Here is a 57,671-nt window from a genome sequence, read left to right as displayed (position 1 = left end):
CGCGAGACGTGGCCACCATCAGGCAGAATCTGGCGCTTTAACTCATATTCGAGATTGCGGCGAGCCGCACGCGCCGTCGGTGGCGAAACCGGGAGCGCAAGGGCTGCAAATGCAAGTGCGATGCGGGCGCGAAGCCGCTCCTCACCGTCATCCATGGCTGACGCCACCGTGCGCAGATAGCGCACCTGCATGGCAAGAGAGCGCATGAATTTGCGATAGGCAGGCAGTTCAGCGCCCGACAAAATCAGATTGGAGTGCTGCAACCATGCGATGATGCGCTGAGCCGTAACTTCCGGTGACCAGGCCAGTCCTCCGATGCGTTTTCCATAAAGGCGCATCCAGTCATCAAGCAAGGCACGTGCATTGGCGGTGGCAAGCTCGCTATTGGCGCTTTTGAGATGACGCAGCCAGCTGAAGCTGTGAAGTGCTGCTTCCCACTCAGGTGTTGGGGGTTCGACGGCGAAAGGTGAAAGTCCACCAGTCTCGACAAGGCGACCGGCAAGCGCGAAGCGACCGTGATAAAATTCCTGAGCGAGTTGGGGGTCAGCAACGCGCAGATCGGGTGGAGCAATCAGAATGCGTTCCGGCGTGAAGCCGGTGAAACGCCAGCGGAAAAGCGGGCCCATGCGCAGACGGCGGCTGAACTTGCGCCAAGCCTGTGCAATAGCCAGTCCCCAAAGATGCGGGGTTTCGCTCAACGCGACTGCCACCCTTTCATTCTCCGTATTAAAATTCATTCGCATTGGACCTGATAAGGCAGGCCCGTCCTTTCATGCCATGATTTATCGAAATGCCGGTTTCCGGATTTCGGAATCATGCATTCTTAGAATCGTCTATAATGGTGAATCGAATGTTAACCATAATGGGCGCAGAGCACCCATTATGCCAAATTCATCGATTTTAATCAGAAGTTGCTAACTGACTAAAGCGCGTCGCAATTTATCGTATTCAAGAGCCGCGCTTTAAGTCTTTGTTTTCATGCATGTCGTTATTGGAAAACCGGTTCCCACTTTTCCGCGACATGCTTTAGGCTTTGCGTCTGAAACGGGCGGCGAAAAAGCCGTCCATGCCTGCCATATTCGGATTGCCATCGAATTTTTCTGCAGGCAGATCGGCAGGGGTTGACCGCAGGAAGCCTTCTTTGGTGATTAATCCTTCGAGGCCGGGGCACTCTTCAAGCGTGATCGGATAGGCTTCAATGGCCGGATTTTTCAGCGCATTGCGAGCCATATCCTCGCCCTCCTGCGGATGCAGCGAGCAATTGGAGAACAATATTGTGCCGCCGGGTTTCACAAGCGTGATGGCCTGCTCAAGCATTTTGGCCTGAAGTGTGGCAAGTTTCTTAATATCCTGCGGCGTCTTGGTCCAAGGCACATCCGGGTGACGACGCACTGTGCCAGTGGATGAGCAGGGCGCATCCAGCAGTACGGCATCAAACAATGTATCCGGCTTAAAATCCATCATATTGCTTGCAACAGTGCGGGCTTTGAGGCCCAGACGTTCCAGATTGCCGTCAAGCCGCTTGAGGCGGTTTTCGGACATATCAAGCGCCGTTACATCAGCGCCCTGAAGCACAAGCTGTGCAGTCTTTCCGCCGGGGGCTGCACAAAGATCCGCCACGCGCTTGCCTTTAATGTCGCCCATCAGGCGCGCTGGCAGGCTTGCGGCGGCATCTTGTACCCACCAGTCACCCTCGGCAAAACCGGGCAGATCGGTGAGGTTGCCCTCGACTGTCTGAAGACGCACAGAACCGTTAGGCAAGGCTACACCGCCAAGCTTTTCTGCCCATTCCTTCGGATCACCTTTAACGGTGAAATCAATTGGCGGCTCGTAACCATGCATGGTCAAAATGGCTTCGGTTTTTTTCGGACCGTAGGAATCGGTAAGGCTCCTTGAAAACCATTCAGGCACATTTTTTTCAGGCTGCAATGTATGTTCGAGCGCGCGTTCCTTGTTGCGCGACAATCGGCGCAGCAGTGCGTTGACGAGACCAGCATATTTGCGATTGCGCGGGTCGTAATTCGCCGCTTCAACGGCCAGATCAACCGCAGAATGATCGGGGAGGTTGAGATAGAAAATCTGCGCGACAGCGACATGAAGCAGGTGTTTCAGCGCATGTGCATTTTCCGGCAATGGGCGGTCGAGGCGCTTGTTGATTGCGCGATCAATGCTGCCGCGATTGCGCAGTGCAGAGCCCAAAATAGCGCGAACGAGCGAACGGTCGCGTGGCTCAAGTGCCAGATACTGCGGATGGCCATGGCTGTTATCAGTCAGACCGTCGAGCGATGTGTTCTTTTCAATCACTGCACCAAGCAGGCGGGCCGCAGTGAGACGTGCGGCAAGACCGGGCCGTTGTTGTTCGGCACGGTCTGCGACGTAGTCATGTGTCTGCGGCTTGTTATTTCCACGCTTTGGCGCAGGTTTCTTATCGTTCACGCTGTTCTACTTTATCTAACGCTTGGGATGCGTTTCTACGACCACGGGCCTCGGTAGCCAGAATTGGAACCGGAGCCACCACTGTTATTTTTGTCTGCATTACCACTAGTTTGTCCCCAAGGACCACTGTTTTGTGCAGGGGCTGTGTTACGCTGCGCCATTCCAGCCGAGCGAATACCCATTTCTGCAGCCATCTGTTCAAGCGCCTGAATACGATTATCCGTGTCCGGATGCGTCGAAAACAGGTTGTCTGCACCACGTCCGCTCAGCGGGTTGATGATAAACATATGGGCGGTTGCCGGGTTGTGCTCGGCTTCCTCATTGACAACAGACTTAGCGCCGCGGGCGATCTTGCCAAGGGCTGATGAGAGCCAGAGCGGGTTGCCGCAGATTTCAGCACCGCGACGGTCGGCGGCATATTCGCGGGTACGGCTTACCGCCATCTGCACGATCATGGCGGCAAATGGGGCAACGATCATCGCAAGGATCGTGCCGATTACACCCATGATGCCATTGCCGTTTTCACGGTTGCCACCCAGGAAAAAGGCAAAATTGCCGAGCATGGAGATCGCACCTGCAAGGGTAGCAACGATTGTCATGGTCAGCGTATCGCGGTTCTGAACGTGCGCCAGCTCATGCGCCATCACGCCTGCAACTTCTTCCGGTGTCAGGCGGTTGAGGAGGCCAGTCGTGGCTGCGACGGCTGCGTTTTCCGGATTGCGGCCCGTGGCAAAGGCATTGGGCTGGTCTTCGTGAATGATGTAAACCTTCGGCATAGGCAAACCGGCATTGGCTGCAAGACCTCTGACCATACGATAATAATCGGAGCCGGAACGCTCATCCACCTCCTGCGCATTGTACATGCGCAGCACCATCTTGTCAGAATTCCAGAAGCCAAACAGGTTCATGGCAACAGCAATGACCAGAGCGATCATCATGCCACCGCCGCCGCCCAACAAATAGCCGATGCTCATGAACATGACTGTCATGAGAGCAATCAGCATGGCAGTTTTCGTCATATTCATGCGTATAGGTCTCCAGTTCAGCGAGAATTGATCTCAAACAGGGTTTTGCTTGCCCACCAAGTTTAACTATATGATGGGTATGAAACCTCTGAGCTTCAATAATGGATTTGCCGCGGATGACCGATAAATTCAACGAAACCGACATCAATGATAATGTAGCTCCGCGCAAGTTTGACGATTTGCCGGCGGCAGCACAGCGCGCGCTCAAAGAAGCCGAAGAACGCCGCTCCACTGAGACGGCTGAAAAGCTCCCGCGAGAAATCGGCGGTCGCGGCGGCAAAGATCCTGCTCGTTTTGGCGACTGGGAGATTAAGGGTCGGACAATCGATTTTTAAAATTTGGGGTATTTCCGCTCCTGCGACCGGTAGTTATCCTCACCCTGAGACAGCGCTTCGCGCTTCCTCAGGATAAGGGTGTCGCGATACTAAAAAGGCCGGGAAATCCCGGCCTTTTGTTGTTATTTCTTATTCTGACGGTTTTCGATCAGATCGTCCACGACGCCCGGATCGGCGAGAGTGGAGGTATCGCCCAGTGCTCCAAACTCGTCTTCGGCGATCTTGCGCAGGATGCGGCGCATGATCTTGCCCGAACGGGTCTTTGGCAAGCCCGGCGAGAACTGAATCTTATCTGGCGTTGCAATTGGCCCGATTTCCTTACGCACGTGGCTGATCAGCTCCTTGCGCAAAGCGTCAGCATCCTGTGTTTCCGCGCCAGTCATCAATGTGACATAGCAATAGATGCCTTGTCCCTTGATCGGGTGTGGATAGCCGACAACCGCAGCTTCCGAAACCGAGTGATGCGAGACGAGTGCCGACTCGATTTCCGCCGTGCCAAGACGATGACCGGAAATATTGAGCACGTCATCGACGCGACCAGTGATCCAGTAATAACCGTCGTCATCGCGGCGGCAGCCATCACCGGTAAAATACTTGCCTTTGTAGGTGGAGAAGTAAGCTTCGATGAAGCGCTTGTGATCGCCATAAAGTGTGCGCATCTGACCCGGCCACGAGTCGATGATGCAGAGATTGCCATCGACCGCGCCTTCAACAACTGCACCCTCATTGTCCACGAGCTGCGGCTTTACACCAAAGAACGGACGGGTTGCGGAGCCCGGCTTGAGGTCGGTTGCACCGGGCAATGGTGTAATCAGAATGCCGCCGGTTTCCGTCTGCCACCAGGTATCGACAATCGGCGAATGCTGATCGCCCACGACGTTGTAATACCATTCCCAAGCTTCCGGGTTGATCGGTTCGCCGACCGAGCCAAGCAGGCGCAATGTCGAGCGAGACGAACGTGTGACGAACTCATCGCCCGCGCCCATCAGTGCGCGGATTGCAGTTGGCGCTGTATAGAAGATGTTGACATGGTGCTTGTCGATGACTTCCCAGAACCGTCCCTGATCCGGGAAGTTTGGCACACCTTCAAACATCAGCGTGGTCGCGCCATTGGCGAGCGGTCCATAGACGATGTAGGAATGACCCGTCACCCAGCCCACATCCGCGGTACACCAGTAAACATCGCCGTCGTGATAGTCGAAGACATATTGATGCGTCATCGAAGCATAGACGAGATAGCCGCCGGTGGTGTGAAGCACGCCCTTTGGCTTGCCGGTCGAGCCGGAGGTATAAAGGATGAACAGCGGGTCTTCCGCGTTCATTGGTTCAGGTTCACAGGTCGGCTCAACGCTTGCCACTTCCTGATGATACCAGAGATCGCGGCCCGGTCCCCAGCTCACCTTGCCGCCGGTGCGGCGCACCGTGAGAACCTTGTTGACGATGACATACTGCTTGGCAGCAATGTCGATGGCAGTGTCGGTGTTTTCCTTGAGCGGGACAGGCTTGCCGCCACGTACACCTTCATCGGCGGTGATGACAAAAGTGGATTCGCAATCAACGATACGGCCAGCAAGCGCTTCTGGCGAGAAGCCCGCAAAGACGACCGAATGCACAGCGCCAATACGGGCGCAGGCGAGCATCGCATAGGTCGCTTCGGGGATCATCGGCAGATAAATGGTGACGCGGTCACCTTTTTTTACGCCGTGCTTTTTCAGCACATTGGCGAGGCGGCAGACATTTTCGTAAAGCTCAAGATAGGTGATCTTTTTATCGATGTACGGGTTGTCACCTTCCCAGATGATCGCAACCTTATCGCCACGGCTTTTCAGATGGCGGTCGATACAATTGTAGGAGACGTTGGTGACGCCATCTTCATACCACTTGATCGATACGTCGCCGTTGAAATCAGTATTCTTGACTTTGGTAAAGGGCTTGAACCAGTCAATCCGGCGGCCATGCTTGGCCCAGAAGCCATCCGGGTCGGTCACGCTTTCATTGTACCATTCGAGATATTTCTCGTTGTCAATGAGCGTGTTCTTCTTTGCCCCCGGCAGAACGGGGTAAAGCTTTTCCGACATGTGTTCCTCCATAACTGTCCGGCGATCCTCCCGCCGTAATCGATAGCCCGCATCGGGGCGAAGCTATCGCCAGACTCATCTACATTCCGTCGCGTCCAACGTAAATTAGACATTGGGATCGACTATGGTCCACAATGACGCAGCACAAAAATATGAACGGAGCGGCAGCACTCATGCTGTATTAGTGCTAACATATTGTTTTTACGCTTTAAAAACTATTTTGCGCGATTATAATTCCTATCGGAGCCGCTAAATATTTAGAACGGCTCTTCGTAAAAAGGGGAAATCGCCATGACGACATCCGCTTTTATTTCAAAGTCGGCCTTTGAACTGCAGCTTGCCGGTTACGGTCTGACGACGGCGAAAATCTTCTATCACATGCCTGATCATCCACATGTGCTGCAGCTTTTTGTCTGGCAGGACTACGATCTCGCGCCGGAATTTCCGGTGCTCAATCATTTCATAGAATTCTGGAAGGAAAAGATCGACGGGCCGTTGCATTCAGTCGCTTACGCGCATTGCAGACTGCTGGGACCATCTGGTTGGAAGAGCGTGCAGGGAGAAATTATTTTACACTGACAAACGCTGATCTAGAGCGCCGGGCGCCCTATTGGGCGCGCAAAGGTCGCTCTAACACTTTAAAATTAGAGCATAATTTTACCTTAACTGATCCAAGTTTAAGGAATTATGCTCTAAGATGCATAGCACGACCTGTTTTCAATGAGATTGCTGGAAGGCCAAATGGCGTTTGTGCATCTGTCCCACCCGGAAAAAGCGCTGCTCTACGCCTCAAAGACGTTGCTCGGCTGTCTGATTTGTTGGTTTGCGTTGCAATGGGCGGGGATTGAGCATCCGATCTGGGCTGTGATCACTGTGCTTATCATTTCAGATCCCGACGTTCGCACGACGCTTGCGCTTTCGCAGGCACGCGCGATCAATACGGCGGTTGGATGTGCCATCGGCATGATAACTATCTGGCTCGTGGGATATTCACCCATTGCGAGCCTGTTCGGGGCCGCCCTGACGGTATTTGTCATCCTCATGATCGACCGATATCCGGTCAATTGGCGACTGGCGCCCGCAACCGTGGTGATTGTGATGGATGCGGGACGCTTTGCTCAGTCGCGCAACGAGGAACTACTGCTTGCCTTATCGCGGTTGATCGAAATCGCGCTCGGCTGCGCGGTCGCAATCGCTTTGGCCTGGATTTATACCAGGCTTATTGAGCGGGTGAGGGCGCGCAGACAGCAGCCGTCAACTCATGCGGAAGGCGAATAGCTCCTTCCGCCAAAAATTGCTGAGCCAACGCGCACCGACGTTGCGCCAAAGCCAACAGCGGTCTCAAAGTCGCCTGACATACCCATTGAGAGCTTGTCGACATTGGCTTCGCGCGCAAGCTTTTCGAGCAGCGCAAAATGCGGCCCCGGATTTTCGTCGGCAGGCGGAATGCACATCAGCCCTTCGATGGCGAGGCCATGTTCCTTGCGGCAACGCTCGACGAAGGCAATTGTTTCTTTGGGCGCGATACCAGCCTTCTGTTCCTCAAGGCCGGTATTGACCTGAACGTAAAGCTTCGGGCTTTTGCCCTGCTTCTTGATCTCGGCGGCGAGGGCGGCTGCAATTTTTTCGCGGTCCACGGTTTCAATCACATCGAACAGAGCTACAGCGTCGGCTGCCTTGTTGGATTGTAATGGCCCGATCAGATGCAGCTCGATGCCCGGATAGGCTTCACGCAGCGCTGGCCATTTGCCTTGTGTTTCCTGCACGCGGTTTTCGCCGAAGACCCGCTGGCCTGCGTCGAGGGCAGGGCGAATGTCCTCGGCCTCGAATGTTTTGGACACAGCAACGAGTGTCACAGAGCCCTTATCGCGGCGTGCTTCTTCTTCGGCATTGGCAATGACAGCCTTGACCTTGTTCAGGTTCGCTACAATATCTGACATGAAACTCTCGCTTTCAGGCTTTTCATCCGCAAAAGGTTGACGCTTTCGCCAATACGTGGTGAAGGTCGCCATTAATGACGACTCTCCTTATTGCATCATCTTCGTACGAGTAAATACGCTCATGGCAGCCGAACGTTATAATCCGCGCGTGGCGGAAGCACATTGGCAGAAAATCTGGGAAGAAAACCAGACTTTCGAAACCGACAACAGCGATCCCCGCGAGAAGTACTACGTGCTCGAAATGTTCCCCTATCCATCGGGGCGCATTCACATGGGCCATGTGCGCAACTATGCGATGGGTGACGTGGTCGCTCGCTACAAGCGCGCCAAAGGTTTCAACGTGCTTCATCCGATGGGATGGGATGCGTTTGGTATGCCTGCTGAAAACGCTGCCATGCAGAACAAGGTACATCCGAAAGAATGGACCTATCAGAACATCGCCACGATGAAGCGCCAGTTGAAGTCGATGGGTCTGTCGCTCGACTGGTCGCGTGAATTTGCGACCTGCGATGTTGAATATTATCATCGCCAGCAGATGCTGTTCATCGACCTTTTCGAAAAGGGTTTGGTGACGCGCAAGACGTCCAAGGTGAACTGGGATCCGGTCGACAACACCGTGCTTGCCAATGAGCAGGTGGTGGACGGTCGTGGCTGGCGTTCGGGTGCGCTGGTCGAACAGCGTGAATTGACACAGTGGTTCTTCAAGATCACCGATTTCAGCGAGGAATTGCTGGCCGGTCTCGATACGCTCGACCAGTGGCCGGAAAAGGTTCGTCTGATGCAGCGCAACTGGATCGGCAAGTCGGAAGGCTTGCAGGTTCGTTTCGCGCTGGACGCTAAGACTGCCCCTGCCGGCTTCTCAGAAGTTGAAGTTTACACGACACGCCCGGACACGCTGTTTGGCGCATCGTTCCTGGCAATCGCTGCCGATCATCCGTTGGCCAGAACGCTGGCTGAGGGCAATCAGGCCCTGACCGATTTTATCACCGAATGCCATCAGGCAGGTACGTCGCTGGCGGCACTCGAAACGGCAGAGAAGAAGGGCTACGACACGGGCGTTAAGGTTCGGCATCCGTTCGATGAGAACTGGGAATTGCCCGTCTATGTCGCCAATTTCGTTTTGATGGAATATGGCACGGGGGCGATCTTCGGCTGCCCGTCTGGCGATCAGCGCGATCTTGACTTCGCAAACAAATACGGCCTGCCGGTTGTGCCTGTTGTGATGCCGAAAGGCGAAGATGCTGCGACTTTCGCGATCACCGATACGGCGTATGGCGACGATGGTGTGATGATTAATTCACGCTTCCTCGACGGCATGACACCGGAAGCCGCCTTCAATGAAGTGGCGAACCGTCTGGAACAGACCAGCCTCGACAATAGCCCACAGGCAAGCCGCAAGGTGCAGTTCCGTCTGCGTGACTGGGGCATTTCGCGTCAGCGTTACTGGGGCTGCCCGATCCCGATGATCCATTGCGAAAGCTGTGGCGTCAATCCGGTGCCGCGCGCCGATCTGCCGGTCAAGTTGCCGGATGATGTCGAGTTTGACCGTCCGGGCAATCCGCTCGACCGTCATGCGACCTGGCGTCATGTGAAGTGCCCGAAATGTGGCGGCGAAGCCCGTCGCGAAACGGATACGATGGATACGTTCGTCGATTCGTCGTGGTACTACACGCGCTTTACGGCCCCTTGGGAAAACGAGCCGACGGATCGTGCTGTTGCGGATCGCTGGTTGCCGGTTGATCAGTACATTGGTGGCGTAGAACACGCGATCCTGCATCTGCTCTACTCGCGCTTCTTCACCCGCGCCATGAAAGTGGCCGGTCATGTTGGTATCGATGAGCCATTCAAGGGCTTGTTCACGCAAGGCATGGTGGTTCACGAGACCTATAAGTCTGATGGTCAGTGGGTGGCGCCTGCCGATATTCGCATTGAAGACGTTGACGGCAAGCGCGTAGCCACCATGCTTGATAGCGGTGCTCCGGTCGATATTGGTTCGATTGAGAAGATGTCGAAGTCGAAGAAGAATGTGGTCGATCCCGACGACATTATCTCTTCTTACGGCGCAGATACGGCACGCTGGTTCATGCTGTCCGACAGTCCGCCAGAGCGCGATGTGATCTGGACGGAAGCCGGAGCGGAAGGTGCGCATCGTTTCGTGCAGCGTGTCTGGCGTCTGGTATCTGAAGCAGCACCTGCGCTGAAAGACGTTGCGCCGAAATCTGGCACGGACGGCGACGCGCTTGCTATTTCAAAGGCTGCGCACAAGGCCGTTCAGGCCGTTGGCGACGACATTGAAAAGCTCGCTTTCAATCGTGCGGTTGCACGTCTTTATGAGTTGGTGAATGCGCTCGCAGCATCGTTGCAACTGGCCGCCTCCGGCAAGGCTGACGATCAGTTGAAGGGGGCTTTGCGTGAAGCCACCGAAATGCTGGTTCTGATGGTTGCACCGATGATGCCGCATCTGGCTGAACAGTGCCTGACTGAACTCGGCGGCAAAATCACCGGCAAGGACACGCTGGCCGCAACGGCTGCATGGCCATCGTTTAATGCAGCGATGATCGTGGAAAACGAGATCGTTTTGCCGGTGCAGATCAACGGGAAGAAGCGTGGGGATTTGACAATCGCCCGCGACGCTGATCAAGCTACAATCCAGCAGGCGGTGCTCGAACTTGACTTTGTCAAGGCTGCGCTCGATGGGGGCTCGCCGAAGAAGATCATCGTGGTGCCGCAAAGGATCGTCAATGTCGTTGCCTGATCGCCTCATTTCCGCATTCAAGGCTTTCCGCGTCGCAATCGCTGCTCTGGGGGCAGCGGTTCTGATCGCGGGCTGTACCGTGCAACCGCTTTATTCGTCGGGTGGTGCCGGTGGCACAATCGGTGGCAGTGTCACACCGGATATGCGCAGCAAGCTTGCGTCGGTGGCGATTGATCCGGCTGGCGATGTGTTTCAGCAGCAGGTTCGTAACCGTCTGATCTTTTTGCTCGGCGGTGGAGCAGGTGAACCTGCAGCTCCAAATTATCGCCTCAGCCTTGGTTTGAGCACCTATACGCTGAATGCAGTGAGTGTGGATATCGGCGATCAGACGGATCGTACCGGTCGTCCATCGGCTGGTATCGTTAAGGCGACATCGAACTATGTATTGCGTGACAAGGACGGCAAGCCTCTTGTCTCTGGTACGCGCACGGCTGGTGCCTCTTTCGATCGCCCACGGCAGGAGTTTGCTAACCTGCGCGCTCAACGCGACGCCACCAAGCGTGCAGCGGAAGAGCTGGCAGAACAGATATTCCTCTCGCTTGCGATGCAGATGTCGAAGCTCTGAGCAAATCAGCTTGATTGAATTTGAAAAGGCGGTGCATCTTGTGCCGCCTTTTCTATTCAAGCGCCGTGCGTCCTTTTGGAAAGTACGATGCATAGTCAGAGGAAATCATGCGGCTCGTTTCATTCACGGCAAAAGGCTATCGTTCGCTTCGGTCTGTCCGGTTTGATCTGGGGCAGGTCACGGTTTTCGTCGGTGAAAATGGCGCTGGAAAATCCAATCTTTACCGTGCCCTGCAACTGGTGAAGGCAGCCGCTGAAGGCACATTCTCGACGGAGATCGTGCGTGAGGGCGGTATGCAATCGGCTATGTGGAGTGGCTCTCGGCGCAAGCATGAACCAGCGCGAATCATTCTTGAGGCTGAATTTGAAGATGAGCGGCTTGCATCGCGTCTGTCTTATAGGGTTGAGGCAGGATTGCCGCCGCCGGTATCCGGTGCTTTTCCGTTTGAGCCGCAGATCAAGGAGGAGCAGCTCAATCTCGACACTGGACGTCGGCCCGTTGACCTGATGGATCGCAAAGGCCCGGCCGTTTTTGCACGCGATGGGGAAGGGCGGCGGATGGAGCATCCGACAAGGTTGCTTACTTCCGAAAGTGGTCTCGCGGTTCTCGGTCAGTCGGGGCACTATCCGGAAATCGGCGATTTATCTGCTCGATTGCGTAGCTGGCGGTTTTATCACGGTTTCAGAAGTGATCGCGATGCGCCGGTGCGTCAGCCAGCAATTGCGGCAACCGCTGCGATGCTCGATGAAGATGGCAGTAACCTCGCCTCAGTCTTTGCGACGCTTGCGCATATCCGTCAGGATACGGTCGATCTTGATCGTCTGATTGCCGATGCCTTGGAGGGCGCAAAGCTCGTCATTCCATATCCCGAAGAAACGGCAACATTCGGCCTCAACTTTCCGGCCTTTCCGCCGCGCGTTTTTCGTCCGGGCGAGTTGTCCGACGGACAGATACGTCTGCTCGCGCTTGCAGGCGCGCTTTTGTCTTATCGTTTGCCGCCGCTGATAGCATTGAACGAACCAGAAGCAAGCCTGCACCCGGATATGATCCCTTCGCTTGCGAAGATGATTGCGCAGGCGTCTCAGCGCAGTCAGATATGGGTGGTGACGCATTCAGCCCGGCTGGCCGAGGCGATTACCGAATATTGTGGCAGCAGGCCGATCCGTGTCGCCAAGCATGATGGCGAAACAGAGTTGGGATAAACAAAAACGGCGGATCAATGATCCGCCGTTTTGCATCAATCGATAAGCTTGATTAAGCGATCTGCTTTAAGCGATCTTCTGGCCAGTCTTCGCCCAGTCGGCAAGGAAGGTTTCGAGGCCCTTGTCGGTCAGCGGATGCTTGACGAGTGCCTTGAGCGTTGCCGGAGGTGCGGTAACGACATCTGCGCCGATGAGGGCAGCTTCCTTGACGTGGTTTACGGTGCGAACCGAAGCCGCAAGGATTTCGGTGCGGAAATCGTAATTGTCGAAGATGGTGCGGATTTCAGCGATCAGTTCCATGCCGTTGACGCCCATATCATCGATACGACCGATGAATGGCGAAACAAACGTAGCGCCAGCCTTAGCAGCGAGCAGAGCCTGATTGGCCGAGAAGCAGAGTGTCACGTTGGTCTTGTGACCATCGGACGTCAGTGCCTTACAAGCCTTGAGGCCGTCGAGCGTGAGTGGAAGCTTGATGCAGATATTGTCTGCGATCTTGGCAATCACTGCTGCTTCCTTCATGATCTGCTCGTATTCGGTCGCAGCAACTTCAGCCGAAACCGGACCCTTGACGATGGAGCAGATTTCTTTCGTTACTTCAAGAATATCACGGCCCGATTTCAGGATCAGCGATGGATTGGTGGTCACGCCATCGACCAGTCCAAGATCGTTGAGTTCGCGGATTTCCTTGACGTCCGCAGTGTCGACGAAAAACTTCATAACAGCGTTCCTCCATAATGAGCGCGGGTGTTGTGGGAAACTAAATCCATTTAATTCCCGGAAGGTGGCTTTTCTTTAGCGCAAAGCCACGCCAAGGTCACGCAATCATGTCGAAAGATTCGCACGATATTTTGGGCCTCTTTGCGGAACCCACTCCGAGTGTGGTGCCGGTGCTTGTACCCATGCCCGCTGAGCGGCCTTATTCATATATGGTGCCGGAGGGAATGCGTGTCCAGCCCGGCTCGATCGTGCGCGTCCCATTGGGGCCGCGTGAGGTTGCGGGAATCGTTTGTGATGGCGCGACCGATGCGGTGGACGCTAAAAAACTTCGCGCAATCTCACAGGTTTTTGATTGTCCGCCCGTGGATAGCGAAATGCTTCGCTTCATGCGCTGGGCTGCGGATTACACACTTTCACCACCCGGAATGGTGGCACGTATGGTGCTGCGTGCGCCTGCAGCCTTTGATCCGGAACCTGCAGTTCCAGGTCTTCGTTACAGTGGCGGCGAGCCGGAACGTATGACCGATGCCCGCGCCCGCGTGATGGAATTGGCACGCGATGGACTCGCATGGACGCGCTCAGGCCTTGCTCATGCAGCAGGCGTTTCACTGACTGTCGTCGATGGGCTGAAAACGCAGGGCGTGTTTGAAGAGGTGATGTTGCCTCCGCCCGCGGTGGTGGCAACGCCTGATACTGATTATGCGCGAGCAACACTTTCGGAAGACCAGCAGGCTGCTGCCGAAATGCTGGCCGAATCGGTTGAGGCAGATTGTTTTTCGGTTTCGCTTCTCGATGGCGTGACAGGCTCGGGCAAAACGGAAGTCTACTTCGAGGCGGTGGCCAAGGCGCTCGATCAGGGCAAGCAGGTGCTGATTCTTTTGCCCGAAATCGCACTCACGCAGCAGTTTCTCGACCGCTTTCACGATCGTTTTGGCGCAAAGCCCGCCGAATGGCATTCCGATCTTGCACCACGCACCCGCGAACGTGTTTGGCGACAAGTAGCCGAAGGCACAGTGCGTGTCGTGGCCGGTGCACGTTCTGCACTGTTTTTGCCGTTCAAAGAGCTTGGGCTGATCGTGGTCGATGAAGAACATGATCCGGCTTACAAACAGGAAGACCGCGTTTTCTACAATGCGCGCGATATGGCGGTGGTTCGCGGCCATATAGGTAGTTTCCCGGTCATTTTGGCATCAGCTACCCCCTCTATCGAGAGCCAGGTCAATGCCGATCAGGGCCGCTACAAGCGAATCAAGCTTTATGGTCGCTATGCGGAAGCAGCACTGCCGACACTCAAAACCATTGATATGCGGCGCTCTCCGCCGCCGCCGGGACGGTTTTTATCGCCAGCGCTTACAGAAGCTGTGGGCAAGACGGTTGAGCGGGGTGAGCAGGCTCTGCTGTTTCTTAATCGGCGTGGCTATGCGCCGCTCACGCTTTGTCGTGTCTGTGGTCATCGTTTCCAGTGTCCGCAATGTTCAAGCTGGCTGGTCGAGCATCGTTTTCGTGGGCAGCTCATGTGCCATCAATGCGGCTATCATGAGCCGGTGCCGGAAGCCTGTCCTGAATGCGGTACGCTTGATCATCTGGTGGCCTGTGGTCCGGGTGTCGAACGTATTGCAGAAGAAGTGGCGGCAACCTTTCCTGAGGCGCGAATCATAGTGCTTTCGTCTGATATGGCCGGTGGTGTGAAACGCTTGCGGCTTGAGCTTGATGCCATTGCCAAAGGTGAGGCGGATATCGTCATTGGCACGCAGCTTGTCGCGAAAGGCCATAACTTCCCCAACATGACGCTGGTGGGCGTGGTGGATGCCGATCTCGGGCTTGCGAATGGTGATCCGCGCGCCGCTGAGCGCACATTCCAGTTGCTCAATCAGGTGACAGGTCGTGCGGGGCGTACGGGTCGCAAAAGTCTGGGGCTTTTGCAGACCTATCAGCCGGATCATCCGGTGATGCGTGCTATCGTCAGTGGCGATTCGGAAGCATTTTATGCCCGCGAAATCGAAGAGCGGGAGCGCAGTGTTTTGCCGCCATTTGGTCGCCTTGCGGCATTGATTATCTCGGCGGATAATCGACCCGATGCTGAAAATCATGCACGGGCACTGCGCCGTGCAGCGCCTGCGTCGCCTGAGATTTCAGTGCTTGGGCCAGCGGAAGCGCCGCTCGCGCTGGTACGTGGTCGGCATCGGTTCCGTATCCTCGTCCACGGTACAAAACGAGCGGATATTCAAGGGTTTATCCGGGCATTGCTGGCTGCTGCTCCTAAGGAGCGCGGTTCTATAAGAGTGCAGGTGGATATTGATCCGCAGAGCTTCCTGTAAGTTCGGAGCCTATGGAAACGCATCGGGTTTTTCGCTATTACGGCTAAAACCAAGAGGGTAAAATACGATGGAATTCTATCTTCCCGCCACGACCGGCGAATGGCTCGCATGGAGCGCGGCAGTCGTAACTGCCTTTGCCGGCATCGTTATGCTGTTTGCACCGGGTATTACCATGAAACTGATGCGGCTTCAGCCGATCAATGCGCGCCCGGAAGCTTACAGCTCCATTCGTGCGGTGCTGGCTGGTCCCTATCTGGGGATAGGGCTTGGCTGCCTTATTTTTGCACAGCCATTTTTATGGGTTGTTCTTGGCGCTGCGTGGGGATTTGCTCTGTTCGGGCGCTTCATTTCGATGATGTCGGATAAGGGCGCAACTTTCTACAATATCATCGCTGCCGTCATCGAGTTTGCGCTTGCTGCCGGACCTTTGCTTTATGCTTTTGGCTTCGTCAGCTGAAGCCGGATTGCTGCGCTAAAGAGCACCTTGCTGTATTAGTGGGCTTGGTTAGCACTTTTCTAACCTAAAATTGCGGCAAAACTTACACAAAAGTGCGGGATTCGCGTGTTGCGAGTCCGGTTCGTCTATGCTAGACGGCAATCACATTTCGGTGTTGTCGCGCTCGCGCGTCAGGGGTTCCCCGGAAACATTCAATAAAATCATCTGCTTGGGCCTTTTGGTCCTGCTGAACTCCCAAAAAGATGGTTTCAACGTAGAGAGCAGGTTGTTCGTGGCAGAAACGTCTTCGCTCATTTCAGGTGTCGCACAGCGCTACGCCGGATCGTTGTTTGAGCTTGCGCTCGATGCAAAATCCGTTGCTGCTGTGGAAAAAGATCTTGGCCGCTTTGAGGCGCTTCTGAGCGGAAGCGAAGACCTGAAGCGTCTGATTTCCAGCCCGGTCTTCAATGCTGAAGACCAGCTTCACGCCATTGGCGCGATTGCTGACAAAGCTGGCATCAAGGGTCTCGTCGGCAATTTCCTGCGCGTCGTGGCGTCTAACCGTCGCCTTTTTGCGCTGCCGGGCATCATCGCCGCTTTCCGTGAGATTGCAGCCGAACATCGTGGCGAAATTTCCGCCGATGTTATCTCTGCTCATGAGCTGACGAGCGCTCAGCAAAACGAATTGAAGGCAACGCTGAAGAGCGTGGCCGGCAAGGACGTGACGATCAATGTCACCGTCGATCCTTCGATCCTCGGCGGGCTTGTCGTCAAAATGGGTTCGCGTCAGATCGACACGTCCCTTCGCACTAAACTTTCTTCTCTCAAGCTTGCACTGAAAGAGGTCGGCTGATGGACATCCGCGCCGCGGAAATTTCCGCTATCCTGAAAGAGCAAATCAAGAACTTCGGCAAGGAGGCTGAGGTCTCCGAAGTCGGTCAGGTTCTGTCCGTCGGCGACGGTATCGCCCGCGTTTACGGTCTGGACAATGTTCAGGCTGGCGAAATGGTCGAATTCCCTGGTGGTATTCGCGGCATGGCGCTTAACCTCGAAACCGACAATGTCGGTGTGGTTATTTTCGGTGCCGACCGTGACATCAAGGAAGGCGACGTCGTCAAGCGTACCGGCGCGATCGTTGACGTTCCAGTCGGACCTGGCCTGCTCGGCCGCGTTGTCGATGCTCTCGGCAATCCAATCGACGGTAAAGGCCCAATCGTTGCTACCGAACGTCGCCGCGTCGACGTCAAGGCACCGGGCATCATTCCGCGTAAGTCGGTTCATGAGCCAATGTCGACCGGCCTCAAGGCTGTTGATGCTCTGATCCCTGTTGGTCGTGGTCAGCGCGAGCTGGTCATCGGTGACCGTCAGACCGGCAAGACCGCGATCATTCTCGATACCTTCCTTAACCAGAAGCCAATCCACGACAACGGCCCAGACAAAGAAAAGCTTTATTGCGTCTATGTCGCTATCGGCCAGAAGCGTTCGACTGTTGCTCAGTTCGTTAAGGTTCTCGAAGAACGTGGCGCACTCGAATATTCCGTCGTGATCGCGGCTACGGCTTCTGATCCGGCTCCGATGCAGTATCTTGCACCATTCGCAGGCTGCGCGATCGGCGAATATTTCCGCGATAATGGCCAGCACGCTCTGATCGGCTATGACGATCTTTCCAAGCAGGCTGTTGCTTACCGTCAGATGTCGCTTCTGCTTCGTCGTCCTCCGGGCCGTGAAGCTTACCCAGGCGACGTTTTCTATCTGCACTCGCGTCTTCTCGAACGCGCTGCGAAGCTCAACGACGAAAACGGCGCTGGTTCGCTGACGGCTCTGCCTGTCATCGAAACGCAGGGCAACGACGTTTCCGCGTTCATTCCGACCAACGTGATCTCGATCACCGACGGCCAGATCTTCCTCGAAACCAACCTGTTCTATCAGGGTATCCGTCCGGCTGTTAACGTCGGTCTGTCGGTTTCCCGCGTTGGTTCGTCCGCTCAGATCAAGGCCATGAAGCAGGTTGCCGGTTCGATTAAGGGTGAACTCGCCCAGTATCGTGAAATGGCAGCATTTGCTCAGTTCGGTTCGGATCTTGATGCTTCGACCCAGCGTCTGCTTAACCGCGGTGCACGTCTGACCGAACTTCTCAAGCAGCCACAGTTCTCGCCGCTCAAGACGGAAGAGCAGGTTGCCGTGATTTACGCTGGCGTGAATGGCTATCTCGATAAGATCGCCGTCAACCAGGTTGGCAAGTTCGAAGCAGGTCTTCTTTCTTCGCTGCGCACCGAGCACAAGGATGTTCTCGACGCGATCCGCGACGAAAAGGCACTCACCGACAACATCAAAGCAAAGCTCAAGGCAGCGGTCGACGCGTTCGCCAAGTCTTTCGCTTGAATTTTGTGACGGGATGAACGGATGCCTTCACTAAAGGATCTGAGAAACCGTATCGCCTCGGTCAAGGCGACGCAGAAAATCACCAAGGCGATGCAGATGGTCGCCGCGGCGAAGCTGCGCCGTGCCCAGGAAGCTGCGGAGGCTGCACGGCCTTATTCGCAGCGCATGGGCGCCGTTCTCGCTAACATCGCGCAGAACGTGAGCGGTGAAGATGCACCGGCTTTGATGGCTGGTACAGGTAAGGACGACGTGCATCTGCTCGTCGTCGCTACTGCAGAACGTGGCCTTTGCGGCGGTTTCAACTCGCAGATTGCGCGTTATGCGCGTGATCATGCCCGCAAGCTCCTCGCTGAAGGCAAGACGGTCAAGATTCTGACGATCGGCAAAAAAGGTGCAGATATTCTGCGTCGTGAATTTGCTTCGTTGATCATCGACCATGTCAATTTGCGTGAAGTCAAACAGCTCGCTTTTGTGCATGCCGATCAGATCGGCCACAAGCTCATCGAGCTGTTTGAACAGGGCGCATTTGATGTCTGCACGCTGTTCTATTCCGAGTTCAAATCGGTGATTGCACAGATTCCGACCGCACAGCAGATCATTCCGGCTTCGGCTGGTGGTGCTGAGCAGGCGGATACTGCAGGCGATGCGATTTATGAGTACGAACCTGATCCTGCGGCGATCCTGAGCACGCTGATCCCGCGCAATATTTCGGTCCAGATTTTCCGCGCTCTGCTGGAAAATGTGGCGGGCGAAATGGGCGCGAAGATGAGCGCGATGGACAATGCGACGCGTAACGCCGGTGACATGATCAACAAGTTGTCGATCACGTATAACCGTCAGCGTCAGGCTCAGATCACCAAGGAACTGATCGAAATCATTTCGGGCGCGGAAGCGCTTTAGAGTTAAGGTTCATCGCATGATTTTCCCCGAAAAGTCTGCAACTTTTCGGGATCATGCTAACGGAAGGTAAAGGATCGATGGCAAAAGCAGCGACCCCGAAAACTACCGCCGCGGCCGAAGCGAAGCCAGCAGCGGCGAAAGCTCCAGCCAAAAAGGCTCCGGCGAAGACAGCCGCCGCTAAGTCCGACGCAGCTCCAAAGGCTGCAAAGACTGGCGCAGTAGGCAAGATCACTCAGGTTATCGGCGCTGTTGTCGACGTACAGTTCGAAGACGGTCAGCTTCCGCTGATCCTCAACGCGCTGGAAACCGACAACCTCGGCAGCCGTCTGGTTCTTGAAGTTGCGCAGCATCTGGGCGAAAACACCGTTCGCACGATTGCTATGGACTCGACCGAAGGTCTGGTTCGTGGTCATGAAGTACGCGACACGGGCAACCCGATCATGGTTCCGGTTGGCGAAGAAACGCTCGGCCGCATCATGAACGTTATTGGTGAGCCAGTTGACGAAGCAGGTCCGATCAAGACCACTGCGCGTCGCGCGATCCACCAGGAAGCTCCTGAGTACATCGAACAGTCGACCGAAGCTGAAATCCTCGTAACGGGCATCAAGGTTGTTGACCTTCTTGCTCCTTACGCAAAGGGCGGTAAGATTGGTCTGTTCGGCGGTGCGGGCGTTGGTAAGACCGTTCTCATCATGGAACTGATCAACAACGTTGCCAAGGCGCACGGCGGTTACTCGGTATTCGCAGGCGTTGGTGAACGTACCCGTGAAGGTAACGACCTTTACCACGAAATGATCGAATCGGGCGTTAACAAGCTCGGTGGCGGTGAAGGCTCGAAGGCCGCACTCGTTTACGGTCAGATGAACGAGCCTCCGGGTGCGCGCGCTCGCGTTGCTCTGTCGGGTCTGACGGTTGCTGAAAACTTCCGTGACAAGGGCCAGGACGTTCTGTTCTTCGTGGACAACATCTTCCGCTTCACGCAGGCTGGTTCGGAACTTTCGGCTCTTCTCGGCCGTATTCCATCCGCTGTGGGTTATCAGCCTACGCTGGCAACCGACATGGGCCAGATGCAGGAACGCATCACCACGACGACCAAGGGTTCGATTACTTCGGTTCAGGCAATTTACGTTCCTGCCGACGATTTGACCGATCCTGCACCAGCAACGTCGTTCGCTCACTTGGACGCGACCACGACGCTGAACCGTTCGATCGCTGAAAAGGGTATTTACCCGGCTGTGGATCCTCTGGAATCCACATCGCGTATGCTCGATCCAATGATCGTTGGTGAAGAACACTACGCAGTTGCACGTCAGGTTCAGTCGATCCTTCAGCGCTACAAGTCGCTTCAGGACATCATCGCCATCCTCGGCATGGACGAACTGTCGGAAGAAGATAAGCTGACTGTAGCGCGCGCTCGTAAGATCGAACGCTTCCTGTCGCAGCCATTCTTCGTTGCTGAAGTGTTCACCGGTTCGCCAGGCAAACTGGTTGATCTCGCTGACACCATCAAGGGCTTCAAGGGCCTTTGCGCAGGTGAATACGATCATCTTCCAGAACCAGCCTTCTACATGGTTGGCTCGATTGAAGAAGCGATCGAAAAGGCAAAGAAGCTGGCTGCTGAAGCCGCTTAATGAATTGAGTTTTCGGCGGGTTTTCAAGCCCGCCGAAAATGCCTGTTCATTTGTTTGAGTATGATCTTTTCCGGATGCCGTTTTGCATTCGGGGTCAAGCTCTAGAAATTTAAGTGAGAACCATGGCTCAAGCTTTCCAATTCGAACTCGTGTCGCCAGAACGCCTCCTGCTTTCGGCTGAGGTGACGGAAGTCGTCATTCCGGGCAGTGAAGGCTACCTGACGGCTCTCGCAGGTCATTCGCCGCTGATGACGACGATCATGCCGGGTGTCGTTTCGGTTAAGCTGAGCGACGGCAAGTCTGACGCTTATGTGGTGTTTGGTGGTTTCGCCGATATCACGCCGCAGGGCTGCACCATTTTGGCTGAATCCGCCACGCATGTTGATGACGTCGATCCAGCCGATATTCAGAAGCGTATTGAAATTGCTCGCAAGCATCTTGAAGATGCTTCGACGAACGAACATCGCACAAAAGCAGAGATTTTTCTGCATCAGCTGATGACGCTGCAGGGGACTGTTCTGCCGGCCTGAAAAGGTTAGGCTTCGGCTTCCTATTAAGACAGAATTTGAGAAAGCGGGCTTCGGTCCGCTTTTTTATTATCTTACGTATAGGTGATTGATGGGCCGGTTTATACCATCACGCTTGCGTGAGTTTAGTATGATCGCTTGAAAACCGTGTGCTGGCCATTTATCTCAATAGTTAATTGTTAGGTTACTAATATAAGGCTTTCACGATGAGCAGAGCAGATCTGAGTGCAGAGATGATCGACGCGATGGCGAAGGTCAATCGCCGGCTTCGCACGTTGTTTGATGCTCGCGTCAAGGAACGGGGTCTTACACTGGCACGTGCGCGTACTTTGCTGACGCTGATCGAACAGGAAGGGCTTTACCAGAAAGAACTGGCAGAAGTGCTTGAGATCGAAAACGCCACTATGGTTCGTTTGATCGATGGGTTGGAGCGTCAGGCTTTCGTAGAACGGCAGGCGGTAGAAGGTGATCGCCGCGCAAAGCGCATTATGATGACCGAAGAGGGCAAGCAGCTCGCTGAGGAAGTCGTTAAGCTTGCTGGTGATGTTCGTGCTGATTTGCTCGAAGGCATCAGTGATGAAGATCTGAGCACGGCGCTTCATGTTATGCGCAAAATGTCGGATTCTATGAACAAGACGCTTTAGAGCGCGTTTCGATCTGGTTGGATCAGATCGGCGCTCTAAATATTTGTTTTAACGCACATCTTTGTCCGAAAACCGTTTCACCCTTTTTGGGATGCGCTCTAAGCTCGATCCGAACTATTCCTACCCGTTCGGGCTGAACGGATCGCGGTTTTGTGAATTACCGCCCAGACTTTGATCGATCCCTGCCATTTTTCGAACATGAGCGACCGCTTAATTTAACTTATTAAAGTTCATGGCGGAGCGTTGGAGATGCGTTACTCGTCGCAAGCTGTATTGGGTCTTTTGGCCGTTCTTTCGATCGCCTCAGTTCAGACGATGGATATGGGGCATGGTACCCGGCATCTGTATGCAAGTGCGGTCAATGACATCAATACAGACGATGGTCTCATTTTCGATACAAGAGCAACGACGGCGGCTGGCGTTAACGCCTTGGCGCATGCTCGCAATTCGTTGAGCGCGGTCTGATTTACCAGTGCTCTGCTGGTCTGCTTTAACGCACGTTCGGAAGTCGTTTCGCATTCTTCAGGATGCACATTAAACCTTATGGTGCGAGCGTGCGAAGATAGGCCATCAATTCGCTGGCCGTGTCGCTGGCGCGCTCCGGTTCACGGGATACGATGGCCTCTATCAATGTCGCATGAGCATTGGCGGAGCCGGTTATGCCGGTTGATGGCCGCAGTCTGAACCAGAATCTGCGACTATGCGTTTGCAGGGGAGCCGCGAGACGTGCGGCGTAAGGATTGCTTGCTGCTGTGCCAAGCACGATATCGAATGCTTTATCCGCATCCAGAAAAAGGGACACATCTTCTGACGGTATGGCCTGACGCATGGCGTCTGCTGCAGCCTTCAGTCGCTCGTAGTCGCGTGCGCTGCCAAAACGCGCAGCATCGCGTGCCAGTACGCGCTCAACACCTTCGCGCGCATCCAGAACCTTGGTGAAATCCGTGGGATCAATTTGTGCGATTGCAATGCCAGAACGTGGGCGAACCTCTACCAGTCCTTCCCAGGCCAGGCGTTGGATCGCTTCGCGAATGGGGGTTCGGCCCATTCCGGTCAGTTCGATCAGGGAACGTTCGTTGACGATTGCACCCGGTTCCAGTTCAAGCGTCACAATCGAGCGCTCCAGAACGCGATAGGCCTGTTCGGCGAGGCTTTCACTGCCCCAGCTATCAATAAGAGTTGCGCTATTTTTTGCTGTCTTGTCGTGGACGCTCGCATGTTCCATGCAGATCTAAGCCTTTTAATGATAGCAATTGACAGGTTTGAACCCTACAGATATATCTCTGATATATCAATGAAGAGCGCTATGCCGTCGCAAAATAACAAGAATACGGGTACTGCGCGATTATCATCGATAGCGAGCTTTTAGCATGGTGTCATTCCAAAAAATGGATCGACAGAATCAGTGCAACTGGCGCGAAAATAGATCAGAGTAGCCAATTGAGACGAATATCAGCAGACCGGTCGGGAGCCGTGCATTTATGAATTCTGATACAAAGGGGCAGCACGACATTGTCATCATTGGTGGCGGGATCGTCGGTGTAGCCACTGCTGCGTTGCTTGCCGAAAAGGGTCGCGATGTTCTTGTGATCGACCGCAGCGGCATTTGCGAGGAAACAAGTTCCGGCAATGCTGCAGCCCTTGCATTTTCCGATATTCTGCCGATGGCTTCAAAGGGCGTGATGCGCAAGGTTCCCGGGTGGTTGATGGACCCGCTCGGGCCTTTCACAATCCGCCCTTCCTATTTCCCCAAAATGATCCCGTGGCTTTACCGCTTCTGGCGCGCAAGTAGTTCGCAGGCGCTCGAAAAGACGACCGTCGCTCAGGGCAACATGATGCGTCTTGCCGAGAGTGAGATGCTCGGCCTGATTGACCGTGCGGGTTTGCGTGACAGGCTGCGTGAAGATGGAAATCTCGAACTTTATGAAAGTGAAGCAGAACTTGCTGCATCGCAACCCGGCTGGGATGCACGCGAAAAGGCGGGCATTGCCTATGAACATGTGCGTGGGAGCCGGTTGAAGGAACTGCAACCAGGTCTCGATCCACGCTTTGTAGCCGGCACTTTCGTTCCCGGCTGGAAGAATGTCAGCGATCCGAAATTGTTCGGTCAGGCCATATGGGCCTATGCCGAAACCAAGGGTGCGCGCTTCCTGCAGGCGAAGGTGGTCAATGCACAAAAGCACAATGGTGGCGCGGTTGTTCGGCTTGACGATGGCACGGAAGTCGACGCCTCGCATCTTGTGCTTATGGCGGGTGCCTGGTCGCGGAACTTAGCTCAGGGATTTGGCGATACCGTTCCGCTTGATACGGAGCGCGGCTATAATACGACGCTTCCGGTTGGCAGTTTCGATGTGATGCGCCAACTGACCTTCCCCGGGCATGGTTTTGTCATCACGCCAATGGCGACCGGTCTGCGCGTGGGTGGAGCGGTGGAATTTGGAGGCCTTCAATTGCCGCCAAATTTTGCGCGCTCAAGCGCTATGCTGAAAAAAGCCTCTATGTTTTTGCCGGGACTGAAGACTGAGGGCGGGCGGCAATGGATGGGCTATCGTCCTTCACTGCCCGATTCCATGCCAGTTATCGGTCGTGCATCTTCAGGTGGCAATATTTACTATGGTTTCGGCCATGGCCATCTCGGCCTCACACAATCAGCAGCGACAGGGCGGATTATCTGTGATCTCATCACAGGTTCTGCACCGGCTGTCGATATCGAACCTTTCAAGCCACAACGTTTTCGGAACTGACCATCATGGCAAGACATTCTTTTTTCTGCGTCGACGGACATACATGCGGTAACCCAGTGCGTCTGGTGGCTGGTGGCGGGCCGAACCTTGAAGGTTCCAACATGATGGAAAAGCGCGCACATTTCTTGCGCGAGTATGACTGGGTCCGCACCGGCCTCATGTTCGAGCCGCGTGGACATGACATGATGTCGGGCTCCATCCTCTATCCGCCGACACGACCGGATTGCGATGTCGCAGTGTTGTTTATTGAAACGTCAGGTTGCTTGCCGATGTGTGGACACGGCACCATCGGCACCGTGACTATGGCGATTGAACAAGGTCTTGTAACGCCCAAGACGCCGGGAAAGCTCAATCTCGATACGCCTGCTGGTCTTGTGTCGATTGAATATGAGCAGAACGGCCAATATGTGGATCGCGTGCGCCTCACCAATGTTCCGGCCTTCCTTTATGCGGAAGGATTGGAAGTGGAGTGCCCCGATTTAGGGATGCTCAAGGTCGATGTTGCCTATGGCGGAAACTTCTATGCAATTGTCGATCCGCAAGAAAATTACAAGGACATGCAAGATTATTCCGCGCTGCAACTCATTGCATGGAGTCCGGTGCTGCGCGAGCGTTTGAACGAGAAATATAATTTCCAGCATCCTGATCTGCCGGACATCAATCGTCTGACGCATATTCTCTGGACGGGAAAGCCGACGCATCCTGAAGCGCATGCGCGCAATGCTGTTTTTTATGGCGACAAAGCGATAGATCGTTCGCCTTGTGGCACGGGCACTTCGGCCCGAATGGCGCAGCTTGCGGCCAAAGGCAAGCTAAAACCAGGTGATGATTTCGTGCATGAATCCATTATTGGGTCGCTGTTTCACGGTCGGGTGGAACGTGCTGTGGAGGTCGCTGGAGGCAAGGGAATCATCCCTTCTATTGCGGGTTGGGCACGCATGACAGGCTACAATACGATCTTCATTGATGATCGCGATCCGTTTGCGCACGGGTTTACTGTTGCGTAAAACGGGTACGGTAGGCAAAAATAGGGGGAAACTCCCTATTTTTTGTCTGTGACGCGTTGGGGAAACTATGGAATAAGCGGCCCTGGGTAGGAGAAAAAAATATATACAGGGCCCTTTTTAGGGGACATAACTAGTTTGTGGAGGAGGGAAGTCATTAGTCTTTTGTCTGAGACAAAAGGGGCTTGCATTCCTTTATACAGCCGTTAGGTGTAATTATCCGGGAAAAAATGAAGTCGCACGAAATAATGATGCGGCAATAAAACCGGGTAGAGTAAAATGGGTGGCTTCTAGATGGAATATTTCTTCCAGCAGGTGATCAACGGGCTCGCGCTCGGGTCGATCTATGGCCTGATCGCCATCGGCTATACGATGGTCTACGGCATTATCGGCATGATCAACTTTGCGCATGGCGATGTCTTCATGCTCGGCGCCTTTATGGCGCTGATTGTTTTTCTAATCATCACAACATTCATAGGGGCGTTGCCAATCGCGCTCATGCTGCTCCTTATGATGGTTGTTGCAATGCTTCTGACGGGGCTTTGGAGCTGGACGATTGAGCGAGCGGCTTACCGGCCTCTGCGTGGGTCGTTTCGTTTGGCACCGCTGATTACAGCAATCGGTATGTCCATTGCATTGTCCAACTTCGTCCAGGTGACGCAGGGGCCGCGCAACAAGCCGGTGCCACAATTGCTCAATGGCTCTTACAGTCTCTTCGGAACCGATGTGACGATCTCGCTTAAGCAGATCGTGGTCATTGTGGTGACGGCGGTGCTGCTGACGATCTTCTGGTATATCGTCAATCGTACGTCCCTAGGTCGTGCGCAGCGTGCCTGTGAGCAGGATCGCAAGATGGCGTCACTGCTCGGTATCAATGTCGACCGTGTGATCTCGCTGACTTTCGTTATGGGTGCGATGCTCGCAGCTGTTGCCGGTACGCTTTATCTCTCCTTCTACGGCGTGATTTCGTTTGCTGACGGGTTTATCCCCGGCGTCAAGGCGTTCACGGCCGCGGTTCTTGGCGGGATTGGCTCGCTGCCGGGTGCTGTTGTTGGCGGTTTGCTGATCGGTCTCATCGAGGCTTTGTGGTCGGCTTATTTCTCGATCGATTACAAGGATGTTGCCGCGTTCTCGATCCTTGCCATCGTACTCATCTTCATGCCGTCCGGCATTCTTGGCCGTCCTGAAGTCGAAAAGGTGTAATCATGGCCGTACAAACAGGTTCACGCCCGGATTCTCTTTTTGCCCGGGCCATTCGTGAAGGGTTCATTGCCGGTCTTGTGGCATTGGGGCTTTTCATTCTGATCGTTGGTTTCAAGACCGACCAGAACATTAACAATGAGCTGGTGCTGCAACAGCGCTGGGGAGCACTTGCGATCCTCGTTGCAATGGCTGCTTTCGGGCGTTTTGGCTTTATAGCCTTCTTGCAGCCTTGGCTTGAGGCACGCAAGTTTGCGAAGGCGAGCCGACCGACGGTCGCTGCCGAAAGCCCGTCTTTCTTTCGCAAGCATTTTTCGCAAATTGGCGTTGTTTTTCTTTTCGTCTACCCGATCCTGATCGTCAGTATGCTTGGCTGGCAGGGTTCGCTTAAATGGGTCGACAATTTCGGCGTTCAGATCCTGATCTATGTGATGCTCGCATGGGGTCTTAATATTGTGGTCGGCCTCGCTGGCCTTCTCGATCTGGGGTATGTCGCCTTCTATGCCGTGGGCGCTTATTCCTACGCGATTCTTTCTTCGTATTTTGGCCTGTCCTTCTGGATGCTGTTGCCGATTGCAGGCATTCTGGCGGCAACATGGGGCGTGATCCTCGGTTTTCCGGTCTTACGTCTGCGCGGAGATTATCTCGCTATCGTGACGCTTGCATTCGGCGAAATCATCCGCCTTGTGCTGATAAACTGGACGGACCTCACCAGAGGAACGTTTGGTATTTCAGGTATTGCCAAGGCAACCTTCTTCGGTCTGCCATTCAATGCCAGCAAGGATGGCTTCGCCGCCTATTTCGGTCTCGCCTTCTCTGCTGCTCACTATAAATTCTTCCTCTATTACGTGATCCTCATCCTTGCGCTGATAACGGCTCTGGTCACGATCCGTCTTCGTCGCATGCCGGTCGGTCGTGCATGGGAAGCACTGCGTGAAGATGAAATTGCCTGCCGTTCGCTCGGTATCAATACCACCACGACCAAGCTCACCGCCTTTGCGACGGGTGCTATGTTTGGTGGTTTTGCCGGTTCCTTCTTTGCTGCTCGTCAGGGGTTCGTAAGCCCCGAATCCTTCGTCTTCCTTGAATCCGCTGTTATTCTCGCCATCGTCGTTCTGGGTGGTATGGGATCGCTTGTCGGGATTGCCATTGCTGCGATTGCGATGATCGGTGGCACGGAAATCTTGCGCGAGATGGGCTTCCTGAAGGCCATCTTCGGTCCAAACTTCACGCCTGAACTCTACCGCATGCTGATCTTCGGTCTGGCTATGGTGGTGGTCATGGTCTGGAAGCCACGCGGATTTGTCGGAAGTCGGGAACCAAGTGCGTTTCTCAATGAGAAGAAGATGGTGTCGGGTGCCTTTACCAAGGAAGGGCACGGCTGATGGCGGAGACAAAAATTATGGCTGGCAATGGTTCGAAAGAGACCATTCTTACAGTTGAGCATCTGTCGATGCGCTTTGGTGGTCTCATCGCGATCAACGATCTGAGCTTCGATGTGAAGCGCGGGGACATTACTGCGATCATCGGTCCGAACGGTGCGGGCAAGACAACAGTCTTCAACTGCATCACCGGCTTCTACAAGCCGACTGGCGGTATGCTGACGATGCACCGGGCTACAGGTGAAAAATTCCTTCTGGAGCGTCTGCCGGATTTCAAGATCACGCAGGATGCGCGGGTTGCGCGTACGTTCCAGAATATTCGCCTGTTCTCAGGTTTGACTGTTCTCGAAAACCTGCTTGTTGCACAGCACAACACGCTGATGCGCTCGTCGGGCTACACGATCCTTGGTCTTCTCGGCTTTCCAACCTACCGGAAGGCCGCAAAGGATGCGATTCAAAAAGCCCGCGACTGGCTTGAGAAGATCAACCTTATCGACCGTGCGGACGATCCGGCTGGCGATCTGCCTTATGGTGATCAGCGCCGTCTGGAAATTGCGCGTGCCATGTGCACCGAGCCGGAAATTCTCTGCCTTGATGAACCGGCTGCTGGTCTTAATCCGCGTGAATCAGCAGAACTCAACAAGCTTCTGTTAGATATTCGCAAGGAAACGGGCACGTCGATCCTGCTGATCGAACACGACATGTCGGTGGTTATGGAAATTTCCGACCACGTGATCGTGCTCGAATACGGCACGAAGATTTCCGACGGCTCGCCCGAGGACGTCAGGAACGATCCGCGCGTCATTGCCGCTTATCTCGGCGTGGATGATGACGAGATTGCTGAACTGATTGAAGAAGCGGATAAGCCAGGTATTGCTGATCCGGCTGATTTTATCGCAGCCCAGCTTGCGGAAGAGGCAATCGAGGAAGAAAAAGCCGAGGAGCCCCGGCTTTTTGCTGGCGGACTTGCGGCTGCGCGTGATGGAAAGCCTGATAATCTGACGCTCATCAAGGGCATTGGTGCGATCAACGAGAAGAAGCTTAACGAGCACGGCATCTACCATTTCGATCAGATTGCCGCCTGGGCTGAAGCTGACATCGTTCAGGCCGAAACCTATCTCGAATTTGACGGTCGTATTGCTCGTGAGGATTGGGTGGGACAGGCAAGCAAGCTTGCCACGGGTCAGGCCACCGAGTTTTCATCGCGTGTTGAAGCTGGCGATGTTCCGACAAGCCATAAAACTTCTCCCGCAAAGGCAGCCCGAGCGCTGAAAGGCACAAAAGCTCCGGCAAAGCCTAAGAAGGGAAGCGAATGATGACGGCTGAAACCATGCAGACAAAACAACCGCTTCTGGCCGTCGAAAAGGTCGAGACCTATTACGGCAATATCCGCGCTCTGAAGGGTATTGACCTGACGGTCAACGAAGGTGAAATCGTAGCGCTTATTGGTGCTAACGGCGCTGGCAAGTCCACGCTGATGATGACCATTTTCGGTTCGCCGCGCGCTCGCACTGGTCGCATTCTCTTTGGAGGCAAGGACATAACGTCGATGCCGCCGCACGAGATCGCGAAGCTCCGTATTGCGCAGTCGCCGGAAGGCCGGCGCATTTTCCCGCGCATGACGGTTCTCGAAAATCTTCAGATGGGCGCTAGCCTCGATAATCAGCAATATTTCGAAGAAGACGTTGCGCTGATGTTCGAGCTGTTTCCGCGTCTGAAGGAACGTATCACACAGCGTGGCGGTACACTTTCGGGTGGCGAGCAACAGATGCTGGCAATTGCACGCGCCCTGATGGCGCGTCCGAAGCTCCTGCTTCTTGATGAACCGTCGCTTGGTCTTGCTCCGCTGATCGTCAAGCAGATCTTTGAGGCAATCAAGGAGCTTAACCGTACACAGGGTTTGACCGTGTTCCTCGTCGAGCAGAACGCGTTTGGTGCGCTGAAGCTCGCTGATCGCGGCTATGTTATGGTCAATGGATCAATCACGATGAGCGGCGCTGGCCGCGAACTGCTGGCTGACCCGGAAGTGCGTGCCGCCTATCTCGAAGGCGGAAGGCATTAAGGAGAAAAATCATGCAGGGAATTCTCTACGAAGAACCGTCATTCTGGCTGTTTTTTCTCATCACCTGTCTTCTGGGCGGTTGGGCCGCCTGGATGACTGGCCGTGCCTGTGCGCAGACCTGGCGAACCTATCCGCAGCTGCTGCTCTATCTCATTCCGTTGGGGGCAGCCGTACGGTTCATCCACTATGCTTTGTTTGAAGGCACGCTGCTTTCACTGCACTATTATCTGGTTGATGTGATTGTGCTGATGATCATCGGCACGGTCGGGTTTCGTTATACCCGCACCAAGCAAATGGTGCGCCAGTATAACTGGCTTTATGAAAAAGCCTCGCCTCTCAGCTGGAAGGCAAAATAATTTAAAGCTTCGCCGTTACGCGGCGGAGCTTTTTTAAAAAGATCACGCTGAAAAACAGGTTCAGCGTAGATATTGCTGGCTAATCAGCAAGATAATAAGGCGATGCAAAAACATCGTTTCGGGGTAACTATAATCGGGAGTTCAAGTAATGAAGAAATCGCTTTTCTCAGGCGTTGCTCTTGCAGCAGTGATGGCTTTCAGTGGCTCGGCTTGGGCAGATGTACTGTTGGGCATCGGCGCACCGCTGACCGGTCCAAATGCTGTTTATGGTGCTCAGATTCAAAAGGGCGCTGAAGCGGCAGTCAAGGAAATCAACGATGCCGGCGGTATCAATGGCGAAAAGATCGCGATCTCGCTCGGTGACGACGTTTCCGATCCGAAGCAGGGTATTTCGGTCGCCAACAAGTTCGCTGCTGACGGCGTAAAATACGTCATCGGTCACTTCAACTCCGGTGTTTCGATCCCGGCTTCTGAAGTCTATGCCGAAAACGGTATTCTCGAAATCTCGCCAGCGGCAACCAACCCGGTCTATACAGAACGCGGTCTTTGGAACACGTTCCGTACCTGTGGCCGTGACGATCAGCAGGGCATCGTTGCCGGTCAGTATATCTTCGACAACTTCAAAGATGCCAAGATTGCTGTGATCCACGACAAGACGCCTTATGGTCAGGGTCTTGCCGACGAAACCAAGAAGAAGCTCAACGAACTTGGCGCAAAAGAAGCACTTTATGAAGGCGTAAATGTCGGCGAAAAGGACTTCTCCGCTCTTATCGCCAAGATGAAGCAAGCCGGTGTGACGGTTGTTTACTGGGGTGGTCTCCACCCGGAAGCCGGTCTCATCATCCGCCAGCTCGCCGATCAGGGTCTGAAGGCTCAGTTCATCTCGGGTGACGGTATTGTGTCGAACGAACTGGCTTCGATCGCAGGTCCTGCTGTTGAAGGCACGCTGAACACATTTGGCCCAGACCCACGCAACGCCCCGGCAAATGCTGAACTCGTCAAGAAGTTCCGCGATGCGGGCTTTGAACCAGAAGCCTATACGCTTTATTCCTATGCGGCAGTGCAGTCGCTGGCAGGTGCCGCAAAGGCTGCTGGCAGCAATGACCCACAGGAAATTGCCAAGGCTCTGAGAGAAAAAGGTCCATTCCCAACTGTGCTTGGCGATCTTTCTTATGACGAGAAGGGCGACCCGAAGCTCCCAGGTTACGTAATGTATAAGTGGGAAAAGGGTGCTGACGGGAAATATAATTACATTCAGCAGTAAGCATCTGTCTGTATTGTTACGTCTGCTCGAAAAGTGCCCGGCTATATGCCGGGCATTTTTATTTTAAGAAATCAGCATATTCATAACATCATGCGTAAAAAGCATTAAATTTGGATATTAACGAGGGTGGACAATACTGGACAAAGCCATTTTACCTATTGTAACGACATTGTTTGGCGTAAAGCACGGTCGGCAATTCGTTCCCTGGAGGAGGGCGAGAGCGTCGGGAAATATTGGCTAAGTGGATTTCGTGGTCCATAGCATTAAGCCTGTTTCTCGCACGGATATAAAAATTCTCTTCCAGTGGAATTGGCGGCTCCGGAATTCAGTCCGGAGATCGTGGTTTAATGGGAGTAACTGAAATGAAGAAATCCTTATTCTGTGGTGTGTGCCTTTCCGCTTTGGTTGCGATGGGTGGAGCCTCTTTTGCTGATGTGCAGCTGGGTGTTGGTGCACCATTGACGGGCGGTCAGGCGGCTTATGGCGACCAGATCAAGCGCGGCGTTGAAGCAGCCGTCGCAGAAGCCAATGCCAAGGGCGGCATGAATGGTGAGCAGATTACGATCGTTTATGGCGACGATGCTGCTGATCCGCGTCAGGGGATTTCGGTTGCAAACAAGTTCGTCGGCGATGGCGTTCAGTTCGTAATCGGTCATTTCAATTCGGGCGTCAGCATTCCGACATCGGATATTTATGCAGAAAACGGCGTGCTGATGATTGCGCCGGGCACCACCAACCCGACTTATACTGAACGCGAATTGTGGAACACCTTCCGTACCTGCCGTCGAGATGACCAGCAGGGTATCGTGGCAGGCAAGTACATTGCTGACAATTACAAGGATGGCAAAGTCGCGATCCTGCATGACAAGACGCCTTATGGTCAGGGCCTTGCCGATGAAACGAAGAAGTCTCTCAATGCCAATGGCAAGGAAGAGACACTCTACGAAGGCATCAATCAGGGCGACAAGGATTTCTCGGCGCTGATTTCCAAGATGAAGGCCTCAGGCATCACTGCTGTTTATTGGGGTGGTATGCACCCGGAAGCGGGTCTGATCATCCGTCAGATGGCTGATCAGGGGCTGAAGGCTCAGTTCATTTCTGGTGACGGCATCGTATCGAACGAGCTGGCTTCCATTGCTGGCGACGCTGTTTCGGGCGTTCTGAATACGTTTGGCCCGGACCCACGCGATGACGCAGCCAATGCTGATCTGATCAAGGCATTCCGCGACAAGGGATTTGAACCAGAAGCTTACACCTTCTATGCTTACGCAGGTGTCCAGTCGCTGGTGGATGCAGCCAATGCTGCCGGAAACAACGATCCGCAGTCGGTTGCCGAAGCCATGAAGAGCAAGGGTCCGTTCAAGACCGTGCTTGGCGATGTATCTTATGATGCAAAGGGCGATCCGAGCCTTTCGCCTTACGTTATGTTCGAATGGCGCAAGGGTGATGACGGCAAGTATAACTACTTCCAGAAGAAGTAAGGCTGATCGAGGCAGACTCACTGGCCCGATGTGGGGTCTGAACAATGTTCAACGAGCTGAATGTACTATTTCTTCAGTAACATTGTGCAGAATGCCTCATATATTAGCATAATTTGCTTTAAATTTCGGCAAAATGCCCGACTTTTGGTCGGGCATTTTGTTTTTATCTCCAGATTGCACAGTTTGTTTGCGCTTGCCCATTTTGCGGGTTAAGCAAAGGCACATTCTTCATTGCAGCCTGGGAGACCTGCCTTGTCCATACGTAAAATACTGGTCGCCAATCGTTCAGAGATTGCCATCCGCGTGTTCCGTGCAGCCAATGAGCTTGGCATAAAAACGGTTGCGATATGGGCTGAGGAAGACAAACTTTCACTGCATCGTTTTAAAGCGGATGAGAGCTATCAGGTTGGCAGAGGTCCACATCTCGCTCGTGATTTAGGCCCGATTGAAAGCTATCTTTCCATTGACGAAGTGATCCGCGTTGCCAAGCTTTCGGGCGCGGATGCCATTCATCCGGGTTATGGCCTGTTATCGGAAAGCCCTGAGTTTGCGGATGCTTGCGCCGAGAACGGCATTATCTTCATTGGCCCGAAGCCGGAAACCATGCGCCGCCTTGGTAACAAGGTTGCTGCGCGTAATCTCGCCATTGAGATTGGTGTACCGGTGGTGCCCGCAACCGATCCGCTTCCGGACGATATTGAGGAAGTGAAGAAGCTCGCCGCCAAAATCGGCTATCCGCTGATGCTGAAAGCCAGTTGGGGTGGCGGCGGTCGCGGTATGCGTGCGATCCGTGCCGAGGAAGATCTTGATCGCGAAGTCGGTGAAGCTAAGCGCGAGGCAAAGGCGGCTTTCGGCAAGGATGAAGTCTATCTCGAAAAGCTCGTCGAACGTGCGCGTCACGTCGAAGTGCAGATTCTGGGCGATACGCATGGCAATGCAGTTCATCTTTATGAGCGCGATTGCTCGATCCAGCGCCGCAATCAGAAAGTTGTTGAGCGCGCGCCTGCACCTTACCTCAATGATGCGCAGCGTCAGGAACTGGCCAGCTATGGTCTGAAGATCGCTCATGCAACTGATTATATCGGTGCGGGTACGGTTGAATTCCTGATGGATGCCGATACGGGTGCCTTCTACTTTATCGAAGTGAACCCGCGCATTCAGGTCGAGCATACTGTCACCGAAGAAGTGACGGGCATCGATATTGTCAAAGCGCAGATACATATTCTGGAAGGCTACGCCATTGGCACACCAGAATCGGGCGTGCCGGAGCAGAAAGATATTCGCCTCAACGGTCATGCGCTGCAGTGCCGTATCACAACGGAAGACCCTGAGCAGAACTTCGTTCCCGATTATGGGCGTATTCAGGCTTATCGCTCGGCATCGGGTTTCGGCATTCGTCTTGATGGCGGCACGGCCTATTCGGGCGCGGTCATCACGCGCTATTATGATCCGTTGCTGGTGAAGGTCACGGCGTCCGGTTCGACGCCGATTGAAGCGATCCGCCGTATGGACCGTGCATTGCGCGAATTCCGTATTCGTGGTGTTGCGACGAACCTCACCTTCGTTGAGGCAATCATCAATCATCCGCGTTTCCAGTCGAATGATTATACGACGCGCTTTATCGACACGACGCCTGAGCTTTTCACGCATATGAGGCGTCAGGATCGCGCGACCAAGCTTCTAACCTATGTGGCTGATGTCACGGTCAATGGTCATCCAGAAACCAAGGGCCGCGCCGAGCCATCGCGGGATGCTGCCAAGCCGGTGGTGCCGTGGTTTGGCGATCGTCCGGTAGTGGACGGCACCAAGCAGTTGCTCGACAAGCTTGGGCCGCAGAAGTTTGCCGAATGGATGCGCAATGAAAAGCGCGTTCTCATGACTGACACGACCATGCGTGACGGTCATCAGTCATTGCTGGCAACGCGCGTGCGCACCTATGATATTGCGCGTGTGGCAAATGCCTATGCGCAGGCGCTGCCGAACCTGTTCTCGCTGGAATGCTGGGGCGGTGCGACCTTTGACGTGTCGATGCGCTTCCTCACCGAAGATCCGTGGGAGCGTCTGGCAATGGTGCGCGAAGGCGCGCCGAACATCCTGCTGCAAATGTTGCTGCGCGGTGCGAATGGTGTTGGCTACAAGTCCTACCCGGACAATGTGGTGAAGTATTTCGTGCGTGAAGCAGCGCGTGGTGGCATGGACCTGTTCCGCGTGTTCGACAGCCTCAACTGGGTTGAGAACATGCGCGTATCGATGGATGCGGTGTTGGAAGAGAACAAGCTCTGTGAAGCGGCCATCTGCTACACGGGCGATATTCTCAATCCGGAACGCGCCAAATATGACCTTAAATATTATGTCGATCTGGCCAAGCAGGTTGAAAAGGCTGGCGCGCATATCATCGCTGTCAAGGACATGGCGGGCCTGTTGAAGCCAGCGGCTGCACGTGTGTTGTTCAAGACGCTGCGTGAGGAAACCGATCTGCCGATCCATTTCCACACGCATGATACGTCGGGTATTTCGGCCGCAACCGTGCTTGCAGCGGTTGATGCTGGCGTGGATGCGGTTGATGCGGCAATGGATGCCTTCTCCGGCAATACATCGCAACCTTGCCTTGGTTCGATTGTCGAGGCGCTGCATGGTTCGGAACGTGATCCGGGTCTTGATACGGAAACGATCCGCCGCATTTCCTTCTATTGGGAAGCGGTGCGCAATCAGTATGCGGCCTTTGAAAGCGATCTTAAGGGACCGGCTTCGGAAGTGTACTTGCATGAAATGCCGGGCGGCCAGTTCACGAACCTGAAAGAACAGGCGCGTTCGCTGGGTCTTGAAACCCGCTGGCATGAAGTGGCGCAGGCCTATGCCGATGTGAACCGCATGTTTGGCGATATCGTCAAGGTGACGCCATCCTCCAAGGTGGTGGGCGACATGGCGCTTATGATGGTCTCTCAGGACCTGACCGTTGCCGATGTTGAAAACCCGGATAAGGACATTGCATTCCCGGATTCGGTTGTGTCGATGATGCGTGGCGATCTTGGTCAGCCGCCATCGGGCTGGCCTTCATCGCTGCAGAAGAAAGTGCTCAAAGACGAAAAGCCTTTCACGGTACGTCCCGGTTCGCTGCTTCCAGCCGCAGACCTTGAAGCCGAGCGCAAGTCGATTGAGGAAACGCTTGGTCGCGAGATCACAGACCAGGAATTTGCTTCCTACCTCATGTATCCGAAAGTCTTCACAGACTATGCGGCTGCACAGGAAAATTATGGCCCGACCAGTGTTCTGCCAACGCCGGTTTATTTCTATGGTTTGAAGCCGGAAGAAGAAGTCTTCGTTGATCTTGAACGCGGCAAGACACTTGTGATTGTCAATCAGGCGATGAGTGAAACGGACGAGAAGGGCATGGTCACGGTGTTCTTCGAACTCAACGGTCAGCCACGCCGCGTCAAGGTGCCAAACCGCGCCAAGGGTGCGTCGGGTGGTGTGAAGCGCAAGGCGGAACTCGGCAATGACAAACATGTCGGTGCGCCAATGCCGGGTGTCGTTTCAACGGTTGCTGTCTCGCAGGGCCAGAACGTGAAGGCCGGCGATGTGCTGCTTTCCATTGAAGCCATGAAGATGGAAACTGCTCTGCGTGCTGAACGCGACGGCTCGATTGCCGAAGTGCTGGTGCGCCCTGGCGAACAGATCGATGCAAAGGATTTGCTGGTGGTTTTCGGGGATTAATTTCTCTTCTTTTACGGAATTTTGAAAACGCCGCGCCCTGTGAATGGGTGCGGCGTTTTCTTTTGCTTGCGCGGTCATAAAAATCTGCTATGCACGTTTATACCTATTCATGCATGTTTGTGCATGATGATAGAAAGGCAATGATGACAGAGCTTTTGCTGCACGAACGACAAACGCGGATACAGGTGCTGCTGGATCAGTCCGGCCGCGTGCTGGCCAGTGAACTTGCCGATACTTTTGGAGTTTCGGAAGATACGATCCGCCGTGATTTGCGTGAGATGGCGGCAGCGGGGCTTTGCAAGCGTGTTTATGGCGGTGCACTGAAGGCCGCGCCCTCTTATGCGCCACTTGCGGAGCGCGATACGGAAAGACCAGAGGCCAAGACGGCCCTTGCCGCCACGCTGGCCGCTCTGATCGAGCCGAATATGACGGTGTTTCTTGACTCTTCCTCGACCAATCTCGCGCTTGCGCGTCTTTTGGCCGATCGGGGAGATGGGATCACGGTCGTCACCAACACGCCGTCCATTGCTGCTATCGTTTTGCAATCGGACAAAATCGACGTGGTCATGATTGGCGGTCCTATTGATCGCCGTGTCAGTGCTGCTGTCGGCGCGCGTGCTTTGCGCGATGCGGAACTGGTGCGCCCTGATCTTTGTATGCTCGGTGTCTGCGGCTTTTCTGCCGAAACAGGTATAACCGCGCTTCATCTGGAAGATGCGGAATTCAAGCGGGTTATTGCCGGGCGCAGCCGCAAGGTTGTGCTGGCGATCACCAGCGACAAGCTTGGTACCGTTGCCGCGCACGATGTCATACCCATTGAGGCGGTCAATGTTATGGCTGTCGAACATGATGCGAAGGAAGACGTGCTTGCGCCCTATCGGGCATCAGGCATGAGTATTGTAAGGGCGGTTTAAGGCCGTGACCGAGGAAACCATGGAACAGACTGCCGGACGAAACGATGCGCTGAATGACCGTGCGCCAATCGTAACCAGGGAGCGCATTGCGGTGGCACTGCTCTTTCTGATGAATGGGTATATTTTTGGCGGCTGGGCGCCGAAAATTCCGGAATTTGCGGGGCGTCTCGGGCTCGATACCAGTGGCATGGGTCTGATGATCCTCGTCTTCGGTATTGGATCTCTTTCGATGATGCCGGTCGCTGGTGCATTGTCGGCCCATCGCGGCTCCGGTGCTGTCGTCAAGCTGTTTGCAATCGGTCTTATCCCTGCGTTGCTCATTATTGCGCTCGTGCCGAATATCGTAACAGCCGTGATCGTCATGTTCTATTTTGGTGGCATGATCGGCGCGATGGATGTCGCGATGAACGCCAATGCGGTGGGTGTTGAAAAGCATATGCGCCGTGCAATCATGTCGTCTTGTCACGCATTCTGGAGCCTTGGCGGCCTGATTGGTGCTGCGACCGGTGGCTTTCTGATTGCACATGTTGGTTCAACTGTTCATGCACTGATCGCAACGATTGTGGCCGCAGGATTGCTCGCCTGCGCCTGGCCGTCGATCATTGCCGACAAGTTCCATCATCCGAGTGGTGAAAAACAGAAGCTGGTTTTGCCACGCAATGCTCTGCCATGGCTGGTGGGTATCATTGCTCTTTTTTCGATGATCCCGGAAGGCGCGATACTTGATTGGGGTGCCTATTATCTGCGCGATGAAATGGGTGCATCGGTAACGGTTGCCGGTTTTGGCTTCGCGGCCTTCTCCATGACCATGGCGATCATGCGCTTTGCAGGCGACATTGTGCGTGACCGTTTCGGTGCCATCAACACGCTGCGTTTCTGCACGTCGATTGCCATTGTCGGTATGGTCATTGTCGGCCTGTCGAGCCACCCTTATGCAGTGATCTTTGGCTTTGCCATCTGCGGCATCGGCATCTCAAACATGGTGCCGATTGCCTTTTCCATCGGTGGCAACATACCGGGTATCAACCCAAGTGTTGGCCTGTCGATTGCCACGACTATGGGCTATTCCGGTATGCTGGTCGCCCCTTCGCTGATCGGATTTGTCGCCAAGCATAGCGGTTTCAGCGTGGTGTTTCTGACACTGCCTGTCCTGCTGCTGGTTGTTCTCGCTTTCTCAGGACTGGCGAAATATGCGGATAGCTCGCACTAACAAGCATTTGAGCCAAAAGTGCGAAGCGGTTTTGCGTAGGATAATGCGATGGAAAAAATGCATCGAGCGGTTATCGCTCGATGTTATTCAGCGGTCCAGCCGCCCTCGACAGGCAGGGCGGCGCCGTTAATCTGCGCTGCGGCATCCGTTGCAAGGAAGGCCGCAAGCGCACCGATCTGCTCGGTGGTTACAAATTCCTTCGTCGGCTGTTTATCGAGCATGACTTCGCGGATCACTGTTTCGCGGTCCATGTTATGGGCTTTCATCTGATCGGGAATCTGCGCTTCGACAAGCGGGGTCAGCACATAGCCGGGGCAGATGGCGTTGGCCGTAATCTTGGCAAGGGCAAGTTCGAGTGCCAGTGTTTTTGTGAAGCCGACAATACCGTGCTTGGCTGCGACATAGGCCGACTTGAACGGCGAGGCGACAAGTCCATGGGCCGATGCGATGTTGATGATCCGGCCCCAGCCAGCTTTTCTCATGTGCGGGATGGCAGCGGCGGATGTGTGGAACGCTGAGGTCAGATTGATAGCGATGATCCGGTCCCATTGCTCGGTCGGAAATTCCTCGACAGGTGCTACATGCTGGATACCGGCATTGTTGACGACGATGTCCGCGCTGCCAAAGGCGTCCACACTTTTTGTGATTAAGGTGCGACACTCGTCGGCTTTCGACATATCCGCCGCAATATAAATCGCGCTGACGCCATGTTTTTCGGCGATCTTCGTTGCAAGATTGTGATCTTCGTCGCGGTCTGTGAAGGAATTGATCACAAGATCGTGCCCGGAAGCTGCCAGGGCACGGGCGATGCCAAGTCCTATACCTGAATTGGAACCGGTGATGATAGCGGTTTTGCGGGCTTTGGCATCTGGCATGTATAGTTTCCTCCCATTTTTAAGGCGCATCTTATTTGAAAACCGCTTCACACTTTTCAGGATGCGCTTTGAATTCTTCGTATAATGAGGAGGCGACAAGCCGTCGGCAAGTGATTATATAACGAGAAAGCAACGCGGGCAGGCGTTGACAATTGCGCCCTGCTACGCCACCTGAAAACAGGCCCGTACTAAGAGCAGTTCCCGAGAAGCGGAAAGCAGCTTCCATCGGCAATTGCGGCAGGACAAAAGAACAGAGCACAATGTCTTCCGAGACCGTCAGCTATTTTTCGCATCCATTTCCCCGTCGCCAATCCGTTGGCGTGAGCGTTGGCGGTGTTATCGTTGGCGGCAGTGAACCTGTTGTCGTCCAGTCGATGACCAATACCGATACGGCGGATATCGATGGCACCGTTGCGCAAGTTGCAGCTTTGCATCGCGCCGGTTCCGAGATTGTGCGCATCACGGTGGATCGGGACGAATCCGCTGCTGCCGTTCCAAAAATTCGTGAGCGTCTTGAACGTCTCGGGATGAATGTGCCGCTGGTTGGAGACTTCCATTATATCGGACACAAGCTTCTGGCCGATCATCCGGCGTGCGCGGAAGCGCTTGCGAAATATCGCATCAATCCGGGTAATGTCGGTTTCAAGGACAAGAAGGACAAGCAGTTCGCCGATATCGTGGAAATGGCGATCCGCTACGATAAACCAGTGCGTATTGGCGTGAACTGGGGATCGCTCGATCAGGACTTGCTGACCACGCTGATGGATCGCAATCAGGCTGAGGGTGCGCCATTGAGCGCGCAGGAAGTCATGCGCGAAGCCATCGTGCAGTCGGCGCTGATTTCGGCAAATCTTGCAGAAGAGATCGGGCTAAGCCGCGACAAGATCATTCTGTCGGCCAAGGTCAGTCAGGTGCAGGATCTGATTGCCGTTTACACAATGCTGGCGCAACGCTCCAATCATGCGCTGCATCTCGGTCTCACCGAAGCGGGCATGGGCACCAAGGGTGTCGTCGCATCGTCTGCCGCCATGGGCATTCTGCTTCAGCAGGGCATTGGCGACACGATCCGTATTTCGCTGACACCGGAACCCGGCGGTGACCGCACGCGCGAAGTGCAGGTGGCGCAGGAACTGTTGCAGACCATGGGCTTCCGTCAGTTCATTCCGATTGTTGCGGCGTGTCCCGGTTGCGGGCGCACCACCTCAACCGTGTTTCAGGAGCTGGCGCAGAATATTCAGGACGATATTCGCCGCAACATGCCTGTCTGGCGTGAGAAATATCCGGGCGTCGAAGCACTTTCGGTCGCGGTCATGGGCTGCATCGTTAATGGTCCGGGCGAATCAAAGCATGCCGATATTGGCATCTCGCTTCCCGGTACGGGCGAAACGCCGTCCGCACCGGTCTTTGTCGATGGCAAGAAGGTTACGACGCTGCGCGGACCTGAGATTGCTGCAGATTTCCAGAAGATGGTTGCCGAATATATCGAGAACCGCTTCGGACTTGATCAGAAGATCGCAGCTGGCCAGAACTAAAGCATGTCTCCCAAAAGTGGGAACCGGTTTTGGGATAAAGACATGCTAAAAAACAAAAGCTTAAAGCGTGCCACGCTTTAAGTTCAGTTTAAGACAGGGTTTGTGGCAGCTTCGGGCATTGATTTGCGGGTTGCCGCCCAGAATATGAGCGTGACGAGGCTGATGCCTGCACCAAGCAGACACACACCGTTCCAGCCTGCATGAGCATAGACCCAGGTTGAAATTGCTGAACCGCTGGCGCTGCCGATGGAATAAAAAACCATATAGGCAGCGGTCAGCCGATTTTGTGCGTCTGGACGCACGCGATAAATCATCGCCTGATTGGTGACGTGCACGGCTTGAAGTCCAAAATCGATTACCAGCACGCCGACAATCAGCCAGAGCAATGAATGATCGAGCAGAGCAATTGGTATCCACGATAGTAGCATCAGCGTAAGTGCGATGCCGGTCATGCGTTGAGCATGCCCGCGGTCGGCGGCTGCCCCCGCACGAGAAGCCGCAAGCGCACCTGCGGCTCCGGCAAGGCCGAACAGTCCGATTTGTGCATGGCTTAGTTCAAAAGGCGGCGCGCTGAGCGGCATGACGAGGGGGGCAAGCAGCGTGGTGATATCTGCAAAGATCAGCATGGCAATGATTGCACGGACACGAAGCACAGGCTCAGAGCGGAAGAGCGTTACGAGCGACAGAATAAGTGCTGGGTAGGAGACGCTTGTCGTCTGACGATTCTGTTGTGGCAGGTTGCGCCAGAGAAGAAGCGAAATCAGCAGCGTGAGTGCTGCGGAACTGAAGTAAACACTCCGCCATCCGCCAATATCGGTAAGTGCACCCGCTATGGCGCGTGCCAGCAATATGCCAAGCACGATGCCGCTTGTGACTATTCCCACCACATGACCACGCTGCATCGGATCGGCGAGACTGGCTGCATAGGCGACAAGTGCTTGTGTGACGACGGCCAGAAGGCCTGTCGCAGCCATTGCCAGCAGCAGTATGGTCGCGCTTCCTGCAAAGCCAATGGCTAGTAGCGATAAGACCGAAAGCAGGAAATGCGCGAGAATCAGTTTTCGCCGGTCGAAAAGATCACCTAGCGGCACCAGAAAAATGAGGCCGATCGCATAGCCAATCTGGCTCGCAGCGATAATGAGGCCTGCAGTTGAGCGTTTCAGCCCCATATCATCTGCCATCACATCAAGAAGCGGATGCGCGAAATAGACATTGGCTACAGCAAGGCCGCTTGCGATGGCAAACAGCAACAATGTCGCTCGGGAAAGCGAAGGGCGCACAAGGTCATTCGCGGCAGACGGTGCTGCCACGGTGGAGGAGGACTGCATGATTGACTCCTATAAATGGTTTTAAAATGAAACCATTTTGCTTTTAGCGTGATTGGTTTTATATTGCAACCGAGTTGCAATGCATGGAGTAAACATGGTTCGCAAGAAGAGCCTGAAAGGCGATTATTGCCCGAGCGCACGAGCGCTGGATGTCATCGGCGACTGGTGGTCGCTGCTGATTGTGCGTGAAGCGTTTGATGGCGTGACGCGCTTCAGCGCCTTCCAGAAGAATTTGGGTATTGCCCGCAACATTCTCGCGGAACGGCTGCGCAAGCTGACGGGCGAGGGCATTCTGGAGATGGTGTCCGATCCCAATGGCGGCGCGCATCAGGAATACAGGCTCACGGCCAAGGGGCGCGATCTGTTGCCGGTCGTCGTCGCGTTGCGCCAATGGGGCGAGAATTATCTTTTCGCGCCCGATGAGCCGCATTCAAAGCTGGTCGATACGGCAAATGGTGAAGGTGTCGCAAAACTGGAAGTGCGCGCGCTCGATGGTCGCCCGCTCTCGGTGGATGACGTTGCCATCATCAAGGTGCGTGAAACAGATGTGTAAGTTTTAGTTCTGGCGTTCCGCGATGAAGCGGGCAGCTTGCTTGAGAATGGTCGCATCATCGCCGAAGGGCTCGAGCAGGCTTTCGGCTTGGGCAACGAGGCCGGAGAGCTGCTTGCGCGTCCAGTCGATGCCGTGAAGCGCCACGAGCGTGGCCTTGCCAGCGGCTGCATCTTTGCCGGTTGCTTTGCCCATAGCGGCTGCATCTGCGGTCACGTCGAGAAGATCGTCGGCAAGCTGGAAAGCAAGGCCGATGGCAGAGCCGAATTCGGCCATACGTTCGCGATCCTCGCGTGATGCACCTGCAATGATTGCGCCTGCTTCACAGGCAAAGCGGATCAGCGCACCAGTTTTCATCGCCTGCAGGGTTATAATGCCTGCTTCATCCGGTTTGTTGTCTTCTGCCATCAGATCAAGCGCCTGACCGCCAGCCATGCCGCCAACGCCAGATGCCCGCGCGAGTGCTGATACAAGCTGGATACGGATATTGGCAGGCAGATCGGTTTCGTCTGACGCCACGATGTCAAACGCATAGGTCAGCAGACTGTCGCCTGCGAGAATGGCTGCGGCTTCATCGAAAGCCTTGTGCACGGTTGGTTGGCCGCGCCGCATATCATCATTGTCCATCGCTGGCAGATCATCGTGGACGAGCGAATAGCAGTGAATGCATTCGAGCGCCGATGCGACGCGCAGGACCGCATCGCCGTGTTGGCCGAACAAAGCTGCACTTTCAACGACGAGGAATGGACGCAGCCTTTTTCCACCGTTCAGCACGCCATGACGCATGGCGGCAAGCAGTCGCTCCGGACGAGCCACTTCTCCAGTGCGCAAACGAAGATCCAGAAGCCCGACCAGCATTGTCTCGACTTCGAGCGCACGAAGGTTCAGGGATTGAGCAAAATCGACAGACACGTTTTCCATGCAGAAGGGGATGGACGAAAGCGCTGAATTGGTCAACTGGGCATGACGGTCAGCACAGGCTTTTTCATCAAGCGGTCATCAAACAGAGGGTTTTGAGCTACGATTGGCTGAACTTACCGTTAGAAATCCCGCAAGTGGATTATGGAATCAGGTTCATTATTGTTAAGGAATAGTTTATGTCGCTTGAAAGGAATTAACGGGCGGTGGAAGTGGCAAAAATCATTCTCAAGAGCAAAGATGGGCGCAATTACTTGGCTGATCCCGTTTGGGGTGGCAGAATTGCTCTTATGCTCAAGATTTTGGTGGCGCTTGCAATTCTTCCGCTTTTTCTGATCCTGATCTATTCGGTTCCCTTTGTGCGCCCAATCTCGACTTTGATGATCAAGGATTACGTCCTCTTGCGGGATGTCGATCGGCAATGGGTCAGCATCGAGGATGTAGCACCTGTTCTGGTGAACTCGGTCATGATGGCGGAGGATGGGCAGTTCTGCAGCCATGGGGGTGTAGACTGGCACCAGCTCAGTCTGGTGCTCGATAATTCGGGCGAAGGTGGTCCGAGCCGCGGCGCCTCTACCATAACCATGCAGACGGTGAAGAACCTGTTTCTCTGGAACGGCCGTTCCTATGTACGCAAGGGACTCGAATTTCCTCTGGCAATTGCTGCCGATGCGGTGCTTTCCAAACGACGGATCATGGAGATTTATCTCAACATCGCCGAATGGGGGCCGGGCATCTATGGTATTGAGGCTGCAGCTCAGCATTATTTCAAACGCCCGGCATCCCGTCTGACTGCGCAGCAAGCAGCTCTGCTTGCCGTAACGCTTCCCAATCCGGCTTTGCGCAATCCGGCAAAGCCGACGCGCAACATGCAGCGTATCTCGCGTATTGTTGCCGGACGCGCTTCCCGGGCTGGTCCTTATGTGACGTGCGTGCAATAAATGCGCAGTCTGGAAAAAAGATAAGACTCCGACTGGTCAAATGCTGCGAGAGCGTGTATAGGCACGTGACTTTCCGGAATTTTGTCCGATGTGACAGGCTCCTCGGGGCCGTGCCGGACGTTTATTGATCGATCAGTGGAGTTGGATCCATGGCAGTACCAAAACGCAAAACGTCTCCGTCGAAGCGCGGCATGCGCCGTTCGGCAGACGCTCTCAAGGCCCCGACTTACGTCGAGGACAAGAACTCGGGCGAACTTCGTCGTCCGCATCATATCGATCTTAAGAGCGGTATGTATCGCGGCCGTCAGGTCCTCGAAGCTAAGGAATAGTCTTAGGCTGCATTGCAGCTGAAAGATGAATTTCAAAAACGCCGTTTCCGGTTTCCGGAAGCGGCGTTTTCTTTTGGGAATATTTGATTTGTCGGGTTTAGCCCACTTAGTGGACCGGTGAGGTCACGCGTTTACGTGACCTCAAGCAGATGAAGTCAGCCTGCATCTGCAGCAAAGCCAGCGCCCTCGATGCCTGCAATTGCTGCAGCTTCATCATTGTCAGATGTGTCACCTGAAATTCCGACAGCGCCAACGATTTCGTTTAAGGCATCTTTAATCAGGACGCCGCCCGGGACAGGGACGATCTTCCCACCCGAGACACCCGAAAGACCTTCCAGAAAATGCGGACGATCCTTGGCCTGATTGTGGAGCCAGCGTGAACCGGTGCCAACGGCCAAAGCGCCAAAGGCCTTGCCAGAAGCAATCTCAAAGCGGAGAATCGAAGTTCCATCTTGTCGCTGAAAGGCCTTGAGATGACCACCGGCGTCAAAAACCGAAACGACAATCGGCTTCAGTTGCAGTTCTGTGGCCTTGGCAAAAGCACCGGCAATGATCGCGTTGGCTTTTTCTAGCGTCAGTTGGGGCATGGTTGTCTCCTTTGTTTGCATGGCGCTAATCTAACGGTTGTTGAGCAATGCGCATGGTCAAAAGTGCATGCCTATCGAAGAAACTGATTATCATTTTGAGCGAAGGTGTCTTCCCAACACCCTCACCTCTGAACTTGCAAAAGAGCTGGTTTTGGGTTTTCTCTGTCGGTGATTTTTCAAGGAGGAAAGAATGACAGCCACAAATAGTCCGAAGGCCATTGTTATTGCCAGCGCTGCCCGTACTGCAGTGGGGGCCTTCAACGGCGCCTTTGCCAACGTGCCAGCGCATGAGCTTGGTGCTGCCGCCATCAAGGCAGCTCTCGAACGTGCCGGCGTTGATGCGGTCGATGTGGACGAGGTCATTCTTGGTCAGGTGTTAACAGCAGGTGAGGGACAGAACCCCGCCCGTCAGGCTGCTATGGCTGCTGGTTGTCCGAAAGAAACGACAGCCTTCTCGATCAATCAGCTCTGTGGTTCCGGTTTGCGTTCCGTGGCACTCGGTATGCAGCAAATTCTGTCGGGCGACGCAAAAATCATCGTGGCTGGTGGACAGGAGTCCATGTCGATGGCGCCACATTGTGCCCATCTGCGCGGTGGCGTGAAAATGGGCGACTTCAAAATGATCGACACCATGATGAAAGACGGTTTGGTCGATGCGTTCCACGGCTATCCTATGGGGATCACTGCAGAAAACATTGCCAACCAATGGCAGTTGAGCCGCGAGGAACAGGATGCTTTTGCGCTGGCCTCGCAACACAATGCCGAGGCCGCACAGAAAGCTGGCCGCTTCGATGATGAAATCGTTCCGTTTACGGTGAAAAGCCGTAAGGGCGAGACGATTGTTTCCGCAGATGAATATATCCGTGCAGGTACAACGATCGAAGCACTTAGCAAGCTGAAACCGGCCTTCGACAAGGAAGGTACTGTTACGGCGGGCAATGCCTCCGGCATCAATGACGGTGCTGCAGCTGTGGTTCTGATGGATGCGGATGAAGCCGCAAAACGTGGTGTCGAACCGCTTGCGCGCATCGTTTCCTGGGCAACGGCGGGTGTCGATCCATCGATCATGGGAACTGGTCCTATTCCGGCAACACGCAAAGCGCTTGAAAAGGCAGGCTGGACAGTTGCTGATCTGGAATTGGTCGAAGCCAATGAGGCCTTTGCAGCGCAATCCTGTGCAGTTGTGCGCGATCTTGGGCTCAATCCGGAGATCGTCAATGTGAATGGTGGAGCGATCGCCATCGGTCATCCGATTGGTGCCTCGGGTGCGCGGGTGCTGACAACGCTTCTGTATGAGATGAAACGGCGTAATGTGAAGCGCGGTCTGGCAACGCTATGCATTGGCGGTGGTATGGGTGTCGCCCTGTGTGTCGAGCGGTCGTAAGAGGCTCAAAAGTTAACAGCGAGCTTCAGTATCACTGTCACTGAGCGGCGAGGTCTTGCCGCTCTATGGTGTTTGGATCGGCTCGGCCACTATATGTTGTGAGAACAAAGCGGGAAAATAAGCGGATCAGCGATTCGTCTCCGATTCGTTCCGGCTTTGACCTGAAGGTTAATGAAAAGCGGCTCCTATGTGATGAGAGTTTTAACTAACTGTCAGGAAATATTGATATTCTATGAATAGGTTATCCGTCGCCTCATCTCGCAAAATGGCTTCCGAGATAAAAGTTAATGCGGTCGCCGGTTTGTTCTCCTTTCGGGCCGGATATTAATTGAGGTGATTCATTATATGGTGGGAATTTGGTGTTCAGCCACTATATGTTGCCGTGAACAAAAGGCGAAGAAAGCTCTGTGAGCGATTCGTCGCTGATTCGTTCCAGAGTCGTTCTATTTATTAAAAGGCACGTTTGTTAAGATGCAGGCCGATGTAAGACCAACCTTCAATCCTGTGTTTTAAAACGGATGGTCATTTGAAAGCCGTTTTGTTCTTTTCAGGGTGCGCGCGAGAAAAGTTCCGGTTAGAACAGTGAAGACTGGATCGTGCCGGAAACGTCCCGAAACATGGATTGAAACTTAACAGGAGCGCTTTCGGCTCAAGTCATATAGTGCTAACGCATAGCTTTACGCATGACATTTGTTCCGGGAATTCTATTATTGGCATGAACCAACTCCCTGCCCATGATCTGCCGCTAGGCTTGAGCGGTCGCGGTGTTACTGCGGTGCTGGGGCCGACAAATACCGGCAAGACGCATCTCGCTATCGAGCGGATGCTGTCGCATGGTAGTGGCATGATAGGCCTTCCACTGCGCCTTTTGGCGCGCGAGGTCTATAATCGTGTGGTTGAGCGGGTAGGGACTGCCAATGTTTCGCTGATTACCGGCGAAGAAAAGATCACGCCGCCTACCTCTCGTTATTCCGTCTGCACGGTCGAGGCCATGCCGCGTCGGACAGATATGCCTTTTGTGGCTATCGATGAAGTGCAGCTTGCGGGCGACCTGGAACGTGGTCATATCTTTACCGACCGTATTCTGCATCTGCGCGGACGACAGGAAACGCTGCTGCTTGGTGCAGGTACCATGCGCGGCATTCTGGAAAAGTTGCTGCGTGGCATTACAGTCGTGACACGTCCACGGCTGTCGCATCTTTCCTATGCGGGTTCCAAGAAAATCATTCGCCTGCCGAATCGTTCGGCCATCGTGGCTTTCTCTGCTGATGAAGTTTATGCAATTGCCGAGCTGATCCGCCGCCAGCGTGGCGGTGCTGCCGTGGTGATGGGTGCGCTTAGCCCGCGTACCCGCAATGCTCAGGTTGAGCTTTATCAATCGGGCGATGTTGATTTTCTGGTCGCAACTGATGCGATCGGCATGGGCCTTAACCTCGACGTTGATCATGTGGCATTTGCGCAGAACCGTAAATTCGATGGCTACCAGTTTCGCGATCTGACACCAGCCGAGGTCGGGCAGGTTGCAGGACGCGCCGGGCGTCATTTGCGTGACGGCACGTTCGGTGTGACGGGGCAGGTACAGCCACTGGACGACGAGCTTGTAGAACGGGTCGAAGCGCATGCTTTTGATCCGGTGAAAGTGCTGCAGTGGCGGACGGGGCGGTTCGACTTCTCGTCACTCAGTGCCTTGCGCTATTCTCTGGAAACACCCACGCCCATAGAAGGGCTTACCAAAGCATTGCCAGCGGTTGATCAACAAGCGCTTGAAAATTTGTCGAAAGACGACGACATTGTGCGGCTTGCAACGACGCCTGCGCGGATCGAACTTTTGTGGGATACCTGTGCGCTCCCCGATTATCGTAAGATCGCGCCGGCTCAACATGCCGATATCATTGCAACCATCTATCAGGATCTGGTCCGCCGAGGGAGCGTTGATGAAGATTATATGAGCGAACAGGTGCGCCGCGCCGACAGTACAGAGGGGGAAATCGACACTCTGTCGCATCGCGTGGCGCAAATCCGCACCTGGACTTTTGTGTCGCACAGGCCGGGATGGCTTGCCGATCCGACACACTGGCAGGAAAAGACGCGCGAAATTGAGGACAGATTGTCCGACGCGCTGCATGAAAGGTTGACGAAACGCTTTGTAGACCGCAGGACAAGCGTGCTTATGAGGCGCCTGAGAGAGAATGCCATGCTAGAAGCAGAAATCAGCCCGGCCGGTGACGTAATTGTCGAGGGCCACAATGTTGGGCAACTAGAAGGATTCCGGTTCACGGCCGACGTTCAGGCTGAAGGGCCGGACGCGAAGGCTGTGAAGACGGCTGCACAAAAGGCGCTAGCCGCCGAGTTCGAACGTCGTGCGGAGCGGTTTGCTGCGGCACCCAATGGCGATTTTGCGCTTGGGTCGGATGGCGTGATGCGCTGGGTCGGCGCAACCGTTGCAACGCTCGTCGCTGGCGACGATGTGTTGAAGCCGCGTGCGATCATTCTGGCTGACGAACAATTGACCGGACCAGCACGTGACAAGGTTGCTGCCCGTATTGAACGTTTTGTCGCGCACCATATCGAAACCGTATTGAAGCCGCTGACTGATCTCAGTGCTGCCGATGCTTTGACCGGTATGACCCGCGGTCTGGCTTTCCAGATCGTCGAAAATCTTGGTATCCTTCAGCGCCGCGAAGTGGCCGAAGAAGTACGTGGTCTTGATCAGGATTCGCGAGCAGCACTTCGTCGTCTCGGCGTGCGCTTTGGTGCCTATCATGTTTTCATGCCGATGCTGCTGAAGCCCGCTCCTGCTGGCATGATCACGCTGCTCTGGGCATTGAAGAATGACGGCCGTGAACGCACCGGTTATGGCGATGTGGTCAATGTGCTGGCAGCTGGCCGTACATCGGTCGTTGTCGATCCGGCTTTTGATCCGATGTTCTATCGTCTGGCCGGTTATCGGGTGCTTGGTCGCCGTGCTGTGCGCATCGATATTCTGGAACGTCTTGCTGACCTCATTCGTCCGGCACTTGCCTGGCGTCCGGGTTCGGGCGCACGTCCGGAAGGTGCCTATGACGGTGGCCGCTTCATCGTGACCCCTGCCATGATGTCCATTCTGGGCGCGACTGGCGAGGACATGGAAGAAATCCTGAAAAGCCTCGGATATCGTCATGAAGCCATGGACGCAGCCGACGTAACGGCAAAGCTTGCCGAGCTTGATGCATTTGCTGCTGAAGCTCAAGTCAAGGATACGGTTTTCAAGGCTGCTGTACCTGCTGCAGTTGCAAGCGAAGGCGAAAAGCCTGCCGTTCCGGCAGCCGAGCCTGTGCCTGCGCCAGTGGAGGCCGTTGTTGCCGAGACTGTTGAAGAAGCCAAACCTGTTACGGAAGCCAAGCCTGTTACAGAAGTAAGCGAAGCGCCGGTTGAAGAGCCGAAGCCTATTCTTCTGTGGCGTCAGGGCCGCTTTGAAGGTCGCAATCGCAATCAGGATCAGAACCGTCAGCGCCACAATCGCCCACAGCAAGGCGTTCAGGGCAATGAGGCTCGCAAGTCCGAAGATGGTCCAGAAGGCGGCGAAGCGCAGAACACGCGTGACAATCGTGGCGGCAAGCGGTTCGACAAGAACCGCCGCAACCATGATGGTGCCCGCCAGAATCAAGGCCAGAATCAGGGGCAAAACCAAAGCCAGGGTAAGCGCGAAGGCTTCAAGGGCAAGCCGCGTGATGGTGACCGCAACCGTCAGCCAAAGCGCGACAATGCCGGCCAGCAGGGCAACAAGCGGTTCGAGCAGGAACGTCCCGTGCGTGTCGATCCCGATTCGCCTTTTGCCAAGCTTCTCGCTCTCAAGGAGCAGCTGAAGAAGTAAGATGGCGACCGAAGCGATTGCAAGACAGCGTATCGATAAGTGGCTGTTCTTTGCACGCGTGGTCAAATCAAGATCGCTGGCGGCGAAACTCGCCGTCGGCGGCAAAGTTCGTGTTAATCGCGACAAGATCGAGCAGGCCTCGCATCAGGTGAAGATCGGCGATGTTCTGACCATTACCCTTGAGCGACGCATCGTGATCTACAAGGTGCTGGCAGGCGGAGATCGGCGCGGACCAGCGCCTGAAGCGCAGCTTCTTTATGAAGATTTGACACCAAAACCTACCCAGCAATCCGAAAACATAGAAGCGGTGCAGCCTCGGCGCGAAAGCGGTGCGGGACGTCCCACCAAGAAAGAACGTCGCGAAACTGATCGCTTGCGCGGCAACTGATGCGGACGCGATGACGCAGTTTGAATGGTCAATACGATAGAATTTGCGTATTAAAGGCTTAAAATAAAAGCATTTTTCAGTTTTTCGCCTTCAAAAGAAACGTCATTTCAGATGTTCGTGACATATTGATATTGCGGCGTTTGGGCCCTTGTCATAGGCAGATAAAGTCGCTACCTCACCGTTGGCGATTGCAAGGGCATGAGCTGGCAAGCAAGCCACACGCCGTAGCACCATATGCGTGACACATATGTCGTGACGGGAGCGAACCATTCAGATGTTCGATCTGAATGTTCAAACAGCCAGTTCAGAATAGATAAGCCATTCCTTCAAATGGAAGGCTGGCAACAGGAGTTGGACAATGACTTATGTCGTGACCGATAATTGCATTCGTTGCAAATATACGGACTGCGTCGAGGTTTGTCCTGTCGACTGTTTCTATGAAGGCGAGAACATGCTCGTCATCAATCCGGACGAATGCATTGATTGCGGCGTCTGTGAGCCTGAGTGCCCGGCAGAAGCCATCAGCCCGGACACTGAGCCGGGTCTCGACAAGTGGCTTGAGCTGAACGCAGAATATGCGGCGAAGTGGCCAAACCTCACTGCCAAGAAGGACGAACTTCCGGAAGCCAAGGAAATGGATGGCGTGACGGGTAAGCTTGAGCAGTTCTTCTCAGCAGAACCAGGTTCGGGTGATTAACACCCATCATGCAGGCAAACCTGTCTGCATGAATAAGTGATTACAGCCTGTTTTATGGGCGTCTAAAGTTGCCAAAACCAACGTGTTTGGCAATTTGTTGATTCTTGCGCAAAATTGTGTTAAGTTGCACAGATAATTTCGGTGGCTGGACGTCAACTCGTGGCGCAAACGCGTTAATCTCTGAAAGGGCTATATTTTTTTACTGGGCTGTATTGGCACCGGGATGGATTATTGCGATTTCAGCGCTCCGCCCTCACCAAGCTCTCCCGGTAGATAAATCTGTGCCTGAGACGCGCTTTCAGTTCAAAACCGCAACGACTTCCATATCTCTCCCAGGAGGTATGGTCGAAATCATGTGTAAACCGGCGAGTTGCGCCGGGCACAACAGGGAGTATTGAAGCGTATGTCATCCCAGCAGAAGAAGACTCCGGCTCGTCAGGGTTTCAAGACCGGTGAATCGATTGTGTATCCAGCTCACGGCGTTGGCCAGATCGTCGCGATCGAAGAGCAGGAAGTAGCCGGTCATAAGCTTGAGCTTTTTGTTATTGACTTTGAAAAAGACAAAATGCGCCTCAAGGTGCCAGTCGCTAAGGCTGTAACCATCGGTATGCGCAAGCTTTCGGAAACCGATTATGTCGAGCGTGCATTGAAGGTCGTCCAGGGCCGTGCACGCGTGAAGCGCACCATGTGGTCGCGCCGTGCGCAGGAATATGATGCAAAGATCAATTCCGGCGATTTGATCATGATTTCTGAAGTTGTTCGTGATCTGCATCGCGCTGAAAACCAGCCTGAGCAGTCTTATTCCGAACGTCAGCTTTATGAAGCAGCGCTCGACCGTATGGCGCGTGAAATCGCTGCCGTGAACAAGCTTTCCGACACGGAAGCTGTTCGTCTTATCGAAGCAAATCTCGCCAAGAGCCCGAAACGCACCAAGGCTGATGCCGATGCGGAAGGCGATGTTGACGGCGATGAAGTCGAAGCAGCGTAATAAACGTTTGCGTTGTTCTCTAAAAAGCCCGGCTCTGCCGGGCTTTTTATTTATCTGGTTTAGTACTCACCAAGCTGAGCGCTTCCGAGATGTCCATTTTTCAATGGGTGTCTCATCTAAAGTAATTCTGATTCAAGCAATATCGCGAGAGCTGCTCTATCTTTTTGTTTTGACGCATTATCCTACGCCAAACCGCTTCGCACTTTTGGCTTAAATGCTCTATTTTCCTGCAATGTCAAAGATTTATAGTGTCTAAATGGAACCGGAAGGTTCCTGCCGCGTTGTTAAGCAGCACCAGTTCGTAAACGGGTTTGTTTTGCGGCGTATCAGTCTGGCCTCAGAGCGGGTCTGTAAAAGGCATTTTGAACGAATAAAAGACGTTCATTCAATTGTTCTTCGCAGAGCTGGAATATCTTTTGTCTTGCGCTTCCAATTTTTTGAAAGCCTCGCAGTCAGAACAGGAGAACCAGATGAAGACGTCATCCGCAAGCAGTTCCTCCACCGTTCCAGCAGCGCGTTTGCCAATGGTGGCGCGCAACATGCCACCAGCTGCCGCCTCTTCTCCCCAGTCCATGATCCGCAATGCGATGTCTGCACCTTATCTGGAGCGGGAGGAAGAACGTGCGCTGGCCATTCGTTGGAAAGAGAACAAAGATCAGGATGCCCTTCATCGCATCACGGCGTCACATATGCGACTTGTGATTTCCATGGCCGGGCGCTTCCGCAAGTTCAAGCTGCCGATGAGCGATCTTATTCAGGAAGGCTATGTAGGCCTGCTTGAAGCGGCTGCGCGCTTTGATCCTGAACGAGATGTGCGCTTTTCGACCTATGCGTCGTGGTGGATACGCGCTTCGATGCAGGATTACATTCTGCGCAACTGGTCAATTGTTCGCGGCGGCACAAGTTCTGCGCAAAAGTCGCTGTTCTTCAATCTTCGCCGTTTGCGCTCCAAGCTTGCTCAGGAAGATGAGACGATGAGCAAGGCGGAAATCTATAGCCAGATCTCCACTCAGCTTGGCGTCTCTGCAAGCGATGTCGAGTTCATGGATAGCAGGCTCTCAGGCTCTGACAGTTCGCTCTCGGCTTCAATGAATAATGATGAATCCGGTGCATCGAGCCGCATGGATTTTCTCGTTGACGATCATCCATTGCAGGATGAAGTCGTGGAAAGCACCATCGACATGGAACGTCGAGTTAGCTGGCTTCATATAGCCCTTCATGCGCTTAACGAGCGTGAGTTGCACATTATTCGCGAACGTCGGCTTGATGATGACGGCGTGACACTGGAAGCGCTGGGCGAAAAACTCGGTATTTCAAAAGAGCGCGTCAGGCAAATCGAGAGCCGTGCGATGGAAAAGCTCAAGCTTGCCCTGTTGGATCAGCACGAAATGGCCGCCTATCAGGCCTGAACCTTATTCTTTATGCCCTGTAAGCCGGGGCGACCAGTCTTCCACCTTGCGATTTTCGAGACGGCGGACAGCATAACGCTTCCAGCCGTCTGCAAGGTGCGGGATCTGAGCCATTTCAGCAAGCTGATCATAATTGAGCATATCGACGTAAAGCAGATGCCAAACCCGGTGCAGCGTCCATTCCGGCGAAAGCCGCTCAACCAGCTTCATCGTATCGTTCTCGGCAACGACACCTTCTTCCAGAACACGATAGTACCAGCCGGTGCGGCCGGTTTTTTGCACGCGCATGGCCATATCCGGCACATCAAAACGTGCATTCAGCTTCCAGCAAGGCTGCCGGCCTTGCGAAACCTCCACGAGCGCTGTGCCAATGCGGAAGCGGTCGCCGATTGCAACATTGTGCTCGGTCAGTCCGGTCGTTGAAATATTCTCGCCAAAAGCGCCAGATGCATCAAGACGAGGATTGTCACCTACGTCCTCACGCCAATCATCATAATGATCGTGGGGATAGTGATGGACGGCTTTTTCCGGGCCGCCATGCACTTTTTTGTCGCCTTGCTCATCGCATTCTAGACCGTCACGAAGAAGCCTTGCAGGACCGGAAACGGCCTTCTTATCAATGCCGCTCGGTGCCTGTCGTTCTCCCAAAGGAGCGATCTTTCCGGCAAGCAGTGCACTGATACGGATTTCCATTTCCACTTTCGGGGTGATCCTTATTCGCTAATGAGTTTTACCCGATCACCAACCGACACCGTCGCGCCAGCAGACATCGCATTGAGCAGGCGGAACAGTTCAAGCTTGCGCGTCGTGCCCTGCATGCGTGCGGAAAGGCTCGCCATCGTATCGCCCGGCTTCACAGTAACGACGCGAATGCGCAATGGCTTGATCGCATTCTGCTCGGCAGGGGACAGTAAGCGGAATGACTGGGTTACGGTCTGCGAAGCAGGCAGCAAGGCATTGCTCCCCTTAGGCGCTGCAGTCAGGAACCGATAAACCTTATTGTTTGCGCCGATTACCACAATATCGAACTGCCAGCGGTCGGCACTTGCGCGTGCGGTGGCGGCAGGCAGGCCATTGATTGTGATCGGACGGATCGAGCTTTCATCGAGGCCTGTTACCCAACCCGATTTGATATAATCGGTGAGGTTTGAGCCTGCGGGCAGGGATGCACCGTCGAAACGGATTGCTACTTCACCCGGACCGCTCGCCATGACGGCATTCGCCGAATTGTCGATGGTGAAGCCTTCAGGTGCGGTGAAGGTTACGCCCAGTTTTGGATGGATGAAGGTCTGTTCACGAACATAGCCTTCATTGGGCGAGTCGCCATAAAGAAGCCCATCGATTCCGTTGAGGAAGGAATCGCGATCTGTGGTGCCAACCCCCGGTGCGCCAATGCGGCGTGCATGTCCGAGCGCAAGCTGAATGCGCTGCGGGGTGGCTGGATGGCTTGCAAGAAAGTCGAGGCTTGCATCTGTTGCGCCAGAAACTGACCGGAAATCCGTATAGGCTTCCATCGATTGCAGGAAGCGTGCGGAAGCAAACGGATCGTAGCCCGCTTCACCAATCATCTTGATGCCAATGGCGTCGGCCTGCAGTTCCTGATTGCGTGAGAACTGGGCAAGGCGCAGTTTGCCGCGAATGGTTGCTTCCCGGCTTGCGCTCTCGTTATGCAGGACTTCGGTCGCGACACGTCCGGCAATCGCCGTCTCGGCTTCCTTCTCCTGCCGAAGGATACCGTGGTTGGCGACGACATGGCCCATTTCGTGAGCAATGACGGCTGCAACCTCCGAGGAATCGTTGGCTAGCGCCAGCAAGCCGCGTGTCACATAAAGAAAACCACCGGGCAGCGCGAAAGCATTGATATTGGGACTATCGAGAATAGTGATGCGATAGGTCTGATCCGGCTTGTCGGAAACGGTCGTCAGATTGCCAACGATCTTGGCAACCATGCGCTCGAGTTTCTGATCCTTGTACTCTCCGCCATAGGTCGCGAGGATACGCGGGTGCTGTTGTGCGCCGATCTGTGCCAGACGGTCGTTGCGGGTGACGTTTTCGACCGTTACCGGATTTGAGGACGGCTGAAGGCCAAGATCCTTGCTCGAATTGATCGACTGACAACCTGAAATCAAGGCAACAGCAAGCAAGCCAAGACCGATGGCTGGTTTCCGCCAATTGCGCTGCATCCGTTCTGGCAGAGAGACTGGAAGACACAGGGAGGCCCGGACACGGGTCTGTTGACGGATCAGTATTTTACCCTCGCAATTGAATCAGCGTCGATATCGTGGCGCAAATCTAGCTACAGACTGAATAGCCCACAAGAAGTAGATCAGTGTTCTAAGCCGTTCTTCAAGCTGATTGCGAACAAAATATGTCCACAACCGTAACATTCAGAGCGCGTTTCGATGAGCATGTTATCCGAAAATCGTTTCACACTTTTCGGGATGCTCCCCCACAGCGTTTCCAGTTGTGAATGGAATCACATGAAAAGCTTCATTTGAGCTTCGGTGCCTGCTCACCGATATAGTGCTTCAATGCTTCCGGTCCAGATGATGACAGCAACTCAACGGCGGGCCCTTGAGCGGAAATCCGACCATTGTCGAGAAATAGCAACAATGCGTCGAGATAAAGGGCATCTTCTGGCGTATGGGTGACCATCAACACGGTCAT

Annotated in this window: 52 protein-coding genes (2 of these 52 cut by a window edge); 38 read left to right on the top strand and 14 right to left on the bottom strand. The window is 54.4% G+C overall.

All coding sequences use genetic code 11. From position 1 onward, the window contains the following. The 3 genes from ACSME1_RS05375 to htpX form a co-directional block, all read right to left on the bottom strand. Positions 1-710: the start of a heparinase II/III family protein gene (locus ACSME1_RS05375; RefSeq protein WP_024895814.1), read on the bottom strand. 1,006 nt of this gene lie to the left of the window's left edge; 710 of the gene's 1,716 nt are visible here — the first part of the coding sequence; its start codon is at positions 708-710; the stop codon falls past the left edge of the window. A 316-nt stretch (positions 711-1,026) separates the two neighbouring features. Beyond that, positions 1,027-2,436 carry an RsmB/NOP family class I SAM-dependent RNA methyltransferase gene (locus ACSME1_RS05370; RefSeq protein ID WP_100558558.1) on the bottom strand — a complete coding sequence of 470 codons (1,410 nt, stop codon included), beginning with the start codon at positions 2,434-2,436 and terminating at the stop codon, positions 1,027-1,029. A 35-nt stretch (positions 2,437-2,471) separates the two neighbouring features. Continuing rightward, the gene (gene htpX, locus ACSME1_RS05365; RefSeq protein WP_105706880.1) at positions 2,472-3,461 is read right to left on the bottom strand and encodes a zinc metalloprotease HtpX; all 990 of its coding nucleotides are present in this window, start codon (positions 3,459-3,461) and stop codon (positions 2,472-2,474) included. Positions 3,462-3,562: 101 nt separating this feature from the next. On the opposite strand from htpX, the gene ACSME1_RS05360 reads away from it, so the two are divergent. Next, positions 3,563-3,796: a DUF1674 domain-containing protein gene (locus ACSME1_RS05360; protein ID WP_024895811.1), complete on the top strand. Its 234-nt coding sequence runs from the start codon at positions 3,563-3,565 to the stop codon at positions 3,794-3,796. A 122-nt stretch (positions 3,797-3,918) separates the two neighbouring features. Here ACSME1_RS05360 and acs read toward each other — a convergent pair whose 3' ends face one another. After that, positions 3,919-5,874: an acetate--CoA ligase gene (acs, locus tag ACSME1_RS05355; RefSeq protein WP_024895810.1), complete on the bottom strand. Its 1,956-nt coding sequence runs from the start codon at positions 5,872-5,874 to the stop codon at positions 3,919-3,921. A gap of 291 nt (positions 5,875-6,165) precedes the next feature. Between acs and ACSME1_RS05350 the strand changes: the two genes are divergently transcribed. Beyond that, entirely contained in the window at positions 6,166-6,453 is a 288-nt protein-coding gene (locus ACSME1_RS05350; protein WP_024895809.1) for an usg protein, read from the top strand. 162 nt (positions 6,454-6,615) lie between these two features. Then, positions 6,616-7,152 carry an FUSC family protein gene (locus ACSME1_RS05345; RefSeq protein WP_024895808.1) on the top strand — a complete coding sequence of 179 codons (537 nt, stop codon included), beginning with the start codon at positions 6,616-6,618 and terminating at the stop codon, positions 7,150-7,152. Here the strand turns inward: ACSME1_RS05345 and ACSME1_RS05340 are convergent. Beyond that, positions 7,134-7,814, bottom strand: a complete 681-nt coding sequence (locus tag ACSME1_RS05340; RefSeq protein WP_024895807.1) for a YggS family pyridoxal phosphate-dependent enzyme — start codon at positions 7,812-7,814, stop codon at positions 7,134-7,136. The genes ACSME1_RS05345 and ACSME1_RS05340 overlap by 19 nt on opposite strands. A gap of 121 nt (positions 7,815-7,935) precedes the next feature. Here ACSME1_RS05340 and leuS point away from each other — a divergent pair, with 121 nt between their 5' ends. From leuS to ACSME1_RS05325, 3 genes are all read left to right on the top strand, one after another. Then, positions 7,936-10,569 (top strand): leucine--tRNA ligase, encoded by a 2,634-nt coding sequence (gene leuS / locus ACSME1_RS05335; RefSeq protein ID WP_105706879.1) that lies wholly within the window; start codon positions 7,936-7,938, stop codon positions 10,567-10,569. Beyond that, a complete protein-coding gene (gene lptE / locus ACSME1_RS05330; RefSeq protein WP_024895805.1) occupies positions 10,556-11,134 on the top strand; it encodes an LPS assembly lipoprotein LptE in 579 nt (192 codons plus the stop codon). Before leuS ends, lptE begins: the two co-directional genes overlap by 14 nt. 107 nt (positions 11,135-11,241) lie before the next feature. Further along, on the top strand, positions 11,242-12,336 hold the full coding sequence (locus ACSME1_RS05325) for an AAA family ATPase (protein WP_105706877.1): 1,095 nt from the start codon (positions 11,242-11,244) through the stop codon (positions 12,334-12,336). Positions 12,337-12,402: 66 nt separating this feature from the next. Here the strand turns inward: ACSME1_RS05325 and fsa are convergent, their stop codons facing one another. After that, the gene (fsa, locus tag ACSME1_RS05320; protein ID WP_100558561.1) at positions 12,403-13,056 is read right to left on the bottom strand and encodes a fructose-6-phosphate aldolase; all 654 of its coding nucleotides are present in this window, start codon (positions 13,054-13,056) and stop codon (positions 12,403-12,405) included. A gap of 107 nt (positions 13,057-13,163) precedes the next feature. Between fsa and ACSME1_RS05315 the strand changes: the two genes are divergently transcribed. The 9 genes from ACSME1_RS05315 (at position 13,164) to ACSME1_RS05275 (ending at position 22,359) form a co-directional block, all read left to right on the top strand. Further along, positions 13,164-15,374, top strand: a complete 2,211-nt coding sequence (locus tag ACSME1_RS05315) for a primosomal protein N' (protein ID WP_105706876.1) — start codon at positions 13,164-13,166, stop codon at positions 15,372-15,374. A 67-nt stretch (positions 15,375-15,441) separates the two neighbouring features. Further along, on the top strand, positions 15,442-15,831 hold the full coding sequence (locus ACSME1_RS05310; RefSeq protein WP_024895801.1) for an AGROH133_08824 family phage infection protein: 390 nt from the start codon (positions 15,442-15,444) through the stop codon (positions 15,829-15,831). 271 nt (positions 15,832-16,102) lie between these two features. Beyond that, positions 16,103-16,663, top strand: a complete 561-nt coding sequence (locus tag ACSME1_RS05305; protein ID WP_024895800.1) for a F0F1 ATP synthase subunit delta — start codon at positions 16,103-16,105, stop codon at positions 16,661-16,663. Beyond that, on the top strand, positions 16,663-18,192 hold the full coding sequence (gene atpA / locus ACSME1_RS05300; RefSeq protein WP_024895799.1) for a F0F1 ATP synthase subunit alpha: 1,530 nt from the start codon (positions 16,663-16,665) through the stop codon (positions 18,190-18,192). Before ACSME1_RS05305 ends, atpA begins: the two co-directional genes overlap by 1 nt. A gap of 21 nt (positions 18,193-18,213) precedes the next feature. Continuing rightward, positions 18,214-19,092 carry a F0F1 ATP synthase subunit gamma gene (locus ACSME1_RS05295; RefSeq protein WP_024895798.1) on the top strand — a complete coding sequence of 293 codons (879 nt, stop codon included), beginning with the start codon at positions 18,214-18,216 and terminating at the stop codon, positions 19,090-19,092. Positions 19,093-19,169: 77 nt separating this feature from the next. Next, positions 19,170-20,723, top strand: a complete 1,554-nt coding sequence (gene atpD / locus ACSME1_RS05290) for a F0F1 ATP synthase subunit beta (protein ID WP_024895797.1) — start codon at positions 19,170-19,172, stop codon at positions 20,721-20,723. A 122-nt stretch (positions 20,724-20,845) separates the two neighbouring features. After that, the gene (locus ACSME1_RS05285; RefSeq protein WP_024895796.1) at positions 20,846-21,253 is read left to right on the top strand and encodes a F0F1 ATP synthase subunit epsilon; all 408 of its coding nucleotides are present in this window, start codon (positions 20,846-20,848) and stop codon (positions 21,251-21,253) included. Positions 21,254-21,456: 203 nt separating this feature from the next. Further along, complete coding sequence (locus tag ACSME1_RS05280; RefSeq protein ID WP_105706874.1) at positions 21,457-21,894, top strand: MarR family winged helix-turn-helix transcriptional regulator; 438 nt, start codon at positions 21,457-21,459, stop codon at positions 21,892-21,894. Positions 21,895-22,143: 249 nt separating this feature from the next. After that, on the top strand, positions 22,144-22,359 hold the full coding sequence (locus tag ACSME1_RS05275; RefSeq protein WP_105706873.1) for a hypothetical protein: 216 nt from the start codon (positions 22,144-22,146) through the stop codon (positions 22,357-22,359). Between the two features lie 76 nt (positions 22,360-22,435). Here the strand turns inward: ACSME1_RS05275 and ACSME1_RS05270 are convergent, their stop codons facing one another. Continuing rightward, a complete protein-coding gene (locus tag ACSME1_RS05270) occupies positions 22,436-23,119 on the bottom strand; it encodes a GntR family transcriptional regulator (protein ID WP_024895793.1) in 684 nt (227 codons plus the stop codon). Between the two features lie 256 nt (positions 23,120-23,375). Between ACSME1_RS05270 and ACSME1_RS05265 the strand changes: the two genes are divergently transcribed. The 12 genes from ACSME1_RS05265 to ACSME1_RS05210 all read left to right on the top strand — a co-directional run bounded on the left by ACSME1_RS05265 (position 23,376) and on the right by ACSME1_RS05210 (position 39,225). Next, positions 23,376-24,638, top strand: coding sequence for an NAD(P)/FAD-dependent oxidoreductase (locus ACSME1_RS05265; protein ID WP_024895792.1), 1,263 nt, complete (start codon positions 23,376-23,378; stop codon positions 24,636-24,638). A gap of 5 nt (positions 24,639-24,643) precedes the next feature. Continuing rightward, entirely contained in the window at positions 24,644-25,645 is a 1,002-nt protein-coding gene (locus ACSME1_RS05260; RefSeq protein WP_024895791.1) for a 4-hydroxyproline epimerase, read from the top strand. A gap of 291 nt (positions 25,646-25,936) precedes the next feature. After that, complete coding sequence (locus ACSME1_RS05255) at positions 25,937-26,845, top strand: branched-chain amino acid ABC transporter permease (RefSeq protein ID WP_024895790.1); 909 nt, start codon at positions 25,937-25,939, stop codon at positions 26,843-26,845. Positions 26,846-26,847: 2 nt separating this feature from the next. Next, positions 26,848-28,227, top strand: a complete 1,380-nt coding sequence (gene livM / locus ACSME1_RS05250) for a high-affinity branched-chain amino acid ABC transporter permease LivM (RefSeq protein ID WP_024895789.1) — start codon at positions 26,848-26,850, stop codon at positions 28,225-28,227. 17 nt (positions 28,228-28,244) lie between these two features. Beyond that, on the top strand, positions 28,245-29,540 hold the full coding sequence (locus tag ACSME1_RS05245) for an ATP-binding cassette domain-containing protein (protein ID WP_024895788.1): 1,296 nt from the start codon (positions 28,245-28,247) through the stop codon (positions 29,538-29,540). Next, positions 29,540-30,286, top strand: coding sequence for an ABC transporter ATP-binding protein (locus tag ACSME1_RS05240; RefSeq protein WP_024895787.1), 747 nt, complete (start codon positions 29,540-29,542; stop codon positions 30,284-30,286). The genes ACSME1_RS05245 and ACSME1_RS05240 overlap by 1 nt, the downstream gene beginning before the upstream one ends. A gap of 11 nt (positions 30,287-30,297) precedes the next feature. Further along, positions 30,298-30,642 (top strand): DUF6867 family protein, encoded by a 345-nt coding sequence (locus ACSME1_RS05235; RefSeq protein ID WP_024895786.1) that lies wholly within the window; start codon positions 30,298-30,300, stop codon positions 30,640-30,642. Positions 30,643-30,790: 148 nt separating this feature from the next. Next, positions 30,791-31,906 carry a branched-chain amino acid ABC transporter substrate-binding protein gene (locus tag ACSME1_RS05230; protein WP_024895785.1) on the top strand — a complete coding sequence of 372 codons (1,116 nt, stop codon included), beginning with the start codon at positions 30,791-30,793 and terminating at the stop codon, positions 31,904-31,906. 362 nt (positions 31,907-32,268) lie between these two features. Beyond that, positions 32,269-33,387 (top strand): branched-chain amino acid ABC transporter substrate-binding protein, encoded by a 1,119-nt coding sequence (locus tag ACSME1_RS05225; protein WP_024895784.1) that lies wholly within the window; start codon positions 32,269-32,271, stop codon positions 33,385-33,387. A 252-nt stretch (positions 33,388-33,639) separates the two neighbouring features. Continuing rightward, complete coding sequence (gene pyc / locus ACSME1_RS05220; RefSeq protein ID WP_024895783.1) at positions 33,640-37,101, top strand: pyruvate carboxylase; 3,462 nt, start codon at positions 33,640-33,642, stop codon at positions 37,099-37,101. 140 nt (positions 37,102-37,241) lie between these two features. Continuing rightward, the gene (locus ACSME1_RS05215; protein ID WP_105706923.1) at positions 37,242-38,015 is read left to right on the top strand and encodes a DeoR/GlpR family DNA-binding transcription regulator; all 774 of its coding nucleotides are present in this window, start codon (positions 37,242-37,244) and stop codon (positions 38,013-38,015) included. Between the two features lie 19 nt (positions 38,016-38,034). Then, positions 38,035-39,225, top strand: coding sequence for an MFS transporter (locus ACSME1_RS05210; RefSeq protein WP_105706871.1), 1,191 nt, complete (start codon positions 38,035-38,037; stop codon positions 39,223-39,225). An 83-nt stretch (positions 39,226-39,308) separates the two neighbouring features. Here the strand turns inward: ACSME1_RS05210 and ACSME1_RS05205 are convergent, their stop codons facing one another. Continuing rightward, positions 39,309-40,100: a 3-hydroxybutyrate dehydrogenase gene (locus ACSME1_RS05205; protein WP_105706869.1), complete on the bottom strand. Its 792-nt coding sequence runs from the start codon at positions 40,098-40,100 to the stop codon at positions 39,309-39,311. Positions 40,101-40,360: 260 nt separating this feature from the next. Between ACSME1_RS05205 and ispG the strand changes: the two genes are divergently transcribed. Continuing rightward, a complete protein-coding gene (gene ispG, locus ACSME1_RS05200; protein WP_105706867.1) occupies positions 40,361-41,632 on the top strand; it encodes a flavodoxin-dependent (E)-4-hydroxy-3-methylbut-2-enyl-diphosphate synthase in 1,272 nt (423 codons plus the stop codon). Between the two features lie 83 nt (positions 41,633-41,715). Here the strand turns inward: ispG and ACSME1_RS05195 are convergent, their stop codons facing one another. Continuing rightward, positions 41,716-42,960, bottom strand: a complete 1,245-nt coding sequence (locus tag ACSME1_RS05195; RefSeq protein ID WP_100558574.1) for an MFS transporter — start codon at positions 42,958-42,960, stop codon at positions 41,716-41,718. Between the two features lie 94 nt (positions 42,961-43,054). On the opposite strand from ACSME1_RS05195, the gene ACSME1_RS05190 reads away from it, so the two are divergent. After that, entirely contained in the window at positions 43,055-43,513 is a 459-nt protein-coding gene (locus ACSME1_RS05190; RefSeq protein WP_024895778.1) for a winged helix-turn-helix transcriptional regulator, read from the top strand. A gap of 3 nt (positions 43,514-43,516) precedes the next feature. Here ACSME1_RS05190 and ACSME1_RS05185 read toward each other — a convergent pair whose 3' ends face one another. Further along, entirely contained in the window at positions 43,517-44,431 is a 915-nt protein-coding gene (locus ACSME1_RS05185; protein ID WP_024895777.1) for a polyprenyl synthetase family protein, read from the bottom strand. Positions 44,432-44,640: 209 nt separating this feature from the next. Between ACSME1_RS05185 and mtgA the strand changes: the two genes are divergently transcribed. Both mtgA and rpmF read left to right on the top strand, forming a co-directional pair. Then, complete coding sequence (gene mtgA, locus ACSME1_RS05180; protein WP_024895776.1) at positions 44,641-45,369, top strand: monofunctional biosynthetic peptidoglycan transglycosylase; 729 nt, start codon at positions 44,641-44,643, stop codon at positions 45,367-45,369. Positions 45,370-45,518: 149 nt separating this feature from the next. Continuing rightward, positions 45,519-45,698, top strand: coding sequence for a 50S ribosomal protein L32 (gene rpmF, locus ACSME1_RS05175; RefSeq protein ID WP_006467787.1), 180 nt, complete (start codon positions 45,519-45,521; stop codon positions 45,696-45,698). A gap of 155 nt (positions 45,699-45,853) precedes the next feature. Here the strand turns inward: rpmF and ACSME1_RS05170 are convergent, their stop codons facing one another. Beyond that, positions 45,854-46,285 (bottom strand): GlcG/HbpS family heme-binding protein, encoded by a 432-nt coding sequence (locus ACSME1_RS05170; protein WP_024895775.1) that lies wholly within the window; start codon positions 46,283-46,285, stop codon positions 45,854-45,856. A 190-nt stretch (positions 46,286-46,475) separates the two neighbouring features. Between ACSME1_RS05170 and ACSME1_RS05165 the strand changes: the two genes are divergently transcribed. The 7 genes from ACSME1_RS05165 to ACSME1_RS05135 all read left to right on the top strand — a co-directional run bounded on the left by ACSME1_RS05165 (position 46,476) and on the right by ACSME1_RS05135 (position 55,004). Further along, a complete protein-coding gene (locus ACSME1_RS05165; protein ID WP_024895774.1) occupies positions 46,476-47,669 on the top strand; it encodes an acetyl-CoA C-acetyltransferase in 1,194 nt (397 codons plus the stop codon). A gap of 715 nt (positions 47,670-48,384) precedes the next feature. After that, a complete protein-coding gene (locus ACSME1_RS05160) occupies positions 48,385-51,522 on the top strand; it encodes a helicase-related protein (RefSeq protein ID WP_105706865.1) in 3,138 nt (1,045 codons plus the stop codon). 1 nt (position 51,523) lies between these two features. Continuing rightward, entirely contained in the window at positions 51,524-51,910 is a 387-nt protein-coding gene (locus ACSME1_RS05155) for an RNA-binding S4 domain-containing protein (RefSeq protein ID WP_024895772.1), read from the top strand. Positions 51,911-52,268: 358 nt separating this feature from the next. After that, complete coding sequence (fdxA, locus tag ACSME1_RS05150; RefSeq protein WP_007876747.1) at positions 52,269-52,607, top strand: ferredoxin FdxA; 339 nt, start codon at positions 52,269-52,271, stop codon at positions 52,605-52,607. A gap of 403 nt (positions 52,608-53,010) precedes the next feature. Beyond that, a complete protein-coding gene (locus tag ACSME1_RS05145) occupies positions 53,011-53,595 on the top strand; it encodes a CarD family transcriptional regulator (RefSeq protein ID WP_024895771.1) in 585 nt (194 codons plus the stop codon). Continuing rightward, positions 53,576-53,809: a hypothetical protein gene (locus tag ACSME1_RS05140; protein ID WP_146111767.1), complete on the top strand. Its 234-nt coding sequence runs from the start codon at positions 53,576-53,578 to the stop codon at positions 53,807-53,809. Before ACSME1_RS05145 ends, ACSME1_RS05140 begins: the two co-directional genes overlap by 20 nt. Positions 53,810-54,065: 256 nt before the next feature. Beyond that, positions 54,066-55,004, top strand: coding sequence for an RNA polymerase factor sigma-32 (locus ACSME1_RS05135; RefSeq protein WP_024895770.1), 939 nt, complete (start codon positions 54,066-54,068; stop codon positions 55,002-55,004). A gap of 3 nt (positions 55,005-55,007) precedes the next feature. Here the strand turns inward: ACSME1_RS05135 and ACSME1_RS05130 are convergent, their stop codons facing one another. From ACSME1_RS05130 to thiQ, 3 genes are all read right to left on the bottom strand, one after another. Then, complete coding sequence (locus ACSME1_RS05130) at positions 55,008-55,697, bottom strand: MOSC domain-containing protein (protein ID WP_024895769.1); 690 nt, start codon at positions 55,695-55,697, stop codon at positions 55,008-55,010. Positions 55,698-55,717: 20 nt separating this feature from the next. Beyond that, positions 55,718-57,187 carry a cell division protease CdlP gene (cdlP, locus tag ACSME1_RS05125; protein ID WP_051514705.1) on the bottom strand — a complete coding sequence of 490 codons (1,470 nt, stop codon included), beginning with the start codon at positions 57,185-57,187 and terminating at the stop codon, positions 55,718-55,720. Between the two features lie 307 nt (positions 57,188-57,494). Further along, a protein-coding gene (thiQ, locus tag ACSME1_RS05120; RefSeq protein ID WP_024895767.1) for a thiamine ABC transporter ATP-binding protein crosses the window boundary here: on the bottom strand, positions 57,495-57,671 show its final stretch. 573 nt of this gene lie beyond the right edge of the window; the window shows 177 of its 750 coding nt (coding positions 574-750); the start codon falls outside the window, past its right edge; it ends in the stop codon at positions 57,495-57,497.

This window comes from Brucella pituitosa (assembly GCF_965577835.1).
GTDB lineage: Bacteria > Pseudomonadota > Alphaproteobacteria > Rhizobiales > Rhizobiaceae > Brucella > Brucella pituitosa.
Note: the sequence above shows the minus strand (reverse complement) of the source record. Positions and strands in the feature narration are given on the sequence as shown.

Excerpts from the sequence above, each read along its gene's own strand:
- htpX (WP_105706880.1), bottom strand. The coding sequence starts at position 3,461 with ATGAATATGACGAAAACTGCCATGCTGATTGCTCTCATGACAGTCATG.
- ACSME1_RS05360 (WP_024895811.1), top strand. The coding sequence starts at position 3,563 with ATGGATTTGCCGCGGATGACCGATAAATTCAACGAAACCGACATCAAT.
- acs (WP_024895810.1), bottom strand. The coding sequence starts at position 5,874 with ATGTCGGAAAAGCTTTACCCCGTTCTGCCGGGGGCAAAGAAGAACACG.
- ACSME1_RS05350 (WP_024895809.1), top strand. The coding sequence starts at position 6,166 with ATGACGACATCCGCTTTTATTTCAAAGTCGGCCTTTGAACTGCAGCTT.
- ACSME1_RS05345 (WP_024895808.1), top strand. The coding sequence starts at position 6,616 with ATGGCGTTTGTGCATCTGTCCCACCCGGAAAAAGCGCTGCTCTACGCC.
- ACSME1_RS05340 (WP_024895807.1), bottom strand. The coding sequence starts at position 7,814 with ATGTCAGATATTGTAGCGAACCTGAACAAGGTCAAGGCTGTCATTGCC.
- leuS (WP_105706879.1), top strand. The coding sequence starts at position 7,936 with ATGGCAGCCGAACGTTATAATCCGCGCGTGGCGGAAGCACATTGGCAG.
- lptE (WP_024895805.1), top strand. The coding sequence starts at position 10,556 with ATGTCGTTGCCTGATCGCCTCATTTCCGCATTCAAGGCTTTCCGCGTC.
- ACSME1_RS05325 (WP_105706877.1), top strand. The coding sequence starts at position 11,242 with ATGCGGCTCGTTTCATTCACGGCAAAAGGCTATCGTTCGCTTCGGTCT.
- fsa (WP_100558561.1), bottom strand. The coding sequence starts at position 13,056 with ATGAAGTTTTTCGTCGACACTGCGGACGTCAAGGAAATCCGCGAACTC.
- ACSME1_RS05315 (WP_105706876.1), top strand. The coding sequence starts at position 13,164 with ATGTCGAAAGATTCGCACGATATTTTGGGCCTCTTTGCGGAACCCACT.
- ACSME1_RS05310 (WP_024895801.1), top strand. The coding sequence starts at position 15,442 with ATGGAATTCTATCTTCCCGCCACGACCGGCGAATGGCTCGCATGGAGC.
- atpA (WP_024895799.1), top strand. The coding sequence starts at position 16,663 with ATGGACATCCGCGCCGCGGAAATTTCCGCTATCCTGAAAGAGCAAATC.
- ACSME1_RS05295 (WP_024895798.1), top strand. The coding sequence starts at position 18,214 with ATGCCTTCACTAAAGGATCTGAGAAACCGTATCGCCTCGGTCAAGGCG.
- atpD (WP_024895797.1), top strand. The coding sequence starts at position 19,170 with ATGGCAAAAGCAGCGACCCCGAAAACTACCGCCGCGGCCGAAGCGAAG.
- ACSME1_RS05285 (WP_024895796.1), top strand. The coding sequence starts at position 20,846 with ATGGCTCAAGCTTTCCAATTCGAACTCGTGTCGCCAGAACGCCTCCTG.
- ACSME1_RS05280 (WP_105706874.1), top strand. The coding sequence starts at position 21,457 with ATGAGCAGAGCAGATCTGAGTGCAGAGATGATCGACGCGATGGCGAAG.
- ACSME1_RS05275 (WP_105706873.1), top strand. The coding sequence starts at position 22,144 with ATGCGTTACTCGTCGCAAGCTGTATTGGGTCTTTTGGCCGTTCTTTCG.
- ACSME1_RS05270 (WP_024895793.1), bottom strand. The coding sequence starts at position 23,119 with ATGGAACATGCGAGCGTCCACGACAAGACAGCAAAAAATAGCGCAACT.
- ACSME1_RS05265 (WP_024895792.1), top strand. The coding sequence starts at position 23,376 with ATGAATTCTGATACAAAGGGGCAGCACGACATTGTCATCATTGGTGGC.
- ACSME1_RS05260 (WP_024895791.1), top strand. The coding sequence starts at position 24,644 with ATGGCAAGACATTCTTTTTTCTGCGTCGACGGACATACATGCGGTAAC.
- ACSME1_RS05255 (WP_024895790.1), top strand. The coding sequence starts at position 25,937 with ATGGAATATTTCTTCCAGCAGGTGATCAACGGGCTCGCGCTCGGGTCG.
- livM (WP_024895789.1), top strand. The coding sequence starts at position 26,848 with ATGGCCGTACAAACAGGTTCACGCCCGGATTCTCTTTTTGCCCGGGCC.
- ACSME1_RS05245 (WP_024895788.1), top strand. The coding sequence starts at position 28,245 with ATGGCTGGCAATGGTTCGAAAGAGACCATTCTTACAGTTGAGCATCTG.
- ACSME1_RS05240 (WP_024895787.1), top strand. The coding sequence starts at position 29,540 with ATGACGGCTGAAACCATGCAGACAAAACAACCGCTTCTGGCCGTCGAA.
- ACSME1_RS05235 (WP_024895786.1), top strand. The coding sequence starts at position 30,298 with ATGCAGGGAATTCTCTACGAAGAACCGTCATTCTGGCTGTTTTTTCTC.
- ACSME1_RS05230 (WP_024895785.1), top strand. The coding sequence starts at position 30,791 with ATGAAGAAATCGCTTTTCTCAGGCGTTGCTCTTGCAGCAGTGATGGCT.
- ACSME1_RS05225 (WP_024895784.1), top strand. The coding sequence starts at position 32,269 with ATGAAGAAATCCTTATTCTGTGGTGTGTGCCTTTCCGCTTTGGTTGCG.
- ACSME1_RS05215 (WP_105706923.1), top strand. The coding sequence starts at position 37,242 with ATGATGACAGAGCTTTTGCTGCACGAACGACAAACGCGGATACAGGTG.
- ACSME1_RS05210 (WP_105706871.1), top strand. The coding sequence starts at position 38,035 with ATGGAACAGACTGCCGGACGAAACGATGCGCTGAATGACCGTGCGCCA.
- ACSME1_RS05205 (WP_105706869.1), bottom strand. The coding sequence starts at position 40,100 with ATGCCAGATGCCAAAGCCCGCAAAACCGCTATCATCACCGGTTCCAAT.
- ispG (WP_105706867.1), top strand. The coding sequence starts at position 40,361 with ATGTCTTCCGAGACCGTCAGCTATTTTTCGCATCCATTTCCCCGTCGC.
- ACSME1_RS05195 (WP_100558574.1), bottom strand. The coding sequence starts at position 42,960 with ATGCAGTCCTCCTCCACCGTGGCAGCACCGTCTGCCGCGAATGACCTT.
- ACSME1_RS05190 (WP_024895778.1), top strand. The coding sequence starts at position 43,055 with ATGGTTCGCAAGAAGAGCCTGAAAGGCGATTATTGCCCGAGCGCACGA.
- ACSME1_RS05185 (WP_024895777.1), bottom strand. The coding sequence starts at position 44,431 with ATGGAAAACGTGTCTGTCGATTTTGCTCAATCCCTGAACCTTCGTGCG.
- rpmF (WP_006467787.1), top strand. The coding sequence starts at position 45,519 with ATGGCAGTACCAAAACGCAAAACGTCTCCGTCGAAGCGCGGCATGCGC.
- ACSME1_RS05170 (WP_024895775.1), bottom strand. The coding sequence starts at position 46,285 with ATGCCCCAACTGACGCTAGAAAAAGCCAACGCGATCATTGCCGGTGCT.
- ACSME1_RS05165 (WP_024895774.1), top strand. The coding sequence starts at position 46,476 with ATGACAGCCACAAATAGTCCGAAGGCCATTGTTATTGCCAGCGCTGCC.
- ACSME1_RS05160 (WP_105706865.1), top strand. The coding sequence starts at position 48,385 with ATGAACCAACTCCCTGCCCATGATCTGCCGCTAGGCTTGAGCGGTCGC.
- ACSME1_RS05155 (WP_024895772.1), top strand. The coding sequence starts at position 51,524 with ATGGCGACCGAAGCGATTGCAAGACAGCGTATCGATAAGTGGCTGTTC.
- fdxA (WP_007876747.1), top strand. The coding sequence starts at position 52,269 with ATGACTTATGTCGTGACCGATAATTGCATTCGTTGCAAATATACGGAC.
- ACSME1_RS05145 (WP_024895771.1), top strand. The coding sequence starts at position 53,011 with ATGTCATCCCAGCAGAAGAAGACTCCGGCTCGTCAGGGTTTCAAGACC.
- ACSME1_RS05140 (WP_146111767.1), top strand. The coding sequence starts at position 53,576 with ATGAAGTCGAAGCAGCGTAATAAACGTTTGCGTTGTTCTCTAAAAAGC.
- ACSME1_RS05135 (WP_024895770.1), top strand. The coding sequence starts at position 54,066 with ATGAAGACGTCATCCGCAAGCAGTTCCTCCACCGTTCCAGCAGCGCGT.
- ACSME1_RS05130 (WP_024895769.1), bottom strand. The coding sequence starts at position 55,697 with ATGGAAATCCGTATCAGTGCACTGCTTGCCGGAAAGATCGCTCCTTTG.
- cdlP (WP_051514705.1), bottom strand. The coding sequence starts at position 57,187 with ATGCAGCGCAATTGGCGGAAACCAGCCATCGGTCTTGGCTTGCTTGCT.